Annotated in this window: 53 protein-coding genes, 1 tRNA gene and 1 pseudogene (1 of these 55 cut by a window edge); 24 read left to right on the top strand and 31 right to left on the bottom strand. The window is 64.3% G+C overall.

The genetic code is table 11. The annotated features are described in order from the left end of the window. The 7 genes from kdpB to QOJ24_RS01815 form a co-directional block, all read right to left on the bottom strand. A protein-coding gene (kdpB, locus tag QOJ24_RS01845; protein ID WP_526258526.1) for a potassium-transporting ATPase subunit KdpB crosses the window boundary here: on the bottom strand, positions 1-821 show its start. 1,327 nt of this gene lie to the left of the window's left edge; only the first 821 of its 2,148 coding nucleotides appear in the window; its start codon is at positions 819-821; its stop codon lies beyond the left edge, outside the window. Beyond that, complete coding sequence (kdpA, locus tag QOJ24_RS01840; RefSeq protein WP_526258525.1) at positions 818-2,491, bottom strand: potassium-transporting ATPase subunit KdpA; 1,674 nt, start codon at positions 2,489-2,491, stop codon at positions 818-820. The genes kdpB and kdpA overlap by 4 nt, the downstream gene beginning before the upstream one ends. Beyond that, positions 2,491-2,577: a K(+)-transporting ATPase subunit F gene (gene kdpF, locus QOJ24_RS01835; RefSeq protein WP_526258553.1), complete on the bottom strand. Its 87-nt coding sequence runs from the start codon at positions 2,575-2,577 to the stop codon at positions 2,491-2,493. The genes kdpA and kdpF overlap by 1 nt, the downstream gene beginning before the upstream one ends. Beyond that, positions 2,574-2,705, bottom strand: a complete 132-nt coding sequence (locus QOJ24_RS01830; protein WP_526258523.1) for a hypothetical protein — start codon at positions 2,703-2,705, stop codon at positions 2,574-2,576. The genes kdpF and QOJ24_RS01830 overlap by 4 nt, the downstream gene beginning before the upstream one ends. 107 nt (positions 2,706-2,812) lie before the next feature. Beyond that, on the bottom strand, positions 2,813-3,481 hold the full coding sequence (locus QOJ24_RS01825; protein ID WP_526258521.1) for a hypothetical protein: 669 nt from the start codon (positions 3,479-3,481) through the stop codon (positions 2,813-2,815). 253 nt (positions 3,482-3,734) lie between these two features. Then, a tRNA-Leu gene (locus QOJ24_RS01820) sits at positions 3,735-3,813 on the bottom strand. Position 3,814: 1 nt separating this feature from the next. After that, complete coding sequence (locus QOJ24_RS01815) at positions 3,815-4,477, bottom strand: HNH endonuclease signature motif containing protein (RefSeq protein ID WP_526258519.1); 663 nt, start codon at positions 4,475-4,477, stop codon at positions 3,815-3,817. A 194-nt stretch (positions 4,478-4,671) separates the two neighbouring features. Here QOJ24_RS01815 and QOJ24_RS01810 point away from each other — a divergent pair. Then, positions 4,672-5,630 (top strand): annotated as a pseudogene (locus QOJ24_RS01810) (site-specific integrase); the annotation flags it as partial. Between the two features lie 295 nt (positions 5,631-5,925). Further along, the gene (locus tag QOJ24_RS01805; protein ID WP_526258518.1) at positions 5,926-7,470 is read left to right on the top strand and encodes an adenylate/guanylate cyclase domain-containing protein; all 1,545 of its coding nucleotides are present in this window, start codon (positions 5,926-5,928) and stop codon (positions 7,468-7,470) included. Between the two features lie 421 nt (positions 7,471-7,891). Here QOJ24_RS01805 and QOJ24_RS01800 read toward each other — a convergent pair whose 3' ends face one another. Next, on the bottom strand, positions 7,892-8,734 hold the full coding sequence (locus QOJ24_RS01800) for a hypothetical protein (protein ID WP_526258516.1): 843 nt from the start codon (positions 8,732-8,734) through the stop codon (positions 7,892-7,894). 826 nt (positions 8,735-9,560) lie between these two features. On the opposite strand from QOJ24_RS01800, the gene QOJ24_RS01795 reads away from it, so the two are divergent. Beyond that, positions 9,561-10,481 carry an SDR family oxidoreductase gene (locus QOJ24_RS01795; protein ID WP_526258551.1) on the top strand — a complete coding sequence of 307 codons (921 nt, stop codon included), beginning with the start codon at positions 9,561-9,563 and terminating at the stop codon, positions 10,479-10,481. Between the two features lie 6 nt (positions 10,482-10,487). Beyond that, entirely contained in the window at positions 10,488-11,378 is an 891-nt protein-coding gene (locus QOJ24_RS01790) for an alpha/beta hydrolase (RefSeq protein WP_526258549.1), read from the top strand. Positions 11,379-11,603: 225 nt separating this feature from the next. Here the strand turns inward: QOJ24_RS01790 and QOJ24_RS01785 are convergent, their stop codons facing one another. Then, positions 11,604-13,280 carry an FAD-dependent oxidoreductase gene (locus tag QOJ24_RS01785; protein ID WP_526258514.1) on the bottom strand — a complete coding sequence of 559 codons (1,677 nt, stop codon included), beginning with the start codon at positions 13,278-13,280 and terminating at the stop codon, positions 11,604-11,606. A 394-nt stretch (positions 13,281-13,674) separates the two neighbouring features. After that, the gene (locus tag QOJ24_RS01780) at positions 13,675-14,217 is read right to left on the bottom strand and encodes a TetR/AcrR family transcriptional regulator (protein ID WP_526258512.1); all 543 of its coding nucleotides are present in this window, start codon (positions 14,215-14,217) and stop codon (positions 13,675-13,677) included. Between the two features lie 650 nt (positions 14,218-14,867). Here QOJ24_RS01780 and QOJ24_RS01775 point away from each other — a divergent pair. Together QOJ24_RS01775 and QOJ24_RS01770 are read left to right on the top strand one after the other, a co-directional pair. After that, the gene (locus tag QOJ24_RS01775) at positions 14,868-16,163 is read left to right on the top strand and encodes a cytochrome P450 (protein WP_526258510.1); all 1,296 of its coding nucleotides are present in this window, start codon (positions 14,868-14,870) and stop codon (positions 16,161-16,163) included. A gap of 266 nt (positions 16,164-16,429) precedes the next feature. Further along, positions 16,430-17,524, top strand: coding sequence for a HAMP domain-containing protein (locus tag QOJ24_RS01770; RefSeq protein WP_526258508.1), 1,095 nt, complete (start codon positions 16,430-16,432; stop codon positions 17,522-17,524). 118 nt (positions 17,525-17,642) lie between these two features. Here QOJ24_RS01770 and QOJ24_RS01765 read toward each other — a convergent pair whose 3' ends face one another. After that, the gene (locus tag QOJ24_RS01765) at positions 17,643-18,437 is read right to left on the bottom strand and encodes an SDR family NAD(P)-dependent oxidoreductase (RefSeq protein WP_526258506.1); all 795 of its coding nucleotides are present in this window, start codon (positions 18,435-18,437) and stop codon (positions 17,643-17,645) included. Positions 18,438-18,835: 398 nt separating this feature from the next. Then, positions 18,836-19,645, bottom strand: a complete 810-nt coding sequence (locus tag QOJ24_RS01760; protein WP_526258504.1) for an alpha/beta fold hydrolase — start codon at positions 19,643-19,645, stop codon at positions 18,836-18,838. A gap of 991 nt (positions 19,646-20,636) precedes the next feature. Between QOJ24_RS01760 and QOJ24_RS01755 the strand changes: the two genes are divergently transcribed. Both QOJ24_RS01755 and QOJ24_RS01750 read left to right on the top strand, forming a co-directional pair. Then, entirely contained in the window at positions 20,637-21,182 is a 546-nt protein-coding gene (locus QOJ24_RS01755) for an ABC transporter permease (RefSeq protein ID WP_526258502.1), read from the top strand. Continuing rightward, positions 21,140-21,445 (top strand): hypothetical protein, encoded by a 306-nt coding sequence (locus QOJ24_RS01750; protein WP_526258500.1) that lies wholly within the window; start codon positions 21,140-21,142, stop codon positions 21,443-21,445. Before QOJ24_RS01755 ends, QOJ24_RS01750 begins: the two co-directional genes overlap by 43 nt. Before the next feature lie 12 nt (positions 21,446-21,457). Here the strand turns inward: QOJ24_RS01750 and QOJ24_RS01745 are convergent, their stop codons facing one another. Next, positions 21,458-21,751 carry a DUF4193 family protein gene (locus QOJ24_RS01745; RefSeq protein ID WP_526258498.1) on the bottom strand — a complete coding sequence of 98 codons (294 nt, stop codon included), beginning with the start codon at positions 21,749-21,751 and terminating at the stop codon, positions 21,458-21,460. A 183-nt stretch (positions 21,752-21,934) separates the two neighbouring features. Between QOJ24_RS01745 and sodC the strand changes: the two genes are divergently transcribed. The 6 genes from sodC (at position 21,935) to QOJ24_RS01715 (ending at position 28,519) form a co-directional block, all read left to right on the top strand. Then, positions 21,935-22,765, top strand: a complete 831-nt coding sequence (sodC, locus tag QOJ24_RS01740; protein WP_526258496.1) for a superoxide dismutase[Cu-Zn] — start codon at positions 21,935-21,937, stop codon at positions 22,763-22,765. An 82-nt stretch (positions 22,766-22,847) separates the two neighbouring features. Further along, complete coding sequence (locus tag QOJ24_RS01735; protein WP_526258494.1) at positions 22,848-23,072, top strand: response regulator transcription factor; 225 nt, start codon at positions 22,848-22,850, stop codon at positions 23,070-23,072. Positions 23,073-23,215: 143 nt separating this feature from the next. After that, on the top strand, positions 23,216-23,599 hold the full coding sequence (locus QOJ24_RS01730; RefSeq protein WP_526258492.1) for a hypothetical protein: 384 nt from the start codon (positions 23,216-23,218) through the stop codon (positions 23,597-23,599). 236 nt (positions 23,600-23,835) lie between these two features. After that, the gene (locus QOJ24_RS01725; RefSeq protein WP_526258490.1) at positions 23,836-25,086 is read left to right on the top strand and encodes an MFS transporter; all 1,251 of its coding nucleotides are present in this window, start codon (positions 23,836-23,838) and stop codon (positions 25,084-25,086) included. A 4-nt stretch (positions 25,087-25,090) separates the two neighbouring features. Continuing rightward, positions 25,091-26,278 (top strand): 4-hydroxybenzoate 3-monooxygenase, encoded by a 1,188-nt coding sequence (locus QOJ24_RS01720; protein ID WP_526258547.1) that lies wholly within the window; start codon positions 25,091-25,093, stop codon positions 26,276-26,278. A 42-nt stretch (positions 26,279-26,320) separates the two neighbouring features. Beyond that, a complete protein-coding gene (locus tag QOJ24_RS01715) occupies positions 26,321-28,519 on the top strand; it encodes a PP2C family protein-serine/threonine phosphatase (protein WP_526258488.1) in 2,199 nt (732 codons plus the stop codon). Positions 28,520-28,539: 20 nt separating this feature from the next. Here QOJ24_RS01715 and QOJ24_RS01710 read toward each other — a convergent pair whose 3' ends face one another. From QOJ24_RS01710 to QOJ24_RS01685, 6 genes are all read right to left on the bottom strand, one after another. Continuing rightward, on the bottom strand, positions 28,540-30,030 hold the full coding sequence (locus QOJ24_RS01710; RefSeq protein WP_526258486.1) for a mannitol dehydrogenase family protein: 1,491 nt from the start codon (positions 30,028-30,030) through the stop codon (positions 28,540-28,542). Between the two features lie 24 nt (positions 30,031-30,054). After that, complete coding sequence (locus tag QOJ24_RS01705; RefSeq protein ID WP_526258484.1) at positions 30,055-30,372, bottom strand: putative quinol monooxygenase; 318 nt, start codon at positions 30,370-30,372, stop codon at positions 30,055-30,057. Next, positions 30,359-31,630: an ABC transporter substrate-binding protein gene (locus QOJ24_RS01700; protein WP_526258483.1), complete on the bottom strand. Its 1,272-nt coding sequence runs from the start codon at positions 31,628-31,630 to the stop codon at positions 30,359-30,361. The genes QOJ24_RS01705 and QOJ24_RS01700 overlap by 14 nt, the downstream gene beginning before the upstream one ends. Next, positions 31,627-32,958, bottom strand: coding sequence for an L-fucose:H+ symporter permease (gene fucP / locus QOJ24_RS01695; protein WP_526258481.1), 1,332 nt, complete (start codon positions 32,956-32,958; stop codon positions 31,627-31,629). Before fucP ends, QOJ24_RS01700 begins: the two co-directional genes overlap by 4 nt. Before the next feature lie 145 nt (positions 32,959-33,103). Then, a complete protein-coding gene (locus QOJ24_RS01690; protein WP_526258479.1) occupies positions 33,104-33,328 on the bottom strand; it encodes a hypothetical protein in 225 nt (74 codons plus the stop codon). Continuing rightward, complete coding sequence (locus QOJ24_RS01685; RefSeq protein ID WP_526258477.1) at positions 33,325-34,440, bottom strand: C45 family autoproteolytic acyltransferase/hydrolase; 1,116 nt, start codon at positions 34,438-34,440, stop codon at positions 33,325-33,327. The genes QOJ24_RS01690 and QOJ24_RS01685 overlap by 4 nt, the downstream gene beginning before the upstream one ends. A gap of 437 nt (positions 34,441-34,877) precedes the next feature. Between QOJ24_RS01685 and QOJ24_RS01680 the strand changes: the two genes are divergently transcribed. Next, complete coding sequence (locus tag QOJ24_RS01680) at positions 34,878-35,234, top strand: hypothetical protein (RefSeq protein WP_526258475.1); 357 nt, start codon at positions 34,878-34,880, stop codon at positions 35,232-35,234. A 42-nt stretch (positions 35,235-35,276) separates the two neighbouring features. Here the strand turns inward: QOJ24_RS01680 and QOJ24_RS01675 are convergent, their stop codons facing one another. Next, the gene (locus tag QOJ24_RS01675) at positions 35,277-36,143 is read right to left on the bottom strand and encodes an LLM class F420-dependent oxidoreductase (RefSeq protein WP_526258473.1); all 867 of its coding nucleotides are present in this window, start codon (positions 36,141-36,143) and stop codon (positions 35,277-35,279) included. A 71-nt stretch (positions 36,144-36,214) separates the two neighbouring features. Between QOJ24_RS01675 and QOJ24_RS01670 the strand changes: the two genes are divergently transcribed. Then, complete coding sequence (locus QOJ24_RS01670; protein WP_526258471.1) at positions 36,215-36,976, top strand: DUF427 domain-containing protein; 762 nt, start codon at positions 36,215-36,217, stop codon at positions 36,974-36,976. A gap of 1 nt (position 36,977) precedes the next feature. Here the strand turns inward: QOJ24_RS01670 and QOJ24_RS01665 are convergent, their stop codons facing one another. Both QOJ24_RS01665 and QOJ24_RS01660 read right to left on the bottom strand, forming a co-directional pair. After that, the gene (locus QOJ24_RS01665) at positions 36,978-37,502 is read right to left on the bottom strand and encodes a hypothetical protein (protein ID WP_526258469.1); all 525 of its coding nucleotides are present in this window, start codon (positions 37,500-37,502) and stop codon (positions 36,978-36,980) included. A 146-nt stretch (positions 37,503-37,648) separates the two neighbouring features. Next, the gene (locus tag QOJ24_RS01660; RefSeq protein ID WP_526258467.1) at positions 37,649-38,248 is read right to left on the bottom strand and encodes a dienelactone hydrolase family protein; all 600 of its coding nucleotides are present in this window, start codon (positions 38,246-38,248) and stop codon (positions 37,649-37,651) included. A 189-nt stretch (positions 38,249-38,437) separates the two neighbouring features. Between QOJ24_RS01660 and QOJ24_RS01655 the strand changes: the two genes are divergently transcribed. Together QOJ24_RS01655 and QOJ24_RS01650 are read left to right on the top strand one after the other, a co-directional pair. Further along, entirely contained in the window at positions 38,438-38,737 is a 300-nt protein-coding gene (locus QOJ24_RS01655) for a hypothetical protein (RefSeq protein WP_526258465.1), read from the top strand. Positions 38,738-38,864: 127 nt separating this feature from the next. Beyond that, on the top strand, positions 38,865-39,863 hold the full coding sequence (locus QOJ24_RS01650; protein ID WP_526258545.1) for an alpha/beta hydrolase: 999 nt from the start codon (positions 38,865-38,867) through the stop codon (positions 39,861-39,863). Between the two features lie 13 nt (positions 39,864-39,876). Here QOJ24_RS01650 and QOJ24_RS01645 read toward each other — a convergent pair whose 3' ends face one another. Continuing rightward, entirely contained in the window at positions 39,877-40,797 is a 921-nt protein-coding gene (locus tag QOJ24_RS01645) for a hypothetical protein (protein WP_526258463.1), read from the bottom strand. 279 nt (positions 40,798-41,076) lie between these two features. Between QOJ24_RS01645 and QOJ24_RS01640 the strand changes: the two genes are divergently transcribed. Then, positions 41,077-41,940: a peptidoglycan recognition protein family protein gene (locus tag QOJ24_RS01640; protein ID WP_526258461.1), complete on the top strand. Its 864-nt coding sequence runs from the start codon at positions 41,077-41,079 to the stop codon at positions 41,938-41,940. Between the two features lie 8 nt (positions 41,941-41,948). Here QOJ24_RS01640 and QOJ24_RS01635 read toward each other — a convergent pair whose 3' ends face one another. Beyond that, positions 41,949-42,698 (bottom strand): trypsin-like peptidase domain-containing protein, encoded by a 750-nt coding sequence (locus tag QOJ24_RS01635; RefSeq protein WP_526258459.1) that lies wholly within the window; start codon positions 42,696-42,698, stop codon positions 41,949-41,951. A gap of 14 nt (positions 42,699-42,712) precedes the next feature. Beyond that, complete coding sequence (locus tag QOJ24_RS01630; RefSeq protein ID WP_526258457.1) at positions 42,713-43,732, bottom strand: NADP-dependent oxidoreductase; 1,020 nt, start codon at positions 43,730-43,732, stop codon at positions 42,713-42,715. 178 nt (positions 43,733-43,910) lie between these two features. On the opposite strand from QOJ24_RS01630, the gene QOJ24_RS01625 reads away from it, so the two are divergent. Continuing rightward, positions 43,911-45,731 (top strand): PE-PPE domain-containing protein, encoded by a 1,821-nt coding sequence (locus QOJ24_RS01625; RefSeq protein WP_526258456.1) that lies wholly within the window; start codon positions 43,911-43,913, stop codon positions 45,729-45,731. Positions 45,732-45,743: 12 nt separating this feature from the next. Here QOJ24_RS01625 and QOJ24_RS01620 read toward each other — a convergent pair whose 3' ends face one another. Beyond that, a complete protein-coding gene (locus QOJ24_RS01620) occupies positions 45,744-46,268 on the bottom strand; it encodes a DUF3558 family protein (protein WP_526258454.1) in 525 nt (174 codons plus the stop codon). 557 nt (positions 46,269-46,825) lie between these two features. Between QOJ24_RS01620 and QOJ24_RS01615 the strand changes: the two genes are divergently transcribed. Beyond that, a complete protein-coding gene (locus QOJ24_RS01615) occupies positions 46,826-47,875 on the top strand; it encodes an MmpL3/TtfA transport complex stabilizer (RefSeq protein WP_526258452.1) in 1,050 nt (349 codons plus the stop codon). Positions 47,876-47,878: 3 nt separating this feature from the next. On the opposite strand, the gene QOJ24_RS01610 is transcribed toward QOJ24_RS01615, so the two are convergent. From QOJ24_RS01610 to QOJ24_RS01600, 3 genes are read right to left on the bottom strand one after another with little or no spacing between them, the layout of a single operon-like run. After that, entirely contained in the window at positions 47,879-48,568 is a 690-nt protein-coding gene (locus QOJ24_RS01610) for a response regulator (protein ID WP_526258450.1), read from the bottom strand. Next, the gene (locus QOJ24_RS01605) at positions 48,565-50,121 is read right to left on the bottom strand and encodes an ATP-binding protein (protein ID WP_526258448.1); all 1,557 of its coding nucleotides are present in this window, start codon (positions 50,119-50,121) and stop codon (positions 48,565-48,567) included. The genes QOJ24_RS01610 and QOJ24_RS01605 overlap by 4 nt, the downstream gene beginning before the upstream one ends. Next, positions 50,118-51,017 (bottom strand): alpha/beta fold hydrolase, encoded by a 900-nt coding sequence (locus QOJ24_RS01600; RefSeq protein WP_526258446.1) that lies wholly within the window; start codon positions 51,015-51,017, stop codon positions 50,118-50,120. The genes QOJ24_RS01605 and QOJ24_RS01600 overlap by 4 nt, the downstream gene beginning before the upstream one ends. A 172-nt stretch (positions 51,018-51,189) precedes the next feature. Between QOJ24_RS01600 and QOJ24_RS01595 the strand changes: the two genes are divergently transcribed. Continuing rightward, a complete protein-coding gene (locus QOJ24_RS01595; protein ID WP_526258444.1) occupies positions 51,190-52,608 on the top strand; it encodes a dicarboxylate/amino acid:cation symporter in 1,419 nt (472 codons plus the stop codon). Positions 52,609-52,675: 67 nt separating this feature from the next. Here the strand turns inward: QOJ24_RS01595 and QOJ24_RS01590 are convergent, their stop codons facing one another. Continuing rightward, complete coding sequence (locus QOJ24_RS01590; RefSeq protein ID WP_526258442.1) at positions 52,676-52,999, bottom strand: hypothetical protein; 324 nt, start codon at positions 52,997-52,999, stop codon at positions 52,676-52,678. 189 nt (positions 53,000-53,188) lie between these two features. Between QOJ24_RS01590 and QOJ24_RS01585 the strand changes: the two genes are divergently transcribed. Next, positions 53,189-54,340, top strand: a complete 1,152-nt coding sequence (locus QOJ24_RS01585; RefSeq protein WP_526258440.1) for an alpha/beta fold hydrolase — start codon at positions 53,189-53,191, stop codon at positions 54,338-54,340. Between the two features lie 57 nt (positions 54,341-54,397). Continuing rightward, positions 54,398-56,029: a long-chain fatty acid--CoA ligase gene (locus QOJ24_RS01580; RefSeq protein WP_526258438.1), complete on the top strand. Its 1,632-nt coding sequence runs from the start codon at positions 54,398-54,400 to the stop codon at positions 56,027-56,029. A gap of 97 nt (positions 56,030-56,126) precedes the next feature. Here the strand turns inward: QOJ24_RS01580 and QOJ24_RS01575 are convergent, their stop codons facing one another. After that, positions 56,127-57,329 (bottom strand): thiolase family protein, encoded by a 1,203-nt coding sequence (locus QOJ24_RS01575; protein ID WP_526258436.1) that lies wholly within the window; start codon positions 57,327-57,329, stop codon positions 56,127-56,129. Positions 57,330-57,403 lie beyond the last annotated feature (74 nt).

Genomic DNA, 57,403 nt, shown 5'->3' with positions numbered 1-57,403 from the left:
CCATTGAGCGCCAACGTGTTCGGCACGCCCGGATTGTTCGCCTTGGAGAAGATCGCGAGCGGCTGCAGCGTCGCGACCGCGAACAGGAATATGATCGTCAACGACGCGAGCAGGATGTTGAGTGCGATCTCGTTGGGCGTCTTCTGCCGGTTGGCGCCCTCGACGAGTGCGATCATCCGGTCGATGAAGCTTTCGCCCGGCCGCTGGGTGATCTTGACGACGACGCGGTCCGACAACACCGTCGTGCCGCCGGTGACCGCGGATCGGTCGCCACCGGACTCCCGGATGACAGGCGCCGACTCACCGGTGATCGCCGACTCGTCAACGGAGGCAATGCCTTCCATGACATCGCCATCGCCGGGTATTGTCTGGCCGGCTTCGACCACCACGAAGTCGCCCTGTTGCAGCAGCGGAGCGGACACTTCCTCTCCACTACCAGAGGCGCCGGGTGTCCATCCGATCAGGCGCCGCGCCATGGTGTCGGTCTTCGTTTTGCGTAACGTTTCGGCCTGCGCCTTGCCTCGGCCTTCGGCGACGGCTTCGGCGAGGTTGGCAAAGAGGACCGTCAGCCACAGCCACACCACGATCAGCCAGGCGAACCACGACGGCTCGATGACTGCGAGGACGGTGCTCCAGGCGGCGCCGATCTCCACGATGAACATCACGGGATTGCGCCACAGCGTGCGCGGATTGAGTTTGCGCAGCGCGTCGGGCATCGCCTTCCTCAGCATCTGAGGGTCGAGCAGGCCGCCCTGGACACGTTTGGCCGCAATCGGTTTCGGCTGCGTGGCCGGTGTGAGATCAATCGTGTTCGAGGTCATGAGTGGATTCCGTCGGCGAGGGGGCCCAGCGCGAGCATGGGCAGGAACGTGAGGGCGACCAGGATCAACGTGACCCCGGCCACCATGCCGACGAATTGCGGCCGGTGAGTGGGCAGGGTGCCGACGGAGTCGGGCGTCTTGCCCTGTCTGGCCAATGAACCGGCCAACGCCAGCACGAAGATGATCGGCAGGAACCGGCCGAACAGCATCGCAACTCCGAGTGCGGTGTTGTACCAGACGGTGTTCACGCCGATGCCCGCGAATGCCGAGCCGTTGTTGTTGGCTGCCGACGTGAAGGCGTACAGGACTTCGGAAAGGCCGTGCGGCCCGGTGTTGAGCATGCCCGCCCGTTGGCCCGGCATCGCCATCGCGACCGCGGCGCCGGTCAGCACGATCAGCGGCGTGATCAGGAAATACGTTGCGGCGAGCTTGATTTCCCGCGGAGTGATCTTCTTGCCGAGGTACTCCGGTGTGCGGCCAACCATCAGCCCGGCGACGAACACCGTGATGATGGCCAGGATGAGCATGCCGTACAAGCCGGACCCGACGCCGCCTGGCGCCACCTCTCCGAGTTGCATGTTGAACAGCGTGATCAAGCCCCCGAGGCTGGTGTAGGAGTCGTGAAACGAGTCCACCGCACCCGTCGATGTCAACGTGGTCAGATCGGCGAAGACCGCTGAATTCGGCACCCCGAAGCGCTGTTCCACGCCCTCCATGGAGGACCCGGCCGCAGTGGGAACCGTTCCGTGGTGCTGGATTTGGAACCACATCATCAACGTGACGCTGGTCATTGCGATCACTGACATCGCTGCGGCGGTGGCGTAGCCCTGCTTGCGGCTCTCGACCATGCGGCCGAAGGTGCGGGGGAGGGAGAACGCGATGCAGGCCAGCAGGAAGATCTCAACCCAGTTGGTCCACGCGGTGGGGTTTTCGAAGGGATGCGCGGAGTTGGCATTGAAGAACCCGCCGCCGTTGGTGCCGAGTTCCTTGATGGCCTCCTGGCTTGCGACCGGACCACCCGGGATCGTCTGTTGGCCGCCGACAAGGGTGTTGACCATCTGGTCGTGCAGTGCGAAATTCTGGATGGTGCCGCCGGCGATCAGGATGATGGCGGCGATGATGGAGAGCGGCAGCAGGATTCGGATGCTTCCGCGCACCAGATCGACCCAGAAGTTGCCGAGCTCGCCGGTTCTGCGGCGGGCCAGCCCGCGCACGAACGCCATCGCGACGGCCATGCCGACCGCCGCGGACGCGAAGTTCTGCACGGCGAGACCGGCCATCTGCACAAGATGACCCTGGGTCGACTCGCCGGAATAGGCCTGCCAGTTCGTATTGGTGACGAAGCTGACGGCGGTGTTCCAGGCAAGCGCAGGCGTCATCGGCGTGCCGGAGTCATTGAGATCCAGCGGCAACTTGCCCTGCACCAGCTGCAAGAGCAACAGGAAGAGGACGCTGACCGCCGAGAAGGCCAGCACACTGCGCGCGTAGGCGCTCCACGTCTGCTCGGACTTCGGGTCGGCGCCAATCAACCGGTAGGCGACGCGCTCGGCACGCCAATCCTTTGAGGAGGTGTAGACGCGGTACATGTAGTCGCCCAGCGGCACGTGAACGGCGGCGAGGGCGATGATCAAGGATGCGAGGAACAGGATCCCCGCCGTCGTAGAACTCACTAGAACCTCTCGGGGAAGAGCAGGGCAGCGAAGAGGAACAGCGCCAGCAGGACCGCAAGCACCAGGCCGATCAGGTTCTGGCTCACAGTCCCTCGACCAACTTCTGGACCCAGCCGAGCAGCGCGAAGATCACCACCGTCAGCACGATGTAAAGCAGGACGGACATGTCGCTCCGGTCGTTTACGGCCTGCCGGATTTCGGCGGCCTTGACCATGAAACGTCCTGTTCAGGGGCTAAACGGCGGCCTTGACGCTTTCTTGACGGGCAAGCGGCGGTCTTTAACGACTTTCCTCCCCGGATCGTCTGTCAGCCGCCGATGTTCTATCGGGACCGCCCAAACCGCCGCTTGGTCTTCGTCGGAACCTGCTGCGACTCCTGAAGCCACTCCTGCCACATCATGTCGGAGTTCTCTTGGACACGGTTGTTCGTGACACTCAATCCGAGAGATTCGACTTCCGTTGTCGCCCAACGGATGAGCGAGCTATCTGCCCCGATCTCCCGAGCGAGGGCCGCCCTCTCGTCGTCGTTCAGCTTGTCGCTGAATTCCTGCATGGTCTTGTTCAGTCGATAGAACGGGACGGCCTTGTCGAATTGGCCACAGAGCTCGGCGAGTTGCCGTCGCGCATGGTCCAGCAACGTCTTCGACTCAGTTGCGGCTGATTGGACGGCCTGGTCCTGCTCAACTTCTGCTGCGGTAACGTCCGCAGAGTCGGTATCGGCGGACTGCACGAGCTCGGAGTACTTGACGCGCAGCGCATCGAGCTCCGCGGTGGCCGCCAAGGCTCGCGAGCGCCACCATTCGAGGTGGTAGACGACCAGCTGCGCCTCGCAGTCGGGGCAGAGCGCGTCGGCGCTGTCTGTCTCCACCAGAGCGATCGCCTCCTGGAACGCCACACCGCAGAGCGCGCGGCCATCCCTGGCGCTCAGATAGTCCGCGTGGTGCACTACGGACGCGGACGGTTCGCGTAGATAACTGTGGGGCGGTTCCACTTTTCGTAACTTAGTTGACGGGCCTAAGGAATATGGGCGATCGCCGAACGCACGTCACGCGCGCAATTCGGGCACCGGTAAACGGTTTGCCAAGTTAGTGGAAATTCCGCCGTGACGAGGCTTAACGGCTGATGTTCTGATCGGCGTTCGGCAGACGCTGCAGCAGACATCCGAGTCTGGGGGGCGCGGACGCCTCGCCAGCTCTGTCATCATCGATCTCGAGTCGACGCCATAATCCCGCCGGTTTGAACTCTGGTGGGGACGGTGGGACTCGAACCCACAAATGTCAGGCGTTTTAAGCGCCCCGCCGATGCCAATTAGGCTACGTCCCCTCTAGGCAGCCGAGTTTAACGTGGGGGCCGGCCTCTTGTTCTTGCCTCTGAAGGTCGGCGTAAGCGAGTGACAGTTGGGGCATAGCAGTCGAAGGTTGTCCAGCGCGTTGTTTTGATGATTGCCGTCTATGTGGTCCAGCTCCAGAGGAATCGGCTGATCCATCCAGGTATCGAGCTTGCAGCAGGAGCACCTCCGCTCAACGACGCCTTCGTTGACGAGTCGTCGACGCAACCGATCAGACTGAATTGGATACTTGTTGGAGAGATAGTCTTCTATTGGTCGCACACGGCTAGGAACCGTCGCGCCTCGTGACCAGGATTGCCCGGCAAAGTGCGACGTATCGAGATCGAGTCGCTCGATGGCTCGGTGCAGGACGCGGTAATTTCCGCCCTCTGGCGCGACCCCTAACAGCCTGAGTGCCCCTGCAATTGAACGAGACTGCATGACCGCCTTGCGGTACTGCTCATCTCTGATCTTGTAGCGCCTCACCCGATCTGATTCAGGCGTTTCGGCCCTGAATTTTTCGGCCTCAACAACGGTTCTGAACCGCCGTCTGAGACGTTTCCTCTTAGCGTTGATGTAGACAGCTGCTCGTACTTCGTACCTGATCTCCCCATTCGAGAGGACGACACGGACGGGTCTCCGTTCGAGCTTCTCGCTCATTGTTGTCGCTTCGCTCACTACGCCACCTCCATCATGTCCAGCCACGACCCACTAGAACCGGAAGATAGTTGAGCGCACCGACATTCGTCTGTCGTCGGCCTGCGGCTTATGAATGCATGTGTCTCGGCGCAACGCAGCTCAGTACCCCTCGGTTCTGGTCGTAGATGGCGGCGACGTCGAAACGAAGACAATGTCGGAAGGCATCACGCCAGGGCGACAAAAAGCCGCTCACCCCCGGCACCGTCAAACACGTGTGGGACGTACTGCGGCGGGTGTTGCGGTACGCCGTCCACCACGGCGCAATAGCGACTAACCCGACCGACCGCGTGGACTTCTCGGCGAGCCGCGCGACCGGCGATCATGACCGCTTCGAACACCACCCGTCACCGCCGAGCAGGTTGGCCGGCTGTGCGCTGCTATCCGTGGCGAGGTGCCGGGTCTGCCCGCGTACCCGGCGTACGCGCTCATGGTGGAGTTCATGGCCTACACGGGTCTACGCGCTGCGGAAGTCAGCGGCCTGGAGGTCGGGGATTTGGTGTTTGCGCCGGGGCCGCGCTGCGCGGCGAACGTACGCCGTACCAAGGACCGCAAGAACGGGGCATGGGTCGTCGGCACGCTCAAGAGCAAGAAGTCTCGCCGCATCGTCCCGCTGCCGCCCTGGCTGGCCAGGAAACTAGCCGACTACCTCGGCACCGACCACCCACGTGCGAACGAGCCCACCGCGCCGCTGTGGCCGAGCCGCAACAACGGCGGGGGATACAGGGCGAAGGGGGAGCGGTACGCGGTCCCGCTGGACTGGACGCAGCCGCTCGCGATGGGGACGTTCTACGACACGATCCTAAAGCCCGCCCTTGAGGCTGTCGGGCTACCGGCGAGCCGTCGAGCCTCAAAGGATGCGCCTGCAGTTCATGGCGTACGCCTACACGACCTCCGGCATACGTTTGCGGTTCTGCAGCTATCGGCGGGCACGCATTTCATGCAGGTATCAAAGTGGCTCGGGCACAGCACTTTCACGCTGACGCTCGACGTCTACGGCGACTACATACCGGAGCGCGACGGCGGCGCAGTGAACAACCTGCCCGAACCAACAGCCCCGGTGACGTCCGCCGAAGCGGGTGGGAAGGTCGTGCCGTTGGGGCCGCAGTCGGGTTAGTCAACGTTTGGTGAGCTCCACTAGAAAATGCCACCTCCTCCAACAATCGACCTCCTGGGTTGAGCCTCAAAACGCATCCGGTCTTTGACACCGACGTGGCGGACCTGAACCCGGGGGGGCGCCAAAGTCAGATGAGCACGCCGTGGGTTCGATTCGGCCATGCCACGGTTTCTCCTGGGCCTCCAGCTGTCGTCGTTGACCGCTCGAAGAGTGTCAACATGTCTTCTACAAGTGCGGCCACGGACCTGCGCCAAAGCCGGGAGTCGTAGTGCCCGGCAGCAGTACGCTGACTGCCGTGCCGGAAACGTCGTACGCGTCGTGCGGCGATCTCAGCCTCGCCTATCAGGTGTTCGGCGAGGGGCCCATCGACCTGGTAATCGCCGGGCCGTTCGCCACCCACGTGGAGTTGTTCTGGACCCAGCCCGAATTCAAGGCGTTCTTCGATCAGCTCGCAACGTTTTGTCGTGTCCTCGTATTCGATAAGGCCGGGGTCGGGCTGTCCGACCCGGTCCCGCGAGTTCGCTCGCTGGATGATCGAGCAGCCGAGATCGAGGCCGTCATGGATGCCGTCGGCTTCGGAACGGCTGTCCTCTTCGCGCTGAGCGAGGGTGGCCCAGCCGCCATCGTCTTCGCGGCAAGTCGACCAGAGCGAACGCGGGCGTTGGTCCTCGCCAGCACGTTCTCAGTTATGCCAGTCGGGTGGGACGACATCGAGCGCGATGCGGACGAGGTGCGGGCGCGCGTTCTACCGGAGCTCGGTGAGGATTACACGCCGTCGACGGAGCAGATTGTCCGCATGCAGGAATTCGGCCTCGCCGTCCGCTCGGCGTGGGGCAGCGGTTCGGCACTCAAGTGTGTAATGCCGTCGGTCCGGTCGATACGCCAGCTGGGAATGTTGGAGCGCATGAGCGCAAGCCCGGGGATGGCTCGGGCGACCCTCGCAGCGATGTTCCAAATCGACGTCCGGCCGATCCTGCCGACAATCACCGTGCCAACCCTTGTCATCCATGCCCGCGACGACCCCGCCGCCCCGGTGCAGTTAGGCCGGTACCTCGCTGACCACATCCCTGGCGCGCGGTTGCTCGAGGTCGAAGGCGTCGACCACGCGCCCCAGTTCACCGATCCCGACAGGATTCTGACCGGGATTGAGGAGTTCCTCACCGGCAGCCATGCGCCACCGCTGCAGGCACATCGCGCCCTGCGCACCGTGTTGTTCACCGATATCGTCGCGTCGACGGAACGTGCCGCCGCGACGGGCGACGAGCGGTGGCGGGCGATGCTCCAGCGCTTCGGTGAGATCACAGCCGGACTCGCGGAACGTTTTGGCGGCACGGTGGTGAAGGGCACGGGTGACGGGCACCTCATCACGTTCGACGGCCCGACACAGGCCATCCGTTGCGCCGAGGCCTTACGCGCCGACGCCGAAACACTGGGCCTCGAGATCCGTGTGGGCATCCATACCGGCGAGTGCGAACTACTGGACACCGACATCGGCGGGATCGCAGTGCACATCGCGGCGCGGATCCTTGGTCAGGCGGGAGCCGGCGAAATCCTCGTGTCCCGCACAGTCTGCGACCTGGTTGTCGGCTCGGGCACGGGGTTCGAGGACCGCGGCAGCGTCGAGTTGCGCGGCGTGCCCGGCAGCTGGCAACTCTTAGCAGTCGATCCTTACGGCGCGCGGGTGGGATCGGCCGAGGCGGAACTGGCGTCAACGTCGACCCCTGGACCACGTACGGCGATGCTCCGGTCGGACCGCGCTATAGCGGTGATGGCAAAGCGAACACCGTGGATACTTCGCGGGATGGCGCGCCTCGCCCCGGCCAACGTCGGAGATAAATAGCTACCGAGGTCAGCACGCGCGGAGGTGCTGCGCCGAGGTGACCTCGCGGCGAGCTAACGGGCCGGCCGTGCGTCTCGTCGCGGCGTCAACGCGGCGTCCGGGTGCGATTCTAGGCCGTACCGACGTCGTACCGAGGGCGTACCGGCAACGGCGGATTACGTTCTGCTGCAGTCTGTTTTAGGATCCGCAGCGAACGGTTTCGCCTAGTCGTCGGAAGCGGCTCGCCCGTTCTTAAAAATCGGTCGGCAAGGCTACGTGCGTGTGTCGATCGAAGAGCAGATGACGAAAGAGGCTGGACTCGATGCACCAGCGAGCCGACTAATGCGGATTGGATCCGAGCCCCGGCAGCCATAGCGCCCGTCTGCCGGTAGGGCAAGTCGGCGCACGTATCCGAACTGCCCTAGGAAGCCGCCTAATCGCCCTAGTCGCGCTTGGTCGCGCGGAGCACCGCGGCGTTCCGGCGAGATGCCCAGAGACGCGGCGCGTAGCTGAAGAACGCACGGGGCGCGGCATCAAGGACCGTTTGCAGCAGCACACTTGCGGGCGACGTGCGATTGGGTGGCGCCGGAAGTACGAAGGCAGTAGCAGTCCCAGCACTGGTTGAAATCTGGATCGGCGTCCCGGGCGCACCGTAGATGCCTTCGCGGGTGCCCGCGAACATGTCGTTGATCCATCCGGCGGAGATTGTCTGTATTGCTTCGACGTTTTGCGGAAGCGAGAAGCCAGTAAACAGTTGTGCTGCCTTCTGAATCAGAACGTTTCCGCTTTGCATCGCATCGATGTGCGAACCTCCGACTAGCGAAACTCCCACGAACTGGTTGGGTCGCGCCTGGACCAAGTAGCCGCTGACATCGCCGAGCTGGTTCCAAAAGTGCTTGGGTTCGGTAATCAGCAGCACCGGTCGGTTGTTGACGCCAGTGAGCTTTGCCAGAGCTGTCGGCAGTGCGTTGTTAAGCGAGACCGCGTCGAACAGCATCACGCCGGCCAGATCCGTGATTGCTCCGTTGTCGACGCAGAAACCGGCGGCGGCTGCGACGAGGCCACCGCCCATGGAATGGCCGGCGAGCACGAAGCGTTGCGGCAGCGTCACGGAGCTTCCCGCCGCGAAGGTCGCGCTGGCGGTGAGTGGCGCCCGGCTACCCGCGAACAGGTCGGCCACCGCGCGTTGCAACGTCATCTCGCCCAACCAGGCGGCGTCGCTGGCGAAGAGATTCGACGTCAACGACGGGGTGATAACGACGCTATTGGTCTGCTGGGCGAGCACTGCCGCTGTGTAGCTGTAGAGCGGGGCGCTGGCGAGGAAGCCGTGTTGTAGGTAGATCAGCCGAGTGGGTGTTTGGGGTCCGCTCGGGAAGTACCAGTTCGCAGGCACGACGTGCCCTGTTCCGAAAGGAATTGCCAACGTAGATCGTCCGACAGTGACCGTGCTACCCGGCGGAAGGGTCGGAGGTCCTTCAACCGCCCTTATCACGCTAATCACGACGGTGAAGACGATGCCACATGGGTGGGCTTCCCGCCTAAACGCCGATCGGATCGAATCACGGCGAGCCGAGAGTTGTTACCTAGCAACATGTTACCTATTCCTAAATGGGCGCGGCAGCCCACATCTGACGCGTAATCATCGCTTCCTCGCGTCATGGTATCAAGTACTTGCGATTAATTTGAAGAACACGATTCCCGCGCGACCCTCGAGGCTTGAACAATCGGCACTCATTCGGCTCACCCTTGGTATGAACCGGGAGACTCAAATGGGGCCGGCTGCAACGGAAGTCAGATGCTTACGTCGTGATGCCAACCATCCCCGTCTTAACCCATCAAAGTGAGCGCTTCTCCAGCTCTCTGCAAACTCGTCTTATCACGATGAGAAACTTCTGGCTCGACTAATCGGCAAACCGCCTGTTCAAATGGCTTGCGTGCGAAGGGAGTCCCGGACAGCGCCAGAGCTGGCCTTTCAACTTCCTGCCACATCGTTGACGTTGCATAAGCCACCACCCAACCTGAAACCCGGCGGTGGCGATTCGTCGCTGCCCACCGGAAAGGGTCAACGACGAGGATATTTGCCTCTCAACGACAGAGAGCGATCATCTCCCATGTCAGCAAGCAAGTGGACCGAGGCGGATGTGCCCGACCAGACAGGGCGGGTGGCGATCGTCACGGGCTCCAATACCGGCCTCGGCTTCGACACCGCTCGGGTTCTAGCGGAGCGTGGAGCCTGTGTGGTGCTCGCAGTTCGCGACACAGAAAAGGGGAGAGCTGCACGGGACCGGATCCTGAATACAGCGCCTCGTGCCGACGTCTCTATTCAGCCGCTCGACCTCGGAAGCCTGCGGTCTGTGCGTGCAGCGGTTGAGGACTTGCGCGCCGCATATCCGCGCATCGACCTGCTGATAAATAACGCCGGAGTGATGGTTCCTCCGAAGCGGGTGACACTGGACGGATTCGAATTGCAGTTCGGCACAAACTATCTCGGTCATTTCGCTCTCACTGGGCTTCTGCTCGATAATCTTGTTTCCATCGATGGCTCACGGATCGTCGTCGTCAGCAGCAACGCTCACAAGCTCGGCGGTGCAATACATTTCGATGATCTGCAGTGGGAGCGCCGGTACAACCGCGGTGCTGCCTATGCTCAGTCGAAGCTGGCCAACCTGATGTTCTGCTATGAACTGCAGCGGCGGTTGGCTACCGCCGATGTGCCGACCATCGCGGTTGCCGCCCACCCCGGGTTTACCGATTCCGAGCTGATACGCCACGTGTGGAAGCCGGTCGCGCCCCTGATGAGGTGGTTCGGCCCATTGGTGGGCCAGGATCCCGCGAAGGGCGCGCTGCCTCAGTTGTTGGCGGCCACTGATCCTCAGGTGCGTGGGGGCCAGTATTGGGGTCCGGATGGACCTTTTGAACTTCGGGGTTTCCCTACCCTAGTTAAATCCAGTGCTAAGTCCTACGACGAGGCCGTCCAGAAGCGACTGTGGGGGATAGCTGAGGAACTGACTGGCATCACCTTCCCGGTCTGAATGCCGATGGGCCAGGAGTTTCATCCCGACTTGCGTGGGATTGCGCGCGTGCTGCCAGGCGGACCCTACACTCGCCGCACTCTGCCAGTTATTCGCGCGCTCACGCGATTACAGACACTGCGTTTCTCGAAGAATGTCGAAGTGGCTGCTCTGCCCAGCGGAATCAACGTGCGGCTGCACCGGCCTCAGCACACTGACAACGCGGGCGCCGCGCTGCTGTGGATCCACGGTGGCGGATACGTCATCGGATCGGCAGCGCAGGACGACCGGCTGTGCCGCCGCTTCGCCCACCGGCTAGGCGTCCCGGTCATCGCCGTCGATTACCGCCTCGCGCCTAAACACCCTTATCCGGCGGCCCTGGAGGACTGCTATGAAGCGTTTGCGTGGCTGACTCGCTTGCCCGGCATCGATCCCGCGCGGGTCGCCATCGGCGGCGCAAGCGCCGGCGGCGGCTTGGCGGCGGCGCTTGCTCTGTTGGCTCGCGACCGCGGCGAATTGGTCCCGCTATTTCAGCTCCTGGTGTATCCGATGGTGGATGATCGCTCCAGCGATCGCCCCGGCATCAGAGATCGGCGTTATCGGCTCTGGAGCCCCAACAGCAATCGGTTGGGATGGACCGCTTATCTATGCGGCGCCGATCCGCAAGTCGCTGTGCCCTCGCGGCAAGACGATCTCTCTGGCCTACCGCCCGCGTGGATCGGCGTCGGCACCCTCGATCCGCTGCATGACGAGAACGTCGAGTATGCGCGCCGCCTCAAGGACGCGGGTGTCGCATGCGACCTTGACACCGTCACCGGCGCTTTCCATGGATTCGACATTGTCGCACCAACTGCCGGAGTATCACGTGCATTTTTCGACCGCCAGTGCGAGGCTCTACGAAAAGCATTCTCTAGCTGAAGCTTAGCGCTGTTTCGTCAGGGAAACCTCAGCTCAACTCCAAGCTGCATGTCGTCATGGTCGACTGACGCGGCAATCACACTGAGGATCTGGGCGCATAGGTAGCGAGTGCCAGGATGGCTCTCCGTACGGGCCTGGCGAGTGTGATGTCGCGCGGTGTTCGATGTTGCCGCTCAAGTACTTGGACCGCTAAGCGCGGTCACTAATGTCGCGGCACCACAAGCTTTAAGGGCTCCTGGCGATCTCAACCATCTCGGCTGGGTCGGTGAACTTGACCCGCGGACGTCCGGAGGATTGACCACGGCGGCGTTCGGCTTGGTCGATGGCGTGCCAGCCGTCGCCCGAAATCAGTTTCGGCTGACGCACTGCGAGCAGTTGCTGCAGCGAGCGCCGATCGCCGTCGGGTCGGCGGAGCCTGCCGGAGATGAAGTCCTCCATGATGTTTGTGACCGTCTCGCCGGCGCAGTGCTTGTTGGTACCGATCGTGCCATTAGCGCCACGCTTGATCCATCCGGCGACGTAAACGCCTGTGATCGGCTGCCCGTCTTCGGCGATCACCCGGCCGCGGTCGTTGGGGATGATTCCGCGATGCTCATCGAATGGCAGGCCGGGCAGTGGCCTGCCCCGGAAGCCCACTGAGCGCAGCACCAATGATGCCTCGATCTCCTCGGTCTGGTCGGTCGCGACAGCCTTGATTGCGCCGTCAATGTCGACGAGCTCGTTGGCGGTGATCCGCACTCCCTCAACGCGGTCGGTCCCTTGAATTTCGACCGGGGAAACGCAGTAGCGGAATACGACGCGCTTGGTGTGCGGGTCCAGCGGACGGCGCGCGAACTCCTCGGCAAGCCTCACTTTTAGGGCGAGCGCCGGTTCCAGCGCGGGATCTTCGATCTGGGCTCGGCTGGTCGGGTCGAGGTTCAGCTCGCGCTCATCGAGCACGACGTCCACCCCCGGCAGGTGGTTGAAGGCGAGAAACTCCGATGATGAGTAGGCCGCCTGCAGTGGCCCGCGTCGTCCCAGAAGCAAGACCTCCCGAATGTTGCTGCGTCGCAGAGCGTCCAGCGCATAGTCTGCGATATCGGTGGTCTGCAATTCGTCGGGGTCGAGGAGCAAGATTCGCGCCACATCCAAGGCGACGTTGCCGTTTCCGATTACCACCGCGCGCTGTCCGGACAGATCGAATGTCATATCGGCGTAATCGGGATGCCCGTTGTACCACGCGACGAACTCGGAGGCGGGATGGCTTCCGGGCAGATCCTCACCGGGTATGTCGAGCCGGCGCTCCTCGAATGCGCCGACGGCGTAGATGACGGCGTGGTGGTGGCGCATCAGCTCTTCATGCGTGAGGTGCTTACCGACTTCGACGTTGAGGTGCAAACCCACCGCGTCTGTCACGAATCTCGCCCCGAAGGTCAGACCCACATCCTTAGTCTGGGAGTGATCCGGTGCCACGCCGCCGCGAATGAGCCCGTACGGCGTAGGCAGCCTGTCCAGCAACTCGATCTCGACGTTGGCCCGGGCCAACAGCTCGTCGGCCGCATAGCATGCGGCCGGTCCGGCGCCGACGATCGCGACCCGCAGGGTCCCCAGTTCGTTGGGTGGACGTGAGGGCCTCTCATCTAATCGTCGAGGATCTGCGTGCAGCGGGTGCCGCTCGAAGTAGGCGGCGTTGATGTCTTTGTATCGCTTGAACGGTTCAGTCAGATCGACCTCGTAGCGGATCGCGCTGGTCGGGCAGACAGGTACGCATGCGCCGCAGTCGACGCAGGCTTCCGGATCGATGTGCAGCATCTCGGTCGTGTTGAATTCGGGGTCATCCGGCGAGGGGCGGATGCAATCGACTGGGCACACCGACACGCAGCTGGCATCGTTGCAGCATCTCTGGGTTATCACGAAAGCCAAAGCGGGGCCCCTGATCTCGGGCAAACCAATGCCTGCAGGGCTGTCTGCCCACCGCGTCGCCACGGTCGAGTCGTCACGGCATAGCTACCCACTGCGACGATCGACGGCCGCCACCGACCGCCGACGCCAGCCTCGCGTGAACGCTGCACTGTCATCATCCAGATCAGCTTGGTGACACCTGATGACACCGTCAACGAGGCGCCACGAGGTTGAAAGGGGGTTCGACACCGGTCAGCCACCTGCCCGACAGCTCGTACCGGCTGCACCTGCACAGATGGGTGAGAAATCTCTAGAGTTTTCTCTCATGCTGCGAAAGACAAGTTTAGGACTGGCAGACGCAGCTGGAGCCACCGAGTGCGCGAACGCGGAGAACCCCCGATTGCGGCTGCTCGCGCTAGCTAAACGATGGGCCAACGAAGCGTCTCACAAGCGCGTGCTCGATTTCACGGTCCTCGGCTGGCCAGTACCACAGCGCCAGGGTTACCCGCAGCAACCACTGCGCCGCCAACGGGTCGTCGGAACCGAGCACTTCCTGAGCCAGCCGGGCCACACCCGGCGAGGCTGTCAACCATTCGCCCTCGTGGGTCGGCCGGATCGAACCCATCATCAGGTCACCGAGCGGCTCGGCGCGGATGTGCTCTAGCGCAACCATTATCGCCGTGACTACACGCTCAGTGCCTTGTAAACCCTTGATCGCCTCACGCACTAACCCGACGATTCGTGAGGAGGTGCGCATGGTCACGGCTTCACGGATCGCGGCCTTGCCGCCCGCGTGACGATAGATCGTTGCCGGCGAACAATGCACTATGGCGGCCAGTGCCTCAATCGTGAACGCCTCGAATCCTTTCCGCGAGACCAGCTCTGCGGCCGCGTCGTAGATCCGGTCGGCGGCTTCGCTGCCTCGGTCGCGGCCGACCAACCAATCCTCACGTGTCATGACACCTTGTCCCCGTCCAGCCGACAGATAAATTCGCGTTCTCGCGTTGAGAATTATCTTGAGTGCTTCACCGGCTCACACGCCTGTCGTGAGAAATCATCAAACTATCCCCCATTGGGTCTCGCAACCTCGACCCGCGCACTTGACGGCCGTGATGCTTACAGGAGCCCACGACGCATGGCGACATCAGACGAGCTCAGGGCGGGCACATCGAACCCGGCACCCCCACCGGCAAGTGCACGTCCCGAGGTCCCTGTTCTGCAGAATAAGCTTGCGCACATACAGCCTTCTTCGAGCGACAAGGCCAAAACGGCTTTATCGTTGTGAGAATTCTGGACAGGATTCGATAAGAGAACGCGCTGGTCAGATGGTGTTGATGCGAAACGCTTCCTGAGTAAAATCCGAACGGGCCTTTCAACTTCGTGTCGCACCGTTGACGATACGGGCACCAGCGCCGAACCTGGGCATGACGGTGGAGCGCCATCACTTCCGGTTGGCATGCGCCCACCCGACCTGCATGCCCGTGCATCCGCGAGCTTGAGGAGACCCTTGCTTTGGCGCACAACACTTTTCACTCCGACCCGCACGGTACCGCCTCGCCGACCCGAGACCTTTGCGTTCTTTACTAACGGACGAAAGGTGCGACGGTCATGGCGGTGAACAGCCCGCGCGGCATCGTTACATTACTTAAACCGCTTGGCAGCGCCGTCCAAATGAATCTCACCGGGGCGATCCGCACGCACCGGCAGGGCTATCGAGGCTGGACTGGCGCGGTCAACACCGACTACGACCCCCTGGACGCCGCCACCGCGGCTCAACCGCACGAAGCCTACCGAGCGCTGCACCGCAGCGGGCGCGTGCACTACAACCCCAAACGTGCCACTTGGATCCTCAGCCGACTCAATGACGTCCGCGCGGCGTTACGCGACACGGATCAGGTCACCAGCGCCCGGGGCGTAACGCGAGTGAGGATGGCGGCCGACCTTTTAGTGCTCACCGACGGCGACCAGCACGCCCGACTACGTAAGCAGGTCCAGCCCGGCTTCACCCGCGGCGCGCTGGAAAACTGGCAGGAAATAACGGACAAACTTGCAGCCGAACTGGTGTCTAAGGTGATCGATGAGCCCGGTTGCGACGTGGTTGAACGGCTTGCGATACCAATGCCGATGCGTCTCATTGCAGCGATCCTGGGGGTACCAGACACCGACATCGCCGACTTTAGACGTTGGTCAGAAAACAGTGTTCGAATCATCAATTTCTCACCGACACCCAAAGGTGTTGTCGAGACCGCGAACTCGATGCGCGCAGTCCTCGCCCTACGAAGCTATTTCCTGCGACACCTCGCCTCCGGTGAGCTCAAAGATTCGGACACCATGCTTGGGCGGCTGCTGGAACACAACACCGAAGGCACCCTGACCGACGATCAATTGTTCTACGTTGCCCTATTGCTGCTCATCGCCGGTAACGAGACGACTACCAATCTACTCGGTGGCATGTTCGACACGTTGGCCCAAAACCCCGACCAATACGATCTCATCCGCGCCAATCCCGATCTCATTCCCATCGCCGTCGAGGAACAGCTCCGGATCTCCAGCCCTATCCAGAACCTCTACCGCTATACGCGCGAGGACTACAAGGTCGGCGAGGTAACCATTCCCGCCGGCGCACGCGTGCTCCTGTCTTTCGGTGCAGCCAACCGCGATCCGCTCGTCTTCGACGATCCTGACGAATATCGCGCAGACCGCAACCCGCGCATGCATATCGGCTTCGGCTATGGCGCACACATGTGCGTCGGAGCTCCTCTGGCACGCATGGAGGCGCAAGCGGTGTTGCGTGAACTCGTCGAGCGCGTCACTCGTATCACTGCCGTCGGCCCGACCACTTGGTCGACCAACAGCTCGCTGCGTGGGCCGACGCATTTGCCAGTCAAGTTGCACTGCAGTTGAGTCTGGTCCATACCCGCGGTGCTAGGTATCTAGCTAACGCTGCAGTGCGTTACAGGCGTGGTCTTCGCGGGCTGCGCGGCCGCCGCCCGTTAACGTCGCATTGGCATCGGAATATCGAGGCGCGGGCGACCGACGCTGTCGCGGTGGGAGTTTGGCATGGGTAGAGGTAACCGACACCCTCGAAGCGGGTCATCCCAAGGTAGCTCGAGACACTCGAGGCCTCGTACCCGCAGGATGAACAGCTGGCGCCCAGACACGACGGCACGGTGGCCGTGGTGACGGGTCAGCCGCACGGCCGTGCCAACAGCCAGAGGTTGTCAACCCACTATGCAGCCGGCCTGGTACTCGCCCACATCATCGCCCTCACTCAGTCGGCGGCCATTTTGATACCGCTCAGCGGCCACACCACCAGCGGGGCGCAGGACTATCTGACGCTTCACAACGTGATCCTGGCCGTGGCGCTGGCGGTGCTCGGAACGATCGTCACGGCGGTCGGCGCCCTGGTCAATCTAGCGCCGACGCTGCGCTGGTACGTCGCGGGCAGCGAACCGAGTCCTGGCCAACGACGTGCGGCATTGAGCCTAATCACTCGCCAATCGGCGATGTTGGCGGCGACGTGGGCGGCCGCCGGCACCATTTTCATCCTGCTAAATCGCAATGGCGGCATGGGTTTCGCAGTGCCGTGCCTGCTGGGCATCGCAGTCGGCGCAAGCGCGGCGGCCGGAACGGGCCTTCTGCTCACCCAAAGAACCCTTCGTCCCGTGATAATCGCCGCCACCGCAGGATCTGGGGAGGGCGTGACGGCCCCCGGGGTGCTCGCGCGCCTCGTCGTCATGTGGTTGTTGTCCGGTGGGTTGCCCCTCGGGGTGATCGCGGTAATCGTCATCATTCAGCCCCGCGGCTGGATCATTGAAAAAACCGCTCCAGTTGGTATTCCGGTGCTGGTGGTTTCGCTTGCGGCGGTGGTCTTGGGATTACCTATCATGATTCTTATATCCCGATCGATATCAGATCCGGTCTGCGAGGTCGTCGATGCCATGGCAGACGTCGAACAAGAGCGACTGGGGACCTACGTCGGGGTGTACGAGCGCTCTGAGATCGGCCGCCTACAGCGCGGTTTCAACCGGATGGTTGCCTATCCGCGCACAGTCTGGGTTCGAGTCCCGGTGGGGGCACTGCCTCCAACACGGAAATATCGATTGCACGATCTGAAAACTATACGAGTTAGCTTCGGAGCGATCGTACCGCGCGGGACCGTCGCCGACGATCCAACAACTCGGTCTGCGTGGAATATTCCCCAGCCGGGCCGCGAATGTGGTCCGAAAGTGGTTCTCCTCAAGAGGCTTCTAGATCTGTGTTAGCGAAAGTCATTGCAGGGCGGGCGAAATACATCGACTCAGGCGCTACCCTGGCGGTTGGGGGGCCCTGAGGTCAGGTCTCCGGGGATGACGGTCGGGTCTGCGCAAGAAGCTGCATGCCTTATTCGCTTGGCCCCCATCCGCTTCCGAAGGTGTTCATGTGGAGGATCTGGCCGGTGAGTGTCTTCGCGCTCTGTTGGGCAAGGTAGATGATCGGCGGACCGAGGACCTCAGGTGTCGGAATGTTTCCGAACCCGGTTTTGAGGTGCTCTTCGTATCTCTCGGGATAGAGCCGACGCATGGTCTGGGTCAACGTGGTACCTGGGCTGAAGGCATTGACAGCGATTCCATGCGGGCGGAACTCGTCGGCGAACCATGTCGTAAGGCGGTTCACCGCCGCCTTGGACATGCCATACATCAACAGATCCTGGTGTCCGGAAGTTCCGCCAGTAGTTTCGGCGCACGCAGAGGTGAGTAGAACGATGCTGCCCGAGCCCTGTGCAATCATGTGCGGTACCACCGAGCGGACAAGATAGTAGGCACCGCGGACGTTCACGTCCATCACCCGGTCCCATTCCTCGGCGGTGATCGCGAGTGCGTCGTGACGCGGATAGATGCCGACAGCGAAGACCACGACGTCGATTCGGCCGTGACTGGCGACCGTCCGTTCGACCATGTTGCGTACGTCAGCGTCGCGTTTCACATCACAGGCGATCGTGTCGACGGCGAGCCCTTCACGCGCCGCCTCGCGCGCAATTCCTTCGAGTGTGGATGTCGAATCAGGTTCGGAGGCCTTGGTCAGCGTGCGGGCGGCCGCGATCACCTGGGCGCCTTCGCGGGCGAGCGCAACCACGTAGGCACGACCGGATCCCTGGCTCGCACCGACGACGAGCGCGACCTTATCCTTCAGTTGCATGACGAAGGCCAGGATTCTCCTGAATCCATCCGCTGGATGATTGGTACCCCCGCAAACGCGGTTTCTCGTACATGAGCGTGACGTTACTCATCGCCGCGTGTCCGGGACGGTCCAAGCTCAAAACCGCCCAGTGTCCGTTCGAGTCCGACTGGCGGCATTGGTGTCTCGAGGTTGAAGATAGACCGTTACCACCGTCGGCATATGGGCCTGGCCGCCGAGCTGGTGTTGGCGTCGGGTCCGGTCCTCCGCTCTTACGGGGACGAATTCTTCACATAGACCCAGGGCTGAAGCGAACTCGCCTGTCTTGGGCCGAGCCGCCTATGGGCCAGAAAAGTGACACAATCCGGGTGCGAAAGATTCCTTGGCTAGCCCACGCCGTGCCGACGCCATGAGCGAGGTCAAGAGCGTCGACAAACGTATTGGTGGCTGCCCGGCCAAGCGCAGTCGGCGATCAGGGCCGTAACCTCATCGGCTAGTTCTATCTGCGGGAAGTGGCTGTAGCCGTGCAGCATCTCGATGCTGGCCTGCGGCACGTGCGCGCTGACGAGTTCTAGCCACGGTGAGCTCAGGCCCGGTTCGAGTGATACCCGCTGGCGTGCGGAGTCGAGCGTCGTGCTCTGGATAGCGAGCAGCGGGACATCGACAGAACCAAGAGCGCTCTCCATTTCGCCGGCATCCCAACGGGCCAAGTCCGCCATCAGGGTCCTGCCCAATCCGGTGGGGAAACGCAGCCCGCGCTCGGTGATCGCCCTGGCGAGAGCGGGGTCGCTCGAAGGAAAGAACATCGATTCGAAGAACTGTCGCACGAAACGCCGGTAGCCGGCCCCTGCGAGTTCATCGGCCATGGCTTGCACGGCCGCGATGGGATCACCGCTGCTCATTCGGCTGCCGTCCACGAGTACCAACCCCAACACGGCGTTGGGCTGCACCCTGTTGGCCTCCAAGACGACGCGGCAGCCCATGCTGTGGCCCACGAGGATTGCCGGCCGTGACGGCAGCTCCGCCATAGTTTTCGCTACCGCAGCGCCGTATGCCGCGATGGTGCATTCGGCTGATGTGCCCGGGCTGGACCCATGCCCCGGCAACTCGCACACGATGACGGTGGTCCTCCTCGCGAGCGACTCGCGCTGAGCCTGCCAATCTGTGCCATCGCAGGCGAAGCCGTGTACGAAGATCAAGCGGGGGTCGCCTATACCGGTCCTCGTCATTCGCATAATAAGGTCCTTTGCGCTGGCTTTGGACCCACGACCGTTCGGCCGGATCGCGGTGCGTGAAAATCTTGTCACGACCGCTCCCCGAGTGGAGCCGAATGTCGAGGTTGTCTTGCCGGCTTTCGACGGACACACGTGCAGGCCGCCCTCTACCCACCAAAATGGCGAGGCATGAAGAAATTCGCGGGCTTCTTGTCCCGCTGTAGCCGGCAGCACAGACGAATTGCATTTTACTCCAACGAATTCCGATCGACTTCTCGTCGAGAGGCGGACCAAATATCGACAGACTGAACATGCGAGACGACGCAGTGGGACACATGAATCAATCTGGGAAGCATGAAAATTGGGCCTCTCAACCCTTATACAGTGCGCGCTATGGCCTTCAACCGCCGTAAACTACTCGTAGTGACCGGCGCAACTGGCGCGGCCGCAGCTCTTACGGACGTCGCAGCGTGCGGCACGGACCCGTCTGCCAAGTCCACAGAGCCGACGGGTTCGAATTCGTCCTCCGGCGCCACGTCATCGAGTGCTGGCAGCCAGTGAACTCATCTCGCTCACGTCGCGCAATCCTGCTGGCGGTGGCCATCATGGCCGCAGCAGGGACGGGGTTGCCCGCGCCCACCACCGCCGACACCACTGCGCCTGACACCCATGTCGATCAGCTCGCCGAAGCGGCGGACACCCCCACATTGGACTGGGTCGAGTGTGCTGATGGATTCGATTGCGCGACAGCTCAATTCCCTTGGGCTATACCGCCCGCGTGACGCACAAATAACTCTCGCGTTGATCAAACTTACCGCGCCGGATCCTCGCAAGAGGATTCGAACCCTGTTCATCAACTTCGGGGGGCCCGGCCAATCCGGCGTTGACCGGGCCGCGTTGGAAAAACACCGCACGCCTGCGCTCCGCGACACCCCCCGTTGATGCCGCGGACACGGTGTTCCGTGTCGCGTCCGCTGCGCCGAAGGTCGAACCGGGACGTGCAGGAGTGAGGCGCCAAGGGTCGACGGTCGCACGTCGCCAGGTCCGCCTGCTCATGGCCAACCGCGGCTATGTCGCCTTTCTCGCTTTGTTGCCGTTCATCGTCGGTCTGCTGCCGCTGACGGTCACCGGCCACGCAGGCGTGAGCCACATGCCATCGCTTGGCGCACCACCATTCGAAGCCAAGCACATCGTCGCGCTGACAAGCTTCGCGGCGATCCTGATGGGAACCACACTCACCGTCCGCGACCTGGTCGGCGAACGCACTGTCTTCCGTCGCGAACAGGCGGCGGGCTTGTCGGCGTCGGCATACCTGCTCGCGAAGACGATCGTCTTCAGCGCGGTCGCCGTGGTTCAATCTGCGATCCTGGTTCTGATCGTCACGGCGCCTGCGATCGGCAAGCCGGGCCCGTCGCATGCAGTGGTTTTGGGCAGCCCGATCTTCGAGTTGTTCGTCGGTGTCGCGGCGACGGGCGTAGCGGCCGTCGTTTGGGGCTTGCGGGTTCGGCTGTGGCGCGGACCGGCGATCAGGTCATCGTGTTGTTGGCGATGACGCTGATGGCGCAACTGGTGCTCGCGGGCGGCTTCATCCCGGTGACGGACCGACCGCTGATGGAGGCCCTTGCCTGGCTCACGCCGGGACGATGGGGCTTCGCGGCAAATGCGTCGGCGGCCGATCTGACCAACCTCGTCGCGGGGATTGCGAACGATTCGCATTGGCAGCACGCCTCGTCGGCGTGGCAAGGGAACATGGCCATGTTGGGAGTGCTTGCCATGCTATTCGCCGGCGTCACGCGGTGGCGCCTCAGACGTTGATGCGGTCGATCGTCACACGCAATCGATGCACACCTGCTGGTCGCCGCGCTGAAGCGCAATCCGGTTGCGGTGCTGCACCAGGAAGCACGACGAGCAGGTGAATTCGTTCGCCTGCCGGGGAATGATGCGAACGGACAGTTCCTCGGCGATGTCCGGGTCGGGCAGGTCGAACGAATCAACCGCCTCGTCTTCGTCGATCACCGCCGTGTCGACCGCAGCCCGCCGAGTGGCGGCCAGTTCCTCGAGCGACTCGTCAGCGGTGTCATCGGCGTTCTTCGTACGTGGGGCGTCATAGTCCGTAGCCATGAGGGATCCTCCCTTTCAGGTCCGTCGTCGAGGCAACGCCGCGAGTGCCCACGCTGTTCCCCGAACGACGCGATTCGAACCCTGAAACGGCAGTTACGACATGATGACGTCTTGCCCATCGCGTCCACATGGCCGTTGCGGCGCCCGAGGGTAGGTATTCAAATCTGCGGGTACCCGACGGTGATGTTGAACCGCACAACCGCCGCCGTCGCCATGCTCGCTGCACCAATCGCCGTCTTGGCGGGGTGTGGCAACAGTCAGACGGGTGACGATCAGGCCGCTGAATCATCGACGACATCCGAAGCCGGCTCGCAAACCATCAAAGCCGAGTTGAAAACGGCCGATGGTACGGCGGTTGCTAATGCCACCATCGATTTCACCGACGGGTTCGCGACCGTGACGGTCGACACGACCGGAAACAACAAGCTTTCACCGGGCAGCCACGGAATGCACATCCATTCTGTGGGCAAGTGCGAGGCGAACTCGGTCGCCCCGACCGGCGGTTCGGCTGGGGATTTCAACTCGGCCGGCGGCCATCTACAGGTCGGAGGGCGCACCGAACATCCGGCGAGCGGCGACCTGACACCGATGAACATCCGCTCCGACGGTTCCGGCAAGGTCGTCGCGACGACCGACGCGTTCACCGCTGATGACTTGAAGGGTCCGCAGGGAAGCGCGCTGATCATTCACGAGGGTCCGGACAACTTCGCCAACATTCCGCAGCGGTACACGCATGACGGTGTGCCCGGCCCCGACGCCGAGACAATGGCGACCGGCGACTCTGGTGGACGGGTGGCATGCGCTGTTCTCGCCCCCGCATCCGCTGCGGCCTCGACTTCGGTCTCGACCAGCACGTCGACGGTGACGGAGACAACCGGTGTTCCCGCTGCGCCTCCCACAACCAGTGCCACCGCGACGTCGACGCCGTCATCGACCAGTGCGACCACCACCACGAGTCCGTCGACGTCGGTGACCACCACAACGTCTTCACCGGCCCCGGCCCCTGGCGGATAACGCGAACTCCGCGAAGCCGATGGGGCATGGTTTCTAGGTAGTCGGTGCCTGCGACCGGAATAAACAGGTAGTCCGGCCCGGTATGGCACGCCTGACAGTTCCGATGACCCGTCGCGAGCACGAGATCGCCTTGCTGGTGGCCCGTGGCTTCAGCAACAAGGAGATTGCCGAAGCGGTGTCGCTCTCGGTGCGCACCGTCGAAGGTCACATCTACCGGGCCAGCTGCAAAGCGGGCGTCGCGCGACGCTCGGAGCTCGGCGACGTCGTTCGAGAACTCGGCGACCAGAACTGCGCGCCCGTGCGCTAGCTGTCGCCTTGACTCATCGTCTTTCGTAACGTCGCCGCCGAGTGCCGTGGGGTAGTGCGCTACGCGTGCCCGCTGTCGACACCTCAGCGAATGTCTATGTGATTAGCGACCGTGCGGAGCGGAACAACGGAGGGACTCACATCATGATCACTTTTGCTCGCGGACTTGCCGTCGGGGTGGTATTCGCTGGGGCTGCGGTCGGGCTAGCTGGCCCGGCGTCGGCAGAACCGCTCAGCGGTTCCTTCCTCGCGACGATCACCGACGTCAACCCGGCTTGGGACAAGGCGAGCCCGGGGAATGCGATGGACGTGACGTTCACCCCATGCGGTGCGGATTGCACGACGATCGCGGCTCCGCGCGTGCCCAACCCGTGGTCAACCGATCTGCACCTGCAGGGCAACACCTGGACCGGCACCCAACCGGACAACGGCTTCGGAGCCTGCCCGATAGCGCTTGACAACACCTCTCGGGCCCTTACCATCACCTGCCCGGCCGTCCCGACGACTCTCCAATTCGTGTTGGCCTAGAACGCTGCTCATGGTCGGCGGGGGACGCCGGACAATTTGACCGGGCATGGCATCTGCGGACGCATCGTTCCTTTGAGCGTTAGTCCCGCCGCCCGACCAGCGAATTACTGGTCGCCGTAGCCGTCGCATTCTCTTCTGTCCGCAGGACGGCGAATATTCGAATGCTGACCCGCAGGTGTGAATATCGGCGCGCGCGGCAATCCGTTTCCCGTCGACGCTCAGCAGGGGGCAATTCGATGTCCATGCAACTACCGCGGGCCGCGCAAACCGGTGACACATCTCGGGCGGCCGGCATCTGGCCCGTTCTGCTCTGCTGGGTAGCGGTCGCGCTCGACGGCTACGACCTCGTCGTCCTCGGCGTCGTCATTCCGACCCTCCTCGAGAACGGGGCGCTCGGCTTCACCGGTCCGACTGTCACCACGGCCTCCACGCTGGGCTTGGTCGGCATGGGCGTCGGCGCCGTGATGATCGGGCCGCTGACCGACCGGTTCGGTCGGCGCCACACCCTGATCACCAGCGTGGCCCTCTTCTCGCTTTTCACGATCGCAACCGGCCTTGCGCAAGGCGTTGGTCAGTTCACGACCTTCCGTTTCCTGGCCGGGCTCGGCCTTGGCGGCTGTCTGCCGACCGCTCTGACGTTCATGAGCGAGCACGCGCCGACCGGCCGCAGCGGTTCTGCCATCACCCGGATGATGACCGGCTACCACGTCGGGGCCGTGCTCTCCGCGTTGCTGGCGTTGTGGCTCGTCGAGGACTACGGCTGGCGGTCGATGTTCGTGGTCGGTGGCGCACTGGGCTTGCTGACGCTCCCATTCATGTGGGCCAAGCTTCCCGAGTCCGCGGCGTACCTCCGTGCGGTCGAGCGCAGCGACGACTCCGAGGGCGGCACCCTCGCCCGCAGCGCCGCGGTCGTCAAGGGCCGTTACCTTCGCATCAGTATCGGGCTGTGCGTGGCGTCGTTCATGGGTCTGCTGCTCGTGTACGGGCTGAACACCTGGCTGCCGACGATCATGCGCGACGCCGGCTATTCGATTCAGCAGGGCACCACCCTGATCCTGGTGCTCAACGTCGGGGCGGTGATCGGCCTGCTCGTCGCGGGCCACATCGCCGACACCCGCGGCAACAAGCCTGCCGTCCTCGCCTGGTTCGGACTTGCCGCGGTCTTCCTGGCGCTGCTGTCGATCAGGCTGGAAAACCGACTTCTCGTGTACGCCGCGGTCCTGCTGACGGGCATCTTCGTCTTCAGCGCCCAGGTGCTCGTGTACGCGTTCGTCGGCCACCTCTACCCTTCCGAGATCCGCGGCACCGCGCTGGGCGTGGCGGCCGGGGTCGGACGGGTGGGCGCGATCGTCGGCCCCACCCTCGGCGGCGCGCTGGTGACGGCCGGGGCCGCCTATCCGTGGGGTTTCTACGCCTTCACGATGGCGGCCATCCTTGCCGTGATCACTCTGGCCGCGGTTCCGGCGCACTCACCGGATAGTGACTGACTCCATGGCCGGCGCGGACGTGCAGACCCAGGTGGCGATCATCGGGGCAGGTCCCGCCGGAATGCTCCTGTCGCACCTGCTCGCCGCGGACGGCGTTGAGTCGATAGTTCTGGAAACTCGCTCGCAGGAATACGTCGCGTCCCGGATCCGGGCGGGCATTCTCGAACAGTCCACGGTCGACCTGCTGCGGAGCTGCGGGCTCGGCGAGCGTCTGGACCGCGAGGGTGACCGACACCGCGGCATCTACCTGCAGTGGCCCGGCCATCGCCACCACATCGACTTCGTCGAGCTGACCGACCGATCGGTGTGTGTGTACGGACAGACGGAGGTGCAGAAGGACCTGATCGAGGCCCGGGCTGCGGCCGGCCAGGAGATCCACTACGAGATCGCCGAAACCGCACTGCACGACGTCGAGACCGACCGCCCCTGCGTGTCATTCACCGACACCGACGGGCGCGAGCGCGTGGTCAGAGCGGAAGTCGTCGTCGGCTGTGACGGGTCATTCGGGCCGAGTCGCGAGCACGTTCCCATGGATGTCCGTCGCCACTGGGAAAGGGTCTACCCGTATTCGTGGCTCGGGATCCTCGCCGACGTCGCCCCGTCGACCGACGAGCTGATCTATGCCTGGCACGGCGACGGGTTCGCCTTGCATTCCATGCGGTCCGCGTCGGTTTCCCGGTTCTATCTGCAGGTGCCGAACGACACCGAACCCGACTGGTCCGACGACCGGATCTGGGAAGCACTGGCGGCTCGATTGGGGCACGGCCAGTACGGCTGGGAGCTCGTCACCGGCCCGATCACCGACAAGAGCGTGTTGCCGATGCGGTCGTTCGTGCAAAGCCCGATGCGGCACGGCCGGCTTTTTCTGGCCGGCGACGCCGCCCACATCGTCCCGCCAACTGGCGCCAAGGGCCTCAACCTCGCGGTGGCCGACATCGCCCTGCTCGCTCCCGCGCTGACCGAGCTGATTCGCAATGACGACCACCGGCTCGCCGACAGCTACTCCGACACCGCGCTGCGCCGAGTCTGGCGGTGCACCCACTTCTCCTGGTGGATGACCACGATGCTGCATCGCGGCGAGGATCCGTTCGACGAGCAGCTTGCGCTTTCCCAACTGCGTTGGGTCACCTCGAGCGTGGCGGGCGCCACGGGCTTGGCGGAGAACTACACGGGTCTGCCGATCGGTTTGTAGAACTCGCGCAGCAACAACGACGGTGTCGATAACCTCACGAGGGTGTCCTGGAACCCGGTCGCCTCTGGCAGGTCGCGTGGCAGCGTGCGCCCGGGCAGTCGCGTGGGTTGGCGGTCGGCGGCCGGGCTGTTCGCCTGTGTGGCGCTGACGTACCTGGTGGGTGCGGTGCTGTCGTGGCAGTCGTTCGGCGCCGGGGTAGATCCTGCGTTCTTTCCGCCTGCCGGCGTGACAGTGGCGGCGATGCTGCTGACACCGCGACCGCGATGGGCGGCCGTCATCCTCGCGATAGTCGTCGCGGAGTTGGCCGTCGATCTTTACTACGGCGTCGGCGTAGGAGCTGCGGCAGGATACGCATTGGCCAACTCGGTGGAGCCCGTCGTCGGGGCGTCGCTGGTCTTGGCTTGGTGCAACGGGGCGCCCGACCTTCGGGCGCGCGCAGACCTGGCCAAATTCGTCGCCGCCGCGTGCCTGGCCGGGCCGCTGGTCGGCGGGTTGATCGGCGGTGCGGTCAGTGCCGCGTCAACGGACACCTCATGGCCTACTGCGGCCGTGCACTGGTGGGCAGGCGACGGAATCGGCGTTCTCGTGGTGGGAGCACCGATTCTCCTGTGGCCCATTCAATCTCACATCTTGCGAGCTCGTATTGCAGAAACGGCTTTGGTGGTCGCCGGCACCGCGGTGCTGGCACTGACGGCATTCTGGTGGCAGGCGCCACCGACGTTCCTGCTGCTGCCGGTGATGGCATGGGCGGCATTTCGTCTCGATGTGATCGGTGCCGCGGTCGCCGGCGTGGTACTGGCCTTCACCGTCAACTACATGGCGGGCTCGGGGCGCGGCTTTTTCGCGGGGATGAACCTTGCGGAGCCGGCCCGGCTAGCGGTGAATCAGATGTTCATCGCAGTCATCGTGCTCGTCGCCATGCTGATCGCCCAGGAAGCCGCCGGACGCATTGCGGCGGTCAGACAAGGACAAGCCGAACGCCGTGAACGCGGCCGACTGCAAACCCTTGCGCAACTGGCGCAGCGGTTGTCGGCTGCGTTGACACCGAACCACATCGGCGACGCGGTCGTCAGCGAGCTTCTCAACGACGCGGGGTCGCAAGCGGTGGCCCTTGGCCTGGCGAGCGCCGACGGATCTCGGCTCGAGTGGGTGAAGACGGCGGGTTACCCCCAACTTGCGCACGACAGATTCGCCGCGGGAATTCCACTCGACGACCACACCGCCGCCACCGAGGCGGTGCTCTCAGGGCGACCCGTGGTGATAGGCAGCCCCGTGGAATATCGCCTGCGGTATCCCGACAGTGCGGACTTGATGACGCTGACGGACGCAGAGGCGCTGGTGAACTGGCCGCTGACTGCCGGCGGCAGGCAGATCGGCGTCCTCGGGATGATGTGGACACGACCGCAACCACTCGATGTCGCGCAGTTGGCGTACATCTCTGCGGTCGCCACCATGGTCGAGCAGGCCTTGGTGCGTGCGCAGATATATGCCGACGAGCACGCCCGTGCCGCGGTGTTGCAGGCGGCGGTCCTGCCCACCGAGCCGGCTGAGATCGCCGAACTGGACCTCGCCGTTTGCTACGAACCGGCAGACGCCGAGCATGGGCTCGGGGGCGACTGGTATGACGTGATGGCGTTGCCGAAGCGGCGGACCTACATTGCGGTGGGTGACGTTGTCGGACACGGCTTGCCGGCCGTCGAAGACATGGCGCAACTGCGTAGCGCAGGGCGCGCGATGGCCCTGCAGGGGTTGCCGCCTGCGCGCCTGCTCGCCGAGCTCAACATCTTCACCGCCCACGCCAGCCATGGACGGTTCGCCACCATGGCCGTCGCCATCTTCGATCCACTTACCAGCGCTCTGTCGTACGGCCTGGCGGGCCATCCACCGGTCCTGCTGCGTCGCTCGCGCGACGGCAAAGTCGTGCGACTTCTCGACGCCGACGGCCCGGTGATGGGGCCGATCCGCGACGCCACCTACACCGCGGGCGAGGTGAGGCTCGAGCCCGGCGACATTCTGCTGTTGTACACCGACGGCCTGGTCGAGCGCCGCGGTCGGGACATCGAGACGGGCATCTCGCAGGCACAGCGCCTGTTAGCGGGCTGGCGATCGGAGATCGAGTTGTCGCACGGCTGCAGGCAACTCACGGAAACGCTGGCGGCGCCGCCACGCCAAGACGACGTCTGCGTTATTGCCTTGCGCCTCCGGCACGTCGATTCCACGCCGCCTGCGACGATGGATTGAGCTGTGTAAGCGGTCCGGCGTCAGCCTGCGGTGGCGTCCAGGAGAGTCTTGAGCGTGGCTTGCGCACCTTGCTCCGCAAGCGCTTTGCGGTAGTGGTCGAAGGTGGCGACGAAGTCGGCGTGCTCGGCGACACCGCTTGCCAGCAGCGGCTCGATGCACAGCGCTTCGTACGGGTCGCCCGAAATCAGAAGCCGACGGGCGGTCTCGTCGAGGCGCGGCTCGGTTACTTCGAAGTGCTTGCCGTCGTCATCCTTGCCCAGTAGTACGCAGCTCCACGAAGCGAGAACGAACGCCGGGATTCGATGGTCTGTACCGCGCTCGAGCACCTGTTGCAGGGTGGTGGTCAAGAACACCGTCACCTTCGAAGCACTATCGGAGGCGATACGCGTCAGCTGATCGTGCATCGCTTCATTGGAGAAGCGTTCGAGCACTCTGTTCTTATACGTCACCAGGTCCACATTGCGCGGCGCGTCGAGTAATGGCAGCACGACCGCGTCCAGAAAACGGTCCAGCAGTACGGGTACCTGTTTATCGCGCATAGCCTCGGCGACCTCGCGATAACCGAGCAGCAGAGCGGGGTAGGTGAGCGTCAGGTGGCCCGCGTTGAGAACGCGGACCTTCACCTGCTCCCACAGCTTCACCTCGTCACTGAACGCAACGCCCACCTCCTCGAGTGCCGGGCGGCCGTCGGTGAAGCGGTCCTCGATGACCCACTGGCTGAAATCTTCTGCGACGAGGGGTATCTGGTCGGCCAAGCCACTTGCTGCGTTGAGGCGCGCAACGTCCTGTGCTGTCACCGACGGGGTGATGCGGTCGACGAGCGAGTTCGGGAACATCACGGTGGAATCGATCCATGCGCCGAGTTCTTGGTCCAGCGCGCTGGCGAAACCGACGAAGGCGGCGCGCGCGACTTCGCCGTTGTGGCGCAGGTTGTCACACGACACGACGGTGAAGGGTTTCGTCCCCGCCGAGCGTCGCCGCGCCAAGGCCTCAGTGACGAAGCCGAACACCGTGCGTGGATCACCGTCGCCGGACAGGTCGTGCGCAACGTCGGGATGGCCGGTGAGGAACACACCCGATTCCGGGTCGACGTGGTAGCCGCCCTCTGTGATCGTGAGCGTCACGATGCGAAGCGCCGGGTCGGTCAACAACTCGAGTACCTCGGCAGGCTGCTCGGGCGCGAGCAGGTAGTCGAGCTGAGCGCCGATGACGCGCACGCTCGTATCGCCTTTGGCCGGTGCGACCGTGAGGGAATACAGACAGTCCTGTGACCGGAACTGATCGGCTTTCTTGCGGCCCCGTTCGCCGCCTGCGAGGCCGATACCGACGATGCCCCAATCGCTTTGGTCCGGTAGAGCAAGACATCGATCGACGTAGAACGCCTGATGAGCACGGTGAAAGTTGCCGACACCGAAGTGGGCGATGCCGCGTTTGAGGTGGGTTCGGTCGTAGGAAGGTGTTGCGACGTTCGACGGCAGTGTCGCAAGCGTTGATTCTCTGAGCTCGTTCATGGTTGACCTCCAGATAGAAGGCGCTTACTTCTCGCGGAGCAACCGAAGGTCGGATGGCTCGCGGAGCAGGTCTTCGAGAATCTTGTTTCCCTCGGTGTTGTAGGGCTGTCGCATGTGTTCGTCCCAGGCGGCCCGCGAACGGAACTTCTCGAGCATCATCCAGGTGTCCGAGTCATCCTGTGGCGCAAGGAAATGCATGAACACACATCCCGGCTCGGTCAGCGTGTTCTCACGCATCGACTGCAGCTGGGCTTCGGCCTCGGCGAGGCGGTCGAGCCGCGGTTTGATGGTGACGACCAGGTACAGCGGTCCGTCCTGCCCGTCGCGGTCATCGTCCGACAATTGGCACCTCGATGGAGTTCTGCAGCGTGTCGATGAATGCGTCGGTGTTCTTGCTCTGGACGAAGGTGGAGACCGCATCGTAAACGGCCTGCTGGAAGTCGGTCGACATCAATTCGCCGTGGGTGATCGACAGCAAGATCTTGTCCTTCCACAACGACTCCGACGCTTGCCGTTGATAGGCGGGCAGCGATGACACGTCGACGTCGTTGCGAATCGGTACGGACCCCTTCAGTTTGTTGAACTCCAGCGATGTCTTAGGGTCCGCGATGGTCGTCATGAACTTCATGGCGTTCACGCCGTCTGTGGCGGCCGACGACACCACGAACGTATCGACGATCGCCAGGTATGCGCCCGTGGTTCCGGGATACGGCACATACCCGAAGTCCTGGCCCTCGACCGACCGGTTCGCGACGAGTTCGCCGTATACGGAGTCGTTCATCGACAGGAATGCGCACTGACCGGTGGCCAGCTTCTTCGCAGCCTGATCCCATGTCAGCCCGCCCGCGTTCGGGTCAGCCAGGGAAACGATCTTCGCGAACTGCGAAAGGGATTGTCGGAGCTGAGATCCCCTCCAGTCGAAGGAATCGTCCCGAATCTTGGCCCACCCATCGGTGCCGATCACGCCGAGCAGTGTGTTCTCGAACAGTTCTGTCGCGGTGAACCTGTCCTTGCCGCCGAGGCACAACGCGGTCTTGCCGCTTGCCGCCACCTTCGCCAAGTCCGCTTCGAACGCCGCGGTCGTATAGCCGGGTCCGGGCGCCTTCACACCGGCGTCCCGCAGCATCCGCTGGTTGAACCACAACACATTTCCACGGTGCGACCCGGTCGGCACACCCCAGGCTTTGACGCGATAGGTCGCTGCGTCCAGGAGTGCCTGCGGCATCGTCTTGTCCAGACCCGAGCTTTCGTAGACGCCCGATACGTCGGCGATGCGATCGGCGTCGACCCAGGCACGCAGGGAGCTTCCCAGGAACGTCTGCCATACATCGGGCGGATTGCCCGCCTGCAGGCGGGCGGCCAGCGCGACCTGGACGTTGCTCCCACCGCCGCCGGTGATGGTGCCGTCGGTGACCTCCACGTCGGGATTTTCCGCCTTGAAGGCGTTGAGCAGCACCTCGAACGCCGGGTGCTCCGAGGGGGACACCCACCATGACACGACTTCGAGCCGGTCGGTCGGGTCCGAGAAGTTGGCCTTCTGCCCGCCGCCACCGCATGCCGCAAGGACGAAGACCAGCGCGATGATCCACAAACGCTTCATGCTGTTCGTTCTCCAACCTTGTGGGGCGACGCCTTCAGGTCGAAGACGGCGAAACTGGCGACGACGGCGAAGCAGACGGCGGGCACGATGAACGAGATCGCCGGGCTCGTCTTGTCGAGCAGATAGCCCTGGATCAACGGCATGATCGCGCCGCCGACGATGGCCATCACGAGTCCGGCGGCGCCGAACTTCGTTGCCGGACCGAGGCCTTGGAGGGCGACACCGTAGATCGTCGGGAACATCAGGGACAGGCAGAACGAAAGCGCGACAACGGCGGCCACCCCGGCCACGTTGGGCGAGAACATCGCAAACACACACAGCGCGACGGCCAGCACGGCGAGGACCGAGAGGACCTTCGTCGCGCGGATCTTCCCGATCAGCCACGTCATGAAGAACCTCGATATGAGGAATATGATCAGGCTGACCTGCAGCAGGTACCCACCCAGCTGGAGTGACCCGTTCAGCGCCTGCTGCGAGTACTGGATGAGGTACGTCCACGTGCACACCTGCGCGGCGACGTTGAAGAACTGCGCGACGACTCCGAAGACGTACCGCTTGTTCGACATCAAGATTTTCAGGGGCGACTGGCCCGCCATGTCAGCGTCGGGGAACTCCTCGACGATCGGCGGGGACTTCTTGATCGCGATCACCAGCCCGATCGCGATGAGGACGAAGCCGAGGCCCAGATATGGACCCATCACCGCGCCCAACTGGCCCGCGCGTACGGCCGTCTCCTGGGCCGGCGTCACGTTGGCCATGTTCACCGGCTCGTCCAATTTCGGCAGGATGAGGGTGGCGGCCAGAAGCACACCGATGTTCGTGCCGACAGGGTTGAAGGCCTGCGCGAAGTTGAGCCTGCGGGTCGCGGTTTCTTCCGGGCCGAGCGAAAGCACGTAGGGATTGGCGGACGTCTCGAGAATCGAACACCCGGCGGCGATCGCGAACAGAGCGACCAGGAACGCCTCGTAGGTCATGATCTTGCTGGCCGGATAGAACGCGATTGCGCCTGCGGCGGCGAGAAGTACACCGGAGAGCAGCCCGGCCTTATAGCCGAACCGCTGATTGATTAGCGCTGCGGGGATCGCCAGCAGGAAGTACGCCCCGAAGTACGCCAGCTGCACCAGCGAAGCCTGGAAGGTGTTCATCTCGAAGATGCGCTTGAAGCCCGCGACCATCGGCGTGGTGAGGTCGGCGGCGATGCCCCATGCGGTGAAGCAGCTGATGAGGACGACGAACAGCAGGCCCATCCCCGGATAGACCAGCCCAGATTTCGCCGTGGCAGCGGCCGGTGTGTCGGCGGGCTGATCGGCATGCTCAGTCGTCGTCATGGTCGGTACCTCTTATCCGGTGAGAAGAGTGCAAAGACTGTGATCTGAGTCACGTTACTCAGGTGTCATGACCGACGGAACAGATTTTGCATGTGGTTTGACATGGGTTTTTGCCCATATCGACCCGTTTCTCGGCACCGGCCGACTAGTGCCACCTTGACCACGCCGCTTGCTTGGTAGTGCCTGCGACACCCGCGACATCACCCCACGACTGGGATTCGGCCAGGGTTCGGGCTGACCGTCCCAGGCACTCGCCGAGGTAACCGCTGAGCGCGAGCAGAGCTTGGAACGCCGCCGGGTCGTTGTCCGCGGCGAGCGCTCCGAGCAGCGTGCGAACTTCGGCCTCTATGTCGCTCGGGTCTCGGTTCATCCCAACCGGACCTTGCGAATGTCATCCGGGTCGTCGAATCCTCGCGTCCACGACGTCTCGGGCCAGTGCCAGGTGGCGACGCCGGCGGCTGGTCGGTATTCGGCGGTGTACAGCGTGCCGAAGCCGGCCTCGAACTGATCGTTGCGGAGTGGGGGCACCAGCATTGCCGAGACCAATTGCCTGCTCGATGGTGTGCCGCTGAGTAATTCGTTCAATTCGGTCAGTCGTCCGGCACTGTTGAAGCGGGCGGCGTGAGTCGGATGCTCGATCTGATCGAGCCGGTGGTTGGTGGTCGCGGGGAGCTCGCTCACCTCGGCAGGTTGCCCTGGCGCGACGAAGACGGTCGCGTGGTCGCCCGCGCGGTCGACCACGGCGACGTTGTAGGACTGCGAGACGGGGATCCGCCGGAGTGCGTCGACCGCCTGCTCGACGGTTGCGCAGGTCTCCAGGACATAGCGCAGCACGATCGGGATTCCGAAGCCGTCGCCCACATCGGGGCGGCCGCCGAAGGTGAGCGAGACCGCCAGCCCGTCGTCGTTCATTCCGTCCAGCAGTCCCCAGAGCATGTCGCTGGTGCCGATCACCCGGCGGCGTCCGGAGTAATCAGTGGACGCGACCACCGCTTCGAAAAGTGCTTGGTCGTAGTCGTAGTTGCGCACCAGGGTCGGCTGCTCGCCCGGCAGCACGGCTTGAGAGCAGCCGACCGCGAACGCGGGCAGTCGCCACATCGACAGCATCCGGGCGGCGACGGGCTCATCTCCGCTGAGGCGGCAGAGCTGCTCCCAGGTCGGGATCAGTTCGGGCATGTATCGGGCGAGCGCATCGCGACATTCCGACAGCGATGGCCGCGCGGCCAGCCCGTCGCGGGTGTACCAGCTGCGGTAGGCCCGCCAGGTCGCGTCGAACAACGCCCGCCAACGGGGCCCGGGTGTGGTTTCCCGGTAGGCGTGCACCGTCATGAAGCGGCCGTCGTCGACCTCGGCGGGACGGGCCGCCTGTTCGGTGACCGGCGAGGCTGCCGCCCAGCTCAACCCGTAAGTGACCCACTCCCGCCAGACGCTCGCGGGTGCGGGAAGTGGCAGGGGCGATGCAGTCGCGACGATGGCGGTCATGCGTCAAGGAAACCTTGACGGGCTTAGTCCGTCAAGTTTCCCTTGACGGCAAGAGCGATGGCTGGCGGATTCAGCCGATGCCGCCCTTCACTGGGCGGTGGTACCAATTTGAGCTTGCTGGAGATTTCGATAGTCGCATCAGGCCCACCTGTGACCTCGTGTTTTGCCGATCTCGTCAAATTTTGCTGCAGAAGTTTTGCTTTCGTTCGCAATCGTCGTCAAATTCGTTTGCTGATGTTCCTCGATGCTGTCATGACGAAGTTATGCTGCGCTCAATCTACTGGCCGGAGCCCAGGTCGCCGTCAAGACGGCGATCGCAAGGTAGGGAGGTTGCCATGGAGTCAACATTGAGGAAATGGTTTGTCGGTGCGGGATTAGCGGCGCTGGGCCCGATTGGCTTGCTTGCCGGTCCCCCAGTAGCGCAGGGGCTCCCGTCGATGCCCGCCGAACCGGCGTGCGACCCCGCTGTGCAGCCCGATTGTGTCCCTCCAGCCACCCTCCTTCTGCCGTACTTCGAAGTCGACTTGGACAAGCCAGGGGCGCAGCTTCAGAAGCCGGGGCCGGGCGTGTCGTTCGACCCCGTAATCGGTGGCGTCGTGGCCCATGTCAATGACCGCAGCGGTGTTGCCGCACAGTGCGAGTACAAGTCGGACTTCTACACACGCAGCTTTTTCTTGCCGGCCAACGGGACATACGACCTGCGGATCGTTCCCGCGATTCCGGAGTTCAGGGATCGGCCGGTAGACATCACGTGCGATAACGGCACTGTTACCAACACCAGCACGTTCTTCTGAGCGGCGCGGGGCACTTTCAGCATCCTGAATCTCAACTGAATCTCAACGCAGGGGAAACGTTTCTGCGACCCGCGCCAGCACCGCCAGGTGTTCGTCGACCGTCTTCAGCCCCGCACCCATCGTGTTGACCGACACATGGGTCGCGCCGGATTTCTCCCACTGTGTGAGTTGATCGGCCACCGCATCACCGTCGCCGCGCCAATCCACACGGCCCTCCATGCCTATCGTTGAGGGATCTCGTCCCGCCTCGGCGGCAGCGGTCTCGACGACGGTGCGGGCCTCGTCGAGAGCTGGCCCCGGTGTCATCATCGGAAACCAACCGTCGGCAAGCCGCCCGGCGCGTTTGTAGCCCGGTGGCGACGCTGCCCCAACCCACACCGGAATCGGACGCTGCACCGGCAGGGGTGCGATACCGGCGCCGGTCACCGTGTGAAAGTCGCCGGCGAAGGTCACCGACTGCTCGGTCCACAGCCTGCGCAACAATCCGATCTGCTCGGCGGACCTCTTGCCGCGATTGCCGAAGTCCTCGCCGAGGGCCTCGTACTCGACGGCGTTCCAGCCGACGCCGATGCCGAGGCGGAACCGACCGTCGCTGAGAAGATCGACCTCGGCCGCCTGTTTTGCGACCAAGGTCGTCTGGCGCTGAGGCAGGATGATGACCCCGGTGACGAGCTCGAGCGCCCGCGTGACGCCGGCCAGATAGCCGAACATCACGAACGGTTCATGGAATGTGGTGTGCACGTCGTAGGGGCCGTTCCACCCCTCGTGCACCGCCGGGTCCGCGCCGACGACGTGGTCGTAGACGAGGATGTGACTGAAGCCGAGCTCCTCGACGCGTTCGCCGTAGGCGCGCACCGCGCCGGGGTCGCCACCGAGTTCCGTCTGCGGGAACGTCACTCCAACTCGCATGTCCACATCCCTCTGGGTCGACAACAAGGACACCGTATGTGCTCGGGGCATTCCCGAGTCATCATGGCGGGATGACCGATGATCGCGATTACCCCCAGATGGCCGCCGCACGCGGACGGGTCGAGCCGGCCCCGCGTCGAGTCCGCGGCTATCTGGGCCATCAGCCGGTCTTCGACACGACCGCGGCGCGCTACGTCTGGGAAGTGCCGTATTACCCGCAGTACTACATTCCGCTCACCGACGTGCGAGGAGGCTTCCTGCGCGATGAAAACCACCCGCAGAAGATTCAATTGGGGTCGTCGAGGCTGCACTCCCTGGTCGGGGCAGCAGTGACACACGAGAAGGCGGCACGGGTCTTCGACGACGGACCCGTGGCGGGCATGGTCCGCTTCGAATGGGATCACCTGCGTTGGTTCGAGGAGGACGAGCCGATCTACGGACACCCGCGCAACCCGTACGCGCGTGTCGACGCCATGCGATCACACCGCAACATCCGGGTGGAACTCGACGGTGTCGTGCTCGCCGACACCGCCGCCCCGGTCCTTCTCTTCGAAACCGGCTTGCCGACAAGGTATTACATCGACCCGACCGATGTTGCATTCGAGCATCTCGAGCAAAGCGCGACGGAGACGCTGTGCCCCTATAAAGGGACGACGTCGGGTTACTGGTCGGTGCGGACCGGCGACACGGTGCATCCGGACCTTGCCTGGACGTACCACTACCCGCTACCTGCCGTCGCCCCGATCGCAGGCCTGGTGGCGTTCTACAACGAGAAATTGGACATCATCATCGACGGTGCCGCCCTCGCGCGGCCGAAGACGCAGTTCAGCTGAGTCAGCTCGCATCAATGCGGTCCAGCTGTGCTTGGAACAACGCGGGCAGCGTCGACGCGAACTTGTCGTCAAAGGGCCCACCTCGGGGGCCTGGCGTGTATTCCGCGGTAACCAGAACGCCGCGGCGATAGCCGGTGATCATCGCGATGTCCCAGGTCACCGTCTCCCCGCCGGTCGTGGTTTTGGAGTGCATCAGCGTGCTGATCGCCCCGTCGGGCAACCCATCGATGCACGTTCGCTCCAGGTGCACGCTCGATCGGATGCCCGGCGAATTCAGGGTGAAATAGGCACAGGTGTCCCGAAGCTTCGCGAGGTCGACACGTTGATCGGAGATGGCGAGCTCGACACCGATCGCGGCGCCCCGGGATGACCGCATGGCGAGTCCCTTCTGGGAGGCGTCGCCCTGCGACAGGAACAGGGCGCAACCAGGTGGGTTCACCGGCGGGGGCGAGCCCTGTGGGGCCGCGACGATGCGACCCCATGTCGTCCCGTTCAGCGGTGCGACGGCGTTCTCGTCGACCAACATCGATTCCGATAAGGCATGTAGATCGGTCGCCGGCGGATCGCTATCGGGGGCGCTGCCGTGTGAAAGATGTGCAAGTACAACGTAACCCGCTGCCCCGACCACCGTATTCAAGACGATCGCGAGCCACGTCCCCGCCCGGCGGTGATTCATCGCTTGTCCGACTTCGCCACGTCGAACTGCTCCGCGACGAATTCGGCGGCGTGGCGGTGCCATTCGCGCCGCCGGCGAATCATGTAGTGACCGGCGCCGTCGAAACCGACCCATTCGGCGACCACTCCGCGTTGCTGGGCACGGCGCGTTTGTGCGAGTGACGCTCTCGGATCGGTCCAGGTGTCCGCGGAGCCGTGCACGACGAGTAGTCGGGAGGTGACGGGAATCAGCTCGGAGTCGTTGTCGACCCACCACGGGGCCAGTGCGACGACGGTGCCGACGTCACCGCGGGCCGCCAGGTGCGCGGCCACCCTGCCGCCCATCGAGTGGCCGACGACAGCGATCTGTTCCGGCTCGAAACGCTCGCGGGCTGAATCGAGAACCGCCTCGGCGTCGCGGAGTGCGTCCAGCCGCGGACTGTTCCACCCGCGAAGCCGATATCGCACCCGCCGTACCTCCACGTTCGGACCGAGTCGGCGGCGCGTCCCAGCGGCGAACACCGCCATCCGCAAGTTGGCCAGCTGCCAACTCCGCGATGACCTGTCGCTGCGAACCTTCCCCCCGGGCAGTACCAGCACGTAGCCGTTTTTAGGCATGTCGATCCCCACGATAGATATTCGGCGCCGGGCACCCGCCGGATGGCTCGATGACATGAGATCGCTGAGACGTCTACCCGGAATCTCCACGCAATCTCCACCAGGCCTCCAAGCGTTGACCTGCCCCTTCGCGACAGCATGGAGTCACCAAGCAAGAGCGAGCCTGCTCGCCCGAACAAAGGCTTCCCCATGAAGAAGATCATCGGCTCCGCGTTCATCGGTGCGGGCCTCGCGGCCGCCGCGCTGTCACTGGCCGCGACGGCGAACGCCGAATCGGCGGTCATCACGATCGGTCAGCTCGAGGCCCAGGGGTTCGACGTCAAGCTCGACCGCGTCGGCAGCGCTCCGATCAACCAGTGCGAGGTCACCAGCGTCCGCAATCCGCGGGAAGGGACCGAACTTGTCCGCGTCGGCGGTCGTGACGACCGGGATTTCGTTCCGGTCGTCGTCAAACGGACCATCACCGTCTCCCTCGACTGCTCGCGCTGAGGCACCTCACGATCGCGGAACTTGTTGATAACAAGCCGATCACGTGCGGCGCTGCACCGGCGGGTTTCGCGCGCGCCGTTGCTACCTTGCGCGAAGACGAGTCCGAGACGGATGAGGTGTGGCGGAGATGGTGGCGGAACGCGTGGTCAGCAGGTCCTTTCGTGCGTGGTCATATACGGTCGGAGTGTTGTCGGTGGTGCTGCTGACCCTTGCGGCAGGCGTGGTTCAGGCGCAGGTGGCCGCGGCGTACTCGCGCGAGGGCCTGCCCGTTGAGTATCTCGAGGTTCCGTCGCCGTCCATGGGCCGCGATATCAAGGTTCAGTTCCAGGGCGGTGGCCCGCACGCGGTGTACCTGTTGGACGGTCTGCGCGCCTTGGACGACGCGAGCGGCTGGGATATCAACACCCCCGCATTCGACTGGTTCTATCAGTCGGGAATCTCGGTCGTGATGCCCGTGGGTGGCCAGTCCAGCTTCTACACCGACTGGTACCAACCGGCTGAGGGTAGCTCAGGCACACAGACCTATAAATGGGAGACCTTCCTGACGCAGGAACTACCCACGTACCTTCAGGCCAACAAGGGTCAGGATCCGTACAACAATGCCGCTGTAGGCCTGTCGATGTCGGGCGGTGCGGCGCTGACGCTGGCCATCTGGCATCCGGCGCAATTCATCTTCGCCGGCTCACTGTCGGGCTTTCTCAATCCCTCGCAGGGCTTGTGGCCGACGCTCATCGGACTGTCGATGAAGGATGCCGGCGGCTACAACGCACAGAACATGTGGGGACCCACCAGCGATCCCGCCTGGCGGCGCAACGACCCGATGGTCAACATCAACACGTTGGTAGCCAACAGAACTGCTGTCTGGGTCTACTGCGGTAACGGCGGACTGTCCGACCTCGACGCAAGCGACGGGAACTTCGGCACCCAGTTCAGTGCGCAGTATCTGGAGACCATCACCCTGGATACCAACAAGCAGTTCGAGCAGAAGTACATCGCCGCAGGCGGACGCAACGCGATCTTCAAGTTCCCCGAGAACGGCACCCACAGCTGGGGCTACTGGGGGGCACAGCTGCAGGAGATGAAGCCGGACCTGTTGCGGGTGCTCGGCATTCAGCAACAAGCCTGAGCGCTCGCACGACTCAGAGCGGTGCGATCCTCTGTTGCTGGTCGTCTGAGATAAGCGTGTTTCGATCGGCGTGATCCCATAGTTCGAAGGTCTGGAAGGCCCAGAACAGTGCGAACTCGAGAAGTAGGGCGGTCTCGAGCGCGAAGATCGGAATGTTCCACGCCTGCCCTTGGGGGTGTGAGAACTTGCCGATCAGAGCGACGGTCAGCGCACCGACCAACGAGCCGACCATCACCCATCCGATCACCCGGTAGCGCCGCCTGGAGCGTTCCCGCGTCGCGGGGTCCTGCTTGTCCTGGTTGCTGACCAGATAGGCGTTGATGAACACGACCGCGCCGATGATGACGAATATCAACACCGCCGCGACCCAGTGTGCCCCCGCCTCAAACTGTTCCGGGAAGACGAAGTACGCCACGACGAAACCGGCAAGGACGACGCAGGAGATCACGCGCAGTCGGTTGCCCCAATCACTGGTGTCGGAACGGGACACCTTGTCGACGACGAAAACGAACGCGATGATCGCGCCGGCCACCGCCAGGGCGACGATCACGGCGCTGAAGTTGTTCGCAATGGCGTCCGACTTCTCGCCGGCCGTCGGCAGAACCTGGCGACAACCGGCGACGTCGGGAATCTTGATCGGCACGAACGCCACGAAGAATGCGAGCGTGCCCGCCAGGTTCAGCAGCACATCTTCGGTGTCATTGCTGCCCTTGTAGACGATCAGCATGATTCCGAGGCAACACAGTGTCGCGACGAAGACGTTGCGCGCTGCGGTGTAGTAGTACGCGCTGATCGATCCCTGCCAGCAGTCGGTGGGCACGCTGTCGATGAATATCGCCGCGAAGAGCATGACGATGACGACGACCATGCCGGCTCTCAGGTACCGATAGGTGTCTCGTCCGGTGTGTACCGATTCATCGGATGGGGCGGTCATGGTACTCCCGACGGTGTGGCGTGCCTGCTCGCCGACAGTAACGCCGCGACCGACACTTTGGACGTAACCGCGCCGGGTACTTCTGGCGCGGGTGGTGACGGCTAAGAGTGTGGCGATTGCCCGAGCGGGGGATCGGCCTGCGCTACGCAGAGTGGGCCGGTGCCACAGATGGCGAGAGCGTCAGCTGATGGCGAACCCGGCAAACAGGTTGCAGAGTAAGGTGATTGGTGGTTTTCCGACGTCCGAGCAGGTGTCAGTATGTCGCCGTACCATCCGGGTATGGCGCAGACAAAGATCTGGACGGGCGACCCGGTATGGATCGCCGATGTGCTTGCTGCTCAAGGCGTCAAGCTCGTCGAGTACCCGGGCTGGCGGAACCGCGGCCACGGCGACTTCAAGGATATCCGCGGGGTCATGGTGCACCACACCGGATCCGACAATGCCACCGCCGCGTCGATTGCGAACGGCCGCCCCGATCTGGCGGGGCCGGTGTCCCAGCTGCACATTGCCCGTGACGGCACGGTGACTGTGGTGGCGGTCGGTGTCGCGTGGCACGCGGGTGTAGGCATGTATCCGTGGCTTCCGACCAATATGGGCAATTGGCACATGATCGGTATCGAATGCGCCAACAGCGGTACGAGTCCGACGGCTCCGCATCGCACGCACTGGTCCGACGAGCAATACTTCGCGCTGGTGAACTGCTGTGCGGCGGTCAACCGCCGGCTGTCGCAGACCTCGGCCCGCACCATCGGGCGCAAGGAGTACGCCGGTCGGGCGCAAGGGAAATGGGATCCAGGCGCGATCAACATGGACATCCCGCGTGCCGACATCCAGGCCCGCATCGGCACCGAGCCCGGCACTGCGCCGACGCCGCGCCCACCCGTTCCGGTCGGCGTCTACGCCGACGTTCTGATCTTCCGTGGTTCGCAGGGGCCTCAGGTCGCCGAGCTCCAGCGTCAACTCGGCGTGACGGTCGACGGTGACTTCGGTCCGCAGACAGAGGCCGCGGTGAGGGCCTTTCAGCGGCGGACCCCAGGGCTGAAGGTGGACGGCATCGTAGGGCCCGCGACCGCCGCTGCTATGCGACTCACAGCGCTGCCGCCCAGCCGGCTACTACTGACGGTGGACGACGCGGCGTCGTAAGTCCGGCACTAGACGCATTCGCCGGTGCTCGCCGCCTTCGTAGCCCCGGCGTGCGCCATCTGCGGTGTCACCTGCGCCGCCGTCATCGCGTAACCGGTCGTCGGATCGTAGGTCTGCGCACCGAAATACACGCCGATCACCCGACCGTAGAGGTCGACGACTGCGCTACCGCTCGAGCCCGCCTCCGGAAATGAGCCGATCAGGACGTAGACCTGTCTCGTCACCGACGTGGCGTGGTAGATGTCGGGCCCGTTGATCTCGGTGACCTCGCGGATCTGGGCGGGAGACGCCCGAAACGATGCGGCGCCGGGAAAGCCGAGCACGAACGCGTCGACGCCGGATCCCACGGTGTAGTCCGCGAACTTCAACGGTGCCGCGGGCAGACCCGGCACATCGAGTATCGCGATGTCGGCCTCCGGGTCGTAGGAGATCACCTGCGCCGCAAGGGCTTTACCCTCGTCGTTCACCGAGAACGTCTCGGCGCCGGCAACGACGTGGGCGTTGGTCATCACCTTGTTGGGCGCGACCACGAAACCGCTACCGTCGGTGAGCTTCTGGCAGCTCTGCGACTCGCCGTGCACCTTGACCACGCTGGGCCTGGCCTCGGCGACGACCTCGTCGGAGGATGCGGCGGGACTCGGAGACTGCGACGAGTTCGAATGCTGGCCGGCCAACCGGTGCAGCGTCTCGCGGATTCCGCAGCCGGCCAGCAGTGCCGCAAGCGCCACCACGGACGCCACGACCCTGGCCCACCTCATCTGGAGAATCATCTCTACGCGGGCGTGGGTTCGCTGACCTTGACCAGCATCTTGCCGATGTTCGCGCCGGTGAAGAGCCCGTTGAGCGCGTCAACACACGACTCGAGACCGTCAAACACCGTCTCGCGATGAGCGAGCAGGCCGTCCCGTTCCCAGCCGCTGAGTGCGGCGAAGGCTTCCTCGAAGCGTCCCCATTCGTCGAGCGCGTTGAAGCCTTGCATGGTCGCTGTCTTCGACAGCAGGTTCACGTAGTTGGCCGGGCCTGGGTGTTCGCCGGTGAGGTAACTCGAAATGACACCGCACAGCACAACCCGCGCCTTCGGTGCCAGCCGGCCCAACACCGCGTCCAGAATCGGTCCACCCACGTTGTCGAAGTAGACGTTGACGCCTCTGGGGCAATGCTCCTTGAGCGCAGCCCTCAGGTCGTCGGACTTGTAGTCGATGCACGCGTCGAAGCCGAAGTCGTCGACCACGGCCCGGCACTTATCCGGACCGCCTGCGATGCCGATAACGCGCGCGCCCGCGATCTTTGCGATCTGCCCGGCGACCGAACCGGTTGCCCCCGCTGCCGCCGACACGACGACCGCATCCCCTCGCTGTGGTCGGCCCACACCCGTCATACCGAAATACGCTGTGGCACCCGTCGGCCCGTAGACCGACATCACCGCGCACTGGTCCGTGTACCCGACGACCGGCGTCGCGAATATGTCGTCGCGGATGATCACGTAATCCTGGAAGCCGGTCAATGTCGTGACGACGTCACCGACGGCGTAGGCGTCGCACCGGGATGCGACCACCTCTCCGATGCCCGCAGCGCGGATGACCTCTCCGAGTTGCACCGGCGGCAGGTAGCCCGGCTGATCGTCGAGCCACGTCCGGGCAGCCGCGTCGATGCCCACATAGGTGGTGCGGAGCAGGGCCTCGCCCTCCGCCGGCTCGGGTGCCAGGCCGGTCACCAACTCCGTGTCGTCGGGCTTGACCAGCCCGACTGGGCGACGGCGGAGCAGTATTTGACGGTTCATCAGGTCGGCCACGACGCCGAAACTAGCGAACACATGACCGTCCGGTGCACCTACGGGTCAAAGTGATGACCATTGATTTGGGCAAATAGTTGCGAGCAAACCAAATGAGTCGCAGAATTCACACGAGCCACATCCGACTGGCTCGGCGCTGCGGGGACGTCCAACTGCACTATCTGCTTTGGGGGCTGCTGTGCGCCGAGTCTTCTATTCCGCCGGTGTCGTCCTCCTGTCCATCGCGTCGACGATCGTGCTGGTGAGTGTGCAGACCATGACGGCGCTGGTCGCCCTCACAGCGACCGCGTTGATCATGGGCGGCACCGGGCATCCGCTGAGCACGCCGCAGGACAGCCCCGAATTCATCGACGGCTACACCACCGACGCCAACAACGACTACATCGTGCTGACCGGATTCTGCGGCGCCGGGTCGCAGTCGTGCACGCCGACCGCCGTCAGCACGCCCGAGCAGTTCATGCCGGTGTCGGGCGTGATGCCCTTCGACCAATCGGTCGGGCAGGGCGTGACCAACCTCGACGAGGCGGTGGTCAGACAGCCCGCGGGCGAATCGCTCGTTGTCTTCGGCTACTCGCAGAGCGCGCGAATCGCGTCGATCGAGAAGGGCAATCTCGCGGCCGCGGGCTCGACGCTGCCGGTGTCGTTCGTGTTGATCGGCAACCCGAATCGACCCAACGGCGGCATCCTCGAGCGCTTCGAAGGCCTCAGTGTCCCGATCCTCGGCGTCACGTTCGACGGCGCCACACCCACCGATACCAATTTCCAGACAGTCGACGTCACCCGTCAATACGACGGCTACTCCGACTTTCCGAACAATCCGCTGAATCCGTTCGCGACCGCGAATGCGATTGCAGGGATCCAGTACGAGCATGGCGACTACCAGAGCGTCGGGCTGGGGGACGCTTTGTATCAGGGCTCCTACGGCGACACCGACTACTACATGATCCCGAGCCAGCGGTTGCCGCTGCTGATGCCGCTGCAAGATGCGGGCGTGCCCAGTCCGATCATCACCATCCTCGACGCGCCGACCCGGGTACTGGTCGAAGCGGGCTACGACCGGACCATCAGCCCGGGCGCGCCGACCCAGGCGAGCATCATGTACTTCCCGAATCCGGTGAAGACCGGCACCAACTTCATCATCGCGATTCCGACGGGCCTCGACGACGGCGCCCAGGAGGCCGCCAACATCCGGCCGTTCGGAACGGCACCGATAGATCAGCGCAGCCCGTACGGCGTCGGCGGTCCACCCGTCAACGCCGGGTCCTTCGACAAGACCGGCGCGCCGCTGGCCACTGCCCCGCCACCGGCTTCGGCGCCACCGGCTTCGGCGCCGACCGCTGCGGCGCCACCGGCTTCGGCGCCGACCGCTGCGCCTCTTGCGGCGCCGCAGCAGGGTCCGGGGCTTCCGGCAGCCCGGCCCGCGCCGTTGCAGCCGGCTGCGGCGCCCACCGCGCCGACGGCAACCGCTCCGTCGCTCACCGCACCGTCTCCCGCCTTGGACAAGGCGGCGCCGGCGACGCCGGCGACGCCGGTCACCGGAACGACGCCGGGATGGTGGAAGGCGGCCCCGCTGGCGAACCCTGGTCCGGTCGATACGCCGAAACCTGCGCCGGTGGACGTGTCGAAGCCCGCACCGCTCGACATGCCCAAGCCCGCCGAACTACCCAAGCCCGTGCCAGCGGACCTTCCGAAGCCTGCGCCCGTGGAGCTGCCGAAGGCTGACCTGCCACGCACGGACATCCTGCCGAAGATCGTGCCGCCGAAGATCGATCCTCCCGCGCAGGCGCCGATCCTCGACCTGCCGAAGCCCGCCGACATACCGGCCCCGGTGTTCGTGCCGCCGGAGATGCCTGCGGCGCCGATCGCCCCGCCCGTACAGGCGCCGGTGTTACCGGAGCTGCCCGCGTTGCCGCCGCCACCGGTGATGCCTGCCCTGCCGCCACCGCCGCCACTGCCGAACATCGCCGGGATCCTCGGGGGGATCCGCCTGCCGTTCTAGGTCGCAGGCGGATCAGGAGAACGCAGGCACTCTCGGAATGAGCGCTTGCGCAACCTTTTCCGCTTCGGCCTGGCTCTGCTGATCGTCGCCTCCGCGTGCATACACGTCGATCTGGGCACCGCCGATGAGCACATAGAGGTGGCCGTCCCGCCAGTAGGCGTCGTCGCCGATTCCCGGTATCGACGGTGAGTCCGCCCGGGCGACGGTGAAGTCGTCGCTCGTCGCGCGTGACAGGAACACCGCGAGCTGTCCCGAGGACTGCTGCCACTGGCAGTAGCGGGTGGATGCGCCGGCGTCCGCGCCGTCCTTGTCGACCTGGGTGATGTCGCGTCCGGTCAGCTCGGTGACTTCGGCATTGGTCAACAGGGTGCAGGGATCGGGGATGTTGCCGCCCTCGCCGGTAGGGCTCTGCGCGACAGCAGAGGAAGACGGCGCTGCTGTCGCCGATGTCGATTGTGCGGCTGGCGGCGACGCGTCACGGCCACATCCGGCCAAGGCCAGGATCACGACGACGAGTATGCAGAGACGGCGATTCATGGGTTCCTCTCCGGGCGTGGTCCGCGGATTAGATCCTTCACCGCTGCGCCCATGGTCATGACCCGAATCAAGAGATTCGGTCCGCGTCGAGGTCAGCGGGCTCCAGCGAACGCGAGGCCGGTCTCACTGGAGCACTATCCACCGGTGTGCGGACTGCGACCCGCGCCTACAGGTTTGCCGAGCGAGCGCAACACGCGTTTGCTGGAGTGTCGTGATGTGTTCTGCATCTCACTTTTAATGTGAAAACTAAGAAATAGTTATTAGACCTCATTCGTCACATCACGTCTCGATGCTTGCCAATCGGGCATCTCTGCACTAAACCGGACGTTTTCATGCTTGCCACAGCGGAGTAACGAATTCATAACGAATAGTTTTCTAAGCGCGGCCTGAGACCTACACAGATATTGGTGACGAAGAGTGTCAGACGTTTTCCGGAGTGCGAATTTTCGTCGCTAGACTCGATACAAACTTGCGCTGCACAAGCGCAGCAGAACGTATGTCATTGCCGGACGTAGCCACAACCGGCACAAGCACCGATGAACAGGGCAAATACCGTCATGCATAAGAACACTGTCACCACGAACGTGACCGAGGCCGCGGCCGCCGAGCCGGACTTCGTCGTTCTCGGCACCGTTGACGTCGAGCGCGGCCCGATCGCAGACCTCGCCGTCAGCACCGACGGTGCCACGATCGTCGCGACCCACTACGGCGACGGCAGCGTATCGGTCATCGACGCGTACGCCATGACCGTGGAAGCCGACGTCGAGATGCCGGTTGTCGAGCCGCAGATGGTGGTCGCCGGCGAGCGGCGCGCCTACGTGACGATCTCGGGTCATCAATATGACTCCGTCGCGGTCATCGACACCGAGACCAAGCGGGTCATCGCCAACCACCCGCTGGCAGACACCGCGACGGACGTCGCGGTCAGCCCGGATGGCACCCGGATCTTCGTCGGCCAGGCCGGAGACGACGTCGTCGGCCTCGCCGTGATCAACACCTTCGGTCGGACCCAGACCATCGACATCGCCCACGGCGTCGGTCGCACCGTCGACGCGGTGCGGGTCAGCCCCAACGGCCGCTTCGTCTACATAGGCACCTCTGACGCGGACAGCGGCAAGCTGTTGGTGGTCGACGCAGCCAAGGGTCGAGTCATCCGCGAGGTCCCGGTCGCGTCACCCATCAGGGACGTCGCGCTGAGCCACGACGGCGCGCTGGTCTACGTCGCCGGCTTCGACACCCACTGGGGTGGTTCGGTTGACATCATCGACACCGCGATCAACGAGATCACCGCGAAGGTCGGCATCGGCGGCGCGCCCATGCAGATGGCGCTCAGCTCCGATGGCCGCCGCCTCTACATCGCGGACTACGAGCATGTCGCCGTGCTGTGCACCGAGACCAATGCGGTCGTCGACACGCTGACCGTCACGGCGGAACCGTCATGCGTCGCGGTCAGCCCGGACAACCGCCGGCTGTACATCGCCGACCACGCAGGCGCCATCACGGTGATGTTTGTCGCCGCCGACTCGACCGAACTCGAGGCCGAGTTGATGGCGATGAACCTCAGCACGATTCCCGCGCTTCGTAAGCTCGAGCCGGCAGGCGTCTAGTCCTCAGCGCCATTGATAGCGGATCTTGGGCCGGCCTGCCTTGCCGTAGTCGGTGTGCCGGGTGACCGTGCCCTCGTCGGCGAGGCGCTCCAGGTAGCGCCATGCCGTCACCCGCGAAACGCCGACCTGCTTGGCGACCGCGTCGGCCGTGACCCCGTCATCGGAATCCCTTACCGCACGGGCGATCTCGTCATTGGTACCGGCGGCCGCACCCTTCGGGGCCGCGGATCTGTCGGCGCCAACCCGTAGTTCGGACAGCGCGCGGTCGACCTCGGCCTGGCTTGCCGCGTCGGTGCCGGCGGGCAGGGCCTCCCGGTAGCGCTGGTAGCGCTCCAGCCGGTCGCGGAAGGCGGCGAACGTGAAAGGCTTGAGCAGATACGCCAGGGCGCCGTGGCCGACGGCGGCACGAACCATTTCCAGGTCGCGCTCGGACGTGATGGCGATGATGTCCGGCGCCGGCCGCAGACCCGATAGACCCGACGCCAGTGAGATACCGCTGGCATCGGGCAGTCCGATGTCGAGCAACACCAGGTCGATCGGAGTCCCGTCCGCCGCCGCCTCGCTTGCTGCACGCATGGCGTCACGGGCGGTGTGCGCAACGGCCGCCACCGAAAACCCTTTCAGCCGTTCTAGATACGCCTGATGCGCCTCGGCGATCAACGGCTCGTCCTCGACGATCAGCACGCCGATCATGAGCCGCTCACGGTGACCGTGACAACCGACCCGTACGTCACGTCCGCGGACAGATTTCCGTTGTGGCGCTTGACCACCTGCGCCACAAGCGCCAGTCCGAGGCCGTGTTGTCCGGCGTCGGAGCCGGACTTGGTCGAGTAGCCCCGCTGCATGGCTTTCTCGAAGGTCACGGCGTCCATGCCGGGACCGCTGTCTGCCACCCGGATGAGCAGAGTGTGGTCCTGCTGGCTGACGGTCACCTCGACCCAGGGGTCTTCGCGATCACAGGCGTCCATCGCATTGTCGATGAGATTGCCCAACACCGTGACCATCTCCTGACCGGTCAGTGGTACGTCGTCGGTATTGGACGGCAGGCGGGTGTCTTCGGTGACCGAAAATTCGATGCCGCGCTCGTCGGCCTGCGCAGATTTGCCGAGAAGCAGCGCGACCAGCGTGGGCTCGCCGACATCACTGGAGAGCCGGTCCACCAGGCGCTGCGACAGCTCGAGTTCGTTGGTCGCGAACTTGACGGCTTCGTCGGGACGGCCCATCTCCACCATGGTGATCACGGTGTGCAGCTTGTTGGCGGCCTCATGTGCCTGCGAGCGCAGAGAGTCGGTCAGCACCTGCAGCGAGCTGAGCTCACCCAGCGCACCTTGCAGTTCGGTGCGGTCGCGGATGGTGACGACCTCTGAGTCATGTGATCGGGTGTCCACTTGAGAGCGGTTGACCACGAGCACCCGTTCGTCGGTGACGTGCACCTCGTCGCGGGCGCCGGGGTCGTACGTCTGTAGAAACGTGGGCAGGTCCGAACGGGATACGGGGCCGGGCGGCAGGCCGAGCAGCCGACGGGCTTCGTCGTTGACGAGCGCCACACCGCCGCGATCGAGCACGATCAGCCCCTCGGACACCGAATGCAGGATCGCGTCGTGATGCTCGTACATCACCCGTAGCTCGTCGGGCCGCAGTCCGTGCGTCTGGCGCAGCAGCCTGCGCCGAATAGCCCACACGCCGACCAACGAAATCGCCAGCGCCCCAACGCTGACCGCGGCGATCGTCAGCCATTGTGATCGCCAGCGTTGCGCCAGGGTCTGCTGCGTGACACCCGCGGACACCAGGCCGACGATCCTGCCGGAGCCGTCGCGTACCGGCACGATGGTGCGGATGGACGGGCCGAGTGTGCCGGTGTACACCTCGGTGAATGTCTCGCCGCGCAGCGCAGGCTCGATGCTCCCGAGGTAGTGACCGCCGATCTGCTGCGGATCGGTATGGGTGAACCGGGTTCCGTCAGGCGACATGATCGTGATGAAGGCGATGTCGGTGTTGGTGCGGACCGCCTCGGTGACCGGCTGCAAAACCTCGGTGGCTCTACCGGATTCGATCGCGGCGGCCGTCGACGGCGAGTCGGCCAGCGCCGTCGCGATGGCGACCACCTGCTGGCGTGCCGCGGCGTCACCGTCTTGACGGGCGTCCACCAACGCCAAACCGCTGCCCGCCACCACCACGACCGCGATCACCAGGATCTGCAGCGCGATCGCCTGCCCGGCCAGTGAGCGCGGCCACCATCTGGTCAAGACGTGCCCAGTTCCTTGGCCGCGACGGCGAATATCTCGTCGGCGGCGCCGACTGCCACGAAGTGGCCTGCGCCCTCCACGGGATGCCACACCGCGCCCGGCATTGCGTCGGCCACAGCCTTGTTGATCGGGTCGGGGACCAGAAGGTCATCCAGGCCCTGCCACATATGGACCGGCCGCTCGATCTGTCTTACGTCGAAAGCCCAACGGCAATAGAGGATTTCAGCGTCACGGACCAGACCGTCGGAGCCGTGGGCGAAGCATTCGGCACATGAGTCGGCGAACCCCTTGCCGATCTCCGGCCGAAGGAGCAGCTCGCGGTCGTAATCGTTGACGCTGTTGCGAATCTGCTTGGTGAAGGTGCCGGGGAACCGTTTCGCAATCAGTCCGAGGGCGGCATACATCAGCCGAAAGCCGGGTGTGAAGTGCAGGGCCAAGGCGCCCCCGAGCGCGTCGGCCTTCGAAAGGTATTGCGCTGCTGAGTTGTTGCCGAACGCGCCGTAACTACCCGATGCGATGCTGCTGACGTGGCGCAGCCGCGCGCGGTCGATGTAGGCCGCGGCGGCCAGCGCCCACGGGCCGCCCTCCGACCAGCCCGTCACACCGAACTCCTGCTGCCCCAACGCATCGGCGACCGTCACCAGGTCGTCGACCCAGCCGGCATACGAACGAGCCTTCTGCGGGCTGGACTGCCCCATACCTGGACGGTCCACGCAGACAAGGCGCAACCCGTTCGTCGCCGCCGGTTCGGCCAACAGGTGCGCCTCCAGCCGACTGCTTGGGCCGCCGTGGTTGTGCAGGACGAGCGGGCCGTGCGGATCGCCGACCTCCAGGTACGCGAGCTGACGACCGTCGAGGGTCGTCACTACGCGGGCCTGGTCCACACCGCTGTCCATCACGCAATGAAAGCAGCCCGCTGGTGGCCGAGCGGCCGGATTGGCGGTGCGGATCAGTCACTGCGCACGGCGGGCGGTCTGAACGTAATGAACAAAAACGTGACCCGGCTCACGTTATGGCAGAACCTACTTGCACATCACATTCGATGTTCGACCTGGAGGTAATCCCGCAATGACAGTCATCGACCGCCGGCCGCCGGTATCCGAGCCGCCGGATTCACCGCGCCGCAAGGACCGCACGCACTGGCTCTACATCGCGGTGATCGCCGCGGTGGTCGTCGGTATCGCGGTCGGCCTGCTCGCTCCCGAGGTCGGCAAGAGCGTCGGCGTTCTCGGGACGATGTTCGTCGCGTTGATCAAGATGATGATCGCGCCGGTGATCTTCTGCACGATCGTGCTGGGTATCGGGTCGGTGCGCAAAGCAGCGACCGTCGGCAAGGTCGGCGGCCTGGCCTTCGCCTACTTCCTGGTGATGTCGACGTTCGCGCTCGCGATCGGTCTCGTCGTCGGCAACATCATCCATCCCGGTAGCGGCATGCATCTGTCGGAGACCGCCGCGGGCAAGGGTGCGGAGCTGGCCGAGAAGGCACACGAGTCGGGCGGCCTGATGGACTTCGTCCAGGGCATCATTCCCGACACCCTGTTCTCTGCTCTGACGGCCGGCAGCGTGCTGCAGACACTGTTCGTTGCACTCCTGGTCGGATTCGCATTGCAGGCGATGGGCAGCGCGGGGGAGCCGATTCTGCGCGGCGTCGGGCACCTGCAGAAGCTGGTGTTCAAGGTTCTCGTGATGATCCTGTGGCTGGCGCCGATCGGGGCGTTCGGTGCGATCGCCAACGTCGTCGGGCAGACGGGGTGGACCGCGGTCACCCAACTGCTGACGTTGATGCTCGGCTTCTACGTCACATGCATCTTGTTCGTGTTCGGTGTGCTTGGCACGATCTTGCGGGTGGTGTCCGGTGTCTCGATCTTCAAGCTGGTGCGCTACCTGGCCCGCGAGTACCTCTTGATCTTCTCGACGTCGTCGTCGGAGTCCGCGTTGCCGCGGCTGATCGCCAAGATGGAGCACCTGGGTGTGGAGCGCAGCACCGTCGGTGTCGTTGTCCCGACCGGCTACTCGTTCAACCTGGACGGCACCGCGATCTACCTGACCATGGCGTCGCTGTTCATCGCCGACGCGCTGGGCAGCCCGATGGCGGTCAGCGAGCAGATCGGCCTGCTGGTGTTCATGATCGTCGCCTCCAAGGGTGCCGCGGGTGTGACCGGCGCAGGCCTGGCCACGCTGGCGGGCGGCCTGCAGAGCCACCGCCCCGACCTGCTCGACGGCGTCGGCCTGATCGTCGGCATCGACCGGTTCATGTCCGAAGCCCGCGCGGTGACGAACTTCTCCGGTAACGCCGTCGCCACGCTGCTGGTCGGGTCGTGGACCAAGACCGTCGACAAGGACAAGGTCGACAGCGTGCTGCGCGGCGATGATCCGTTCGACGAGCTGACGATGATCGACGACGACCACGGAGCCGGGCCTGCGACATCGGGCACTGCGCCGCGCGCCGAAGGACCGGCGCAGGAGCGTTTGCCCGCCCCGGCGTAGGGCGCAGACAGACGAAGGCCCGGCCGGTACCGCCACCGGCCGGGCCTTCCTACGTCGTTGATCCGCCTCAGCGGCGGTTGCAGTCCAGCGTCACGGAGATCGACTGGCTGACCGTTTCTAGCACCAGTGCGCGGTCGCCGCCGAAGGCGCCGCGGCCGGGGCCGATGTAGGGCACCCACTGCTGCACCGTCTTGGGGTTGCGCACGTTGGTCACCAGGCACTCACTCAGCGGCGCGGAGCCGGTTCGATCGATGTTGACCGTGTAGCCCTCGTCCTGCAGCCGCTTGATCGTCGCCTGCGCGTCCTCTTCTGCCGAGGCGATGCCTGCGGGCACGGCCAACGCGGCGCACGCACCCACCATCGCAGCTGCGAGCGTCCACTTTTTCCGCATAACCGCACCTCATCCTCACGTGTTCGGTCAATGATCCTCTATTTACATCGCTTTCGACGCACATTTACTTCCCAGGTGGTGGCAGACAGATTCGCTCGTCGTGAGCTGTACCGCGCGGAAAGACGACCGTAACCAACCCCACATGCGCGGAGTTGGCCTTCGGGCGCGCGAGTGGGGAACCATGAATACGTGAGTCAGACATCGGTAGCCCGCCAACCGGCCACGGCTACCCGGGTCAGGCTGTCCCACCAGGTCATCACGCTCGACGACGGGCACAAGGTGGGGGTGACCGTCGGCGGCAAGGGTTTACCGCTGGTGTTCATGCACGGGATCGCCCTGAGCGGGCGGGCCTACGTGCGATTGCTGAGCCGGTTGGCGGGAATGGGTTTCCTTGTCGTCGCCCTCGACGCAGCCGGCCATGGGGTCACCCCCAACCTGCCCCGCAACGCGGCCGACCTGAGCCACCGGGTCGACCTGACGCTGCGCACCCTCGATGCGCTCGGCGTACGCAAGGCCGTCTTCATGGGCCATTCGATGGGCGGCCGGATGATCATCGCGCTTGCCGCGCTGGCGCCGGAACGGGTGATGGCCGCGGTGCTGCTGAACGCCGCCGCGGGTGCACCGTTCGACGAGTCCATCGCCGCGCCGGTCCGGTCTCCCCGTCGGGCGGCGCAGGCGGTGCTGAACGCGGCGTACGACGCCCCGGCCGATCCGCGCAGGCTGCCCGCCCCCGAACGCAGGCGCTACATGCGCCAGATGGCAGGCGCTCTGGCCCGCAACGTGCGGACCCCGCTCGGACTTCCTGGCGCCGTGCGGGCCATCATCGCGTCCGGCGACTACACGCCGATGCTGGAGTCGATGCGCAGCCACCGCGTGCCGACCATCATCGTGCACGGCGAGAACGACCTGGTCGTGCCGTTCGAGGCCGCCAAGGACATGGCCGAGCGCGCCGACGGCACTCTCTATCGGGTGCCGGGCGCCTACCACTCGTGGATGCTGGCCAACCCCCGGCACGGTGCCGATATGGTGCGCCAGCTGCTGGCCGCGGAATTGGGCGCCGTGCTGCGCGAGGCGGCCCGGACGCTCGGGATCGTGGGGGTCGCCGGTGGCTGGCAGGCCGCGCTGCTGACCGCCGACTCTCGGCTGCACTCGTTGGAGGACCGGCCGCTGGAGGCCGTGGGCGTCGAGCCGCTCGAGCACGTCGAGATGGACCGGCTACGCAGCGCCCAGCCGGCGCCCAATCGCAGGTTGGCGCGTCGTTTTCGCTGGTTCTCGTGGCGCAGTAAACCTGCTCCCGCGTCAATGGGCGGAACCGCCGACAACGCTTTGCCAGCGGTTTAGCATCGCCATCATCTGACCGCGTCGGGCATGGTGCCCGGAGTCGGAGGGGGATACCCGATGGACAGCACGATGCAGGACTTTCCGCTGACGATCACCGGCATCATGCGGTACGCGTGCACTGTCCACGGCGACCGCAAGGTGACGACGCCGACCGGTGATGGGTATCGGCACGCGACCTATCGAGAAGTCGGGGAGCAGGCTGCCAGGTTGGCGAATGCGTTGCGCCGTGTCGGCATCACCGGTGACCAGCGGGTGGCCACCTTCATGTGGAACAACGCCGAGCACTTGACCGCGTACCTGGCCATCCCATCGATGGGAGCTGTCCTGCATACGCTCAACGTCCGGTTGTCGCCCGAGCAGATCGCTTTCATCGCCAACGAGGCCGAAGACCAGGTGATCCTCGCCAACGTGTCGGTGGCCGGTCAACTGGCACCTGTGCTGCCGCTGCTGGAAACCGTGCACACCGTAATCGCGGTTGGCGGGGGCGATATCGAGCCCCTGACGGCAACGGGCATGACCGTGCTCCGATACGAGGAGGTCCTGGCGGCGGAGTCGCCCAGCTTCGACTGGCCCGACATAGACGAGAAGTCCGCGGCGGCGATGTGTTATACGAGCGGCACGACAGGCAATCCCAAAGGCGTTGTCTACAGCCACCGTTCGAGTTATCTGCATTCGATGGCAATGTGCACCAGTAGCGCTTTGGGGGTCGGCTGCTCCGACAAGGTGCTTCCCATCCCGCCGATGTTCCACGCCAACGCATGGGGGTTGCCTTATGCGGCGTTGATGGCCGGTGCCGATCTGCTGATGACGGACCGCTTCCTCGATCCGAAGTCGTTGGTCGATCTGATTGAGACGCAACGACCCACAGTGGCCGGCGCTGTCCCGACCATCTGGAATGACGTGGTGCACTACCTGGAGAAGGACCCGGATCACGACTTTTCGTCGCTGCGGCTGGTCGGCTGCGGTGGGTCGGCCGTACCGACGTCGATAATGAAGACGTTCGAAGAGCGCTACGGCGTGCGGATCCTGCAACTGTGGGGCATGACCGAAACCTCGCCGCTGGGCACGATCGCTAGGCCGCCAGCGGGCGTTCCCGATGATCAACAATGGGAACTCCGCTCCACCCAGGGCCGGCCGGTGTGCGGCGTGGAGGCGCGAATCGTCGACGACGACGGCAGCCCGCTTCCGCACGATGGCAAGGCGGTCGGCGAGGTGGAGGTGCGTGGACCGTGGGTCACCGGTTCCTACTACCTCAACCGTGACGAGTCGAAGTTCACCGACGGCTGGTTGCACACCGGCGACGTCGGCCGCATCGATCCGCTCGGCTACGTCACGCTGACCGACAGAGCCAAGGACGTCATCAAATCCGGTGGGGAATGGATCTCATCGGTGGAGTTGGAGAACCACCTGATGGGCCACCCCGCGGTATCGGCGGCCGCCGTGGTGGCCGTGCCCGACGAGCGCTGGCAGGAGCGGCCGCTGGCCGTCGTCGTCGTCAACGAGGGCGCCGAGGTGTGCGCGAAGGATTTGCGGGACTTCCTCGGCGACAAGGTTGTTCGCTGGTGGTTGCCGGAACGATGGGCCTTCATCGAGGAGGTGCCGCTGACCAGCGTCGGCAAGTTCGACAAGAAGACGATCAGGGCCCGCTACGCCGAGGACGCCTACGACGTCATCGAGCAGCGCGACTGACCTTCCCCTCGGACCGACCTTCTTCCGCGAGCAGACGCAAAAGTACCCGCCACTCCCATAATTTCGGGCTTTTTGCGTCTACTCGCGGGGAGAAGTTCTAGCGCTCGGCTCGTTGGTAGGCCGTCACCACAGCCGCACCGCCGAGACCGATGTTGTGCTGCAGAGCCGCGGTGACGTTGTCGACCTGACGCTTGTCTGCGGTCCCCCGCAGCTGCCAGCTCAACTCCGCGCACTGCGCGAGACCCGTCGCGCCGAGCGGATGCCCCTTGGAGATCAGCCCGCCTGACGGGTTGACCACCCAGCGCCCGCCATAGGTGGTGTCACCGTTGTCGATCAGCTTCGGAGCCTCGCCCTCGGGACACAGGCCGAGCGCCTCGTACAACAGCAGCTCGTTGGCCGAGAAGCAGTCGTGCAACTCGATCACCTGGAAATCGGCTGGACCCAGACCTGACTGGTCGTAAACCTGCTGTGCGGCTTGCACATTCATGTCGTACCCGATGACGTTCTTGGCACTGCCGTCGAAAGTGCTGTTGAAATCTGTCGTCATCGCCTGGCCGACGATCTCCACCGCCTGGTCGGCAAGGCCGTGCTTGTCGACGAACGCCTCGCTGGCCACGATTGCCGCGCCGGACCCGTCGGACGTGGGTGAGCACTGCAGCTTGGTCACCGGATCGGAGATCATCTTGGCAGCGAGGATGTCGTCGAGCGTGTACTCCTCTTGAAACTGCGCATACGGGTTGTTGACCGAGTGCTTGTGGTTCTTGTAGCCGATCTTCGCGAAATGCTCTGCTGTGGTGCCATATTGGCGCATATGCTCGCGGCCCGCGGCGGCGAACATCCACGGTGCGACCGGGAACGCGAACTCGTCGATCTCGGCCAGCGCCTTGATGTGACGCCCCAGCGGCGACTCGCGGTCCTCTGCACCGCCCTGCAGCGCGCCGGGCTGCATCTTTTCGAAGCCGAGCGCGATGACGCAGTCCGCCAGCCCGCCGCGAATGGATTGTGCGGCAAGGTAAAGCGCCGTCGAACCCGTTGAGCAGTTGTTGTTGACGTTGACGATCGGGATGCCCGTCATACCGAGCTCGTAGAGCGCGCGCTGGCCCGACGTCGAGTCGCCGGAGCAGTAGCCCACGTAACCCTGCTCGACCTCGGTGTAGGCGATACCGGCGTCGGCGAGCGCCTTGGTGCCCGACTCCTTCGCCATCTGCGGGTAGTCCCAGCCTTCGCGGCGGCCGGGCTTCTCGAACTTCGTCATCCCCACTCCGACGACGAAGACACGGTTGCCTCGGGTGTTCGGCATGTGACGTCCTTAGGTTGGTAGGGGGCTTAGGGGTTCTTGTTCCACCACGTGTGCAGCGCTTCGAGGTCGTCGCT

Source organism: Mycobacterium sp. (assembly GCF_032159775.1).
GTDB lineage: Bacteria > Actinomycetota > Actinomycetes > Mycobacteriales > Mycobacteriaceae > Mycobacterium.
Note: the sequence above shows the minus strand (reverse complement) of the source record. Positions and strands in the feature narration are given on the sequence as shown.

Excerpts from the sequence above, each read along its gene's own strand:
- QOJ24_RS01645 (WP_526258463.1), bottom strand. The coding sequence starts at position 40,797 with ATGACCGCCCCATCCGATGAATCGGTACACACCGGACGAGACACCTAT.
- QOJ24_RS01615 (WP_526258452.1), top strand. The coding sequence starts at position 46,826 with ATGCATAAGAACACTGTCACCACGAACGTGACCGAGGCCGCGGCCGCC.
- QOJ24_RS01635 (WP_526258459.1), bottom strand. The coding sequence starts at position 42,698 with ATGAGGTGGGCCAGGGTCGTGGCGTCCGTGGTGGCGCTTGCGGCACTG.
- QOJ24_RS01720 (WP_526258547.1), top strand. The coding sequence starts at position 25,091 with ATGGCCGGCGCGGACGTGCAGACCCAGGTGGCGATCATCGGGGCAGGT.
- QOJ24_RS01640 (WP_526258461.1), top strand. The coding sequence starts at position 41,077 with ATGGCGCAGACAAAGATCTGGACGGGCGACCCGGTATGGATCGCCGAT.
- QOJ24_RS01735 (WP_526258494.1), top strand. The coding sequence starts at position 22,848 with ATGGCACGCCTGACAGTTCCGATGACCCGTCGCGAGCACGAGATCGCC.
- QOJ24_RS01575 (WP_526258436.1), bottom strand. The coding sequence starts at position 57,329 with ATGCCGAACACCCGAGGCAACCGTGTCTTCGTCGTCGGAGTGGGGATG.
- sodC (WP_526258496.1), top strand. The coding sequence starts at position 21,935 with ATGTTGAACCGCACAACCGCCGCCGTCGCCATGCTCGCTGCACCAATC.
- QOJ24_RS01710 (WP_526258486.1), bottom strand. The coding sequence starts at position 30,030 with ATGAACGAGCTCAGAGAATCAACGCTTGCGACACTGCCGTCGAACGTC.
- QOJ24_RS01765 (WP_526258506.1), bottom strand. The coding sequence starts at position 18,437 with ATGCAACTGAAGGATAAGGTCGCGCTCGTCGTCGGTGCGAGCCAGGGA.
- QOJ24_RS01690 (WP_526258479.1), bottom strand. The coding sequence starts at position 33,328 with ATGAACCGAGACCCGAGCGACATAGAGGCCGAAGTTCGCACGCTGCTC.
- QOJ24_RS01595 (WP_526258444.1), top strand. The coding sequence starts at position 51,190 with ATGACAGTCATCGACCGCCGGCCGCCGGTATCCGAGCCGCCGGATTCA.
- QOJ24_RS01725 (WP_526258490.1), top strand. The coding sequence starts at position 23,836 with ATGTCCATGCAACTACCGCGGGCCGCGCAAACCGGTGACACATCTCGG.
- QOJ24_RS01580 (WP_526258438.1), top strand. The coding sequence starts at position 54,398 with ATGGACAGCACGATGCAGGACTTTCCGCTGACGATCACCGGCATCATG.
- QOJ24_RS01680 (WP_526258475.1), top strand. The coding sequence starts at position 34,878 with ATGCCCGCCGAACCGGCGTGCGACCCCGCTGTGCAGCCCGATTGTGTC.
- QOJ24_RS01775 (WP_526258510.1), top strand. The coding sequence starts at position 14,868 with ATGGCGGTGAACAGCCCGCGCGGCATCGTTACATTACTTAAACCGCTT.
- fucP (WP_526258481.1), bottom strand. The coding sequence starts at position 32,958 with ATGACGACGACTGAGCATGCCGATCAGCCCGCCGACACACCGGCCGCT.
- QOJ24_RS01610 (WP_526258450.1), bottom strand. The coding sequence starts at position 48,568 with ATGATCGGCGTGCTGATCGTCGAGGACGAGCCGTTGATCGCCGAGGCG.
- QOJ24_RS01780 (WP_526258512.1), bottom strand. The coding sequence starts at position 14,217 with ATGACACGTGAGGATTGGTTGGTCGGCCGCGACCGAGGCAGCGAAGCC.
- QOJ24_RS01600 (WP_526258446.1), bottom strand. The coding sequence starts at position 51,017 with ATGGACAGCGGTGTGGACCAGGCCCGCGTAGTGACGACCCTCGACGGT.
- QOJ24_RS01665 (WP_526258469.1), bottom strand. The coding sequence starts at position 37,502 with ATGTTGGTCGACGAGAACGCCGTCGCACCGCTGAACGGGACGACATGG.
- QOJ24_RS01730 (WP_526258492.1), top strand. The coding sequence starts at position 23,216 with ATGATCACTTTTGCTCGCGGACTTGCCGTCGGGGTGGTATTCGCTGGG.
- QOJ24_RS01760 (WP_526258504.1), bottom strand. The coding sequence starts at position 19,645 with ATGACGAGGACCGGTATAGGCGACCCCCGCTTGATCTTCGTACACGGC.
- QOJ24_RS01675 (WP_526258473.1), bottom strand. The coding sequence starts at position 36,143 with ATGCGAGTTGGAGTGACGTTCCCGCAGACGGAACTCGGTGGCGACCCC.
- QOJ24_RS01670 (WP_526258471.1), top strand. The coding sequence starts at position 36,215 with ATGACCGATGATCGCGATTACCCCCAGATGGCCGCCGCACGCGGACGG.
- QOJ24_RS01590 (WP_526258442.1), bottom strand. The coding sequence starts at position 52,999 with ATGCGGAAAAAGTGGACGCTCGCAGCTGCGATGGTGGGTGCGTGCGCC.
- QOJ24_RS01685 (WP_526258477.1), bottom strand. The coding sequence starts at position 34,440 with ATGACCGCCATCGTCGCGACTGCATCGCCCCTGCCACTTCCCGCACCC.
- QOJ24_RS01795 (WP_526258551.1), top strand. The coding sequence starts at position 9,561 with ATGTCAGCAAGCAAGTGGACCGAGGCGGATGTGCCCGACCAGACAGGG.
- QOJ24_RS01700 (WP_526258483.1), bottom strand. The coding sequence starts at position 31,630 with ATGAAGCGTTTGTGGATCATCGCGCTGGTCTTCGTCCTTGCGGCATGC.
- QOJ24_RS01830 (WP_526258523.1), bottom strand. The coding sequence starts at position 2,705 with ATGGTCAAGGCCGCCGAAATCCGGCAGGCCGTAAACGACCGGAGCGAC.
- QOJ24_RS01620 (WP_526258454.1), bottom strand. The coding sequence starts at position 46,268 with ATGAATCGCCGTCTCTGCATACTCGTCGTCGTGATCCTGGCCTTGGCC.
- QOJ24_RS01660 (WP_526258467.1), bottom strand. The coding sequence starts at position 38,248 with ATGCCTAAAAACGGCTACGTGCTGGTACTGCCCGGGGGGAAGGTTCGC.
- QOJ24_RS01650 (WP_526258545.1), top strand. The coding sequence starts at position 38,865 with ATGGTGGCGGAACGCGTGGTCAGCAGGTCCTTTCGTGCGTGGTCATAT.
- QOJ24_RS01655 (WP_526258465.1), top strand. The coding sequence starts at position 38,438 with ATGAAGAAGATCATCGGCTCCGCGTTCATCGGTGCGGGCCTCGCGGCC.
- QOJ24_RS01815 (WP_526258519.1), bottom strand. The coding sequence starts at position 4,477 with ATGAGCGAGAAGCTCGAACGGAGACCCGTCCGTGTCGTCCTCTCGAAT.
- QOJ24_RS01790 (WP_526258549.1), top strand. The coding sequence starts at position 10,488 with ATGGGCCAGGAGTTTCATCCCGACTTGCGTGGGATTGCGCGCGTGCTG.
- QOJ24_RS01745 (WP_526258498.1), bottom strand. The coding sequence starts at position 21,751 with ATGGCTACGGACTATGACGCCCCACGTACGAAGAACGCCGATGACACC.